The sequence below is a fragment of the Curtobacterium sp. PhB172 genome (assembly GCF_003752545.1).
In the GTDB taxonomy this organism is placed as follows: domain Bacteria; phylum Actinomycetota; class Actinomycetes; order Actinomycetales; family Microbacteriaceae; genus Curtobacterium.
The window spans coordinates 258,074-315,744 of sequence record NZ_RKIF01000008.1 but is presented as its reverse complement, the minus strand read 5'-3'; the positions used below and the strand labels follow the sequence as shown (position 1 = coordinate 315,744).

Below are 57,671 nucleotides of genomic sequence, written 5' to 3'. Positions count from 1 at the left end.
GGTGAACGTACGGTCGGGACCTCTAGGATTGGTCGGGTGAGCAGAGCGGACCTGAACAAGCGGCCGGACGAGGTGGCGGCGATGTTCGACGACGTCGCGGCCAAGTACGACCTCACGAACGACATCCTGTCGGCGGGCAACGCACCGCTGTGGCGTGTCGCCACGGTGCGGGCGGTCGACCCCCAGCCCGGCGAGAAGGTCCTCGACATCGCCGCGGGCACCGGGACGAGTGCCGCGGCCTTCGCGAAGAAGGGGGCAGAGGTCAGCGCGCTCGACCTCTCCGCCGGCATGATCGCGGTCGGTCGTGAGCGGCACCCCGAGATCACCTTCGTCGAGGGCGATGCCGAGCACCTGCCCTTCGACGACGACACGTTCGACGCCGTCACGATCTCGTTCGGGCTGCGCAACGTGAACGACCCGAAGCAGGCGCTCGCCGAGATGCTGCGGGTCCTCAAGCCCGGCGGCCGCGTGGTCATCTGCGAGTTCTCGACGCCGCCGCGTGCACTGCTGCGCCTCGGCTACGGCACCTACCTGAAGCGCGTGCTCCCGGGCATCGCGAAGCTCTCGAGCAGCAACCCCGCCGCCTACCGCTACCTCGCCGAGTCGATCGACGCGTGGCCGGACCAGCAGGTCCTCACCCAGTGGCTGCGCGGCGTCGGGTTCTCCGTGGTCGCCTACCGCAACCTCACGGCCGGTATCGTCGCACTGCACCGTGGCCGCAAGCCCGTCGCCGACACGGTGCGCGAGTCCGCGGCCCGTCGTGCGAAGGCGCGCCGCGACCACCAGACCACCGGCGAGCAGCCGCGCGTCGACCCGGCCGACGACTGACCGGTCACCATCCCCCGAAGACGGAGCAGCACTTGAATCCGAGCGTCCCGGTCGCACGTCGCGCGCCGAGCCTCCGCGCCTCGCTGGGCATCGGCGAGCGGTTGTTCGCCACGCCCGCCGACCGCCGCTTCATCGCCGCCGTCGACGACGGTCTCGAGCTCGTCGAGCAGGGGCTCGAGGACGCCATGCGTTCCACGGACACCCTCGCCGACACCACGAGCCGCTACCTGCTGTCCGCGGGCGGCAAGCGGATCCGTCCGACGCTGACGCTGCTCATCGCGCAGCTCGGCGACGGGGTGACCGACGCCGTGGTCAAGGCGGCCGTGAGCATCGAGACGACCCACCTGGCGTCGCTCTACCACGACGACGTCATGGACGAAGCGCCCGTCCGCCGCGGGGTCCCAGCAGCGCAGATCACGTACGGCAACAACGTCGCGATCCTGACCGGCGACCTGCTCTTCGCCCGCGCCAGCCTCATCACCGCCGACCTCGGCACCGAGGGCATCCGGATGCAGGCCGAGACCTTCCAGCGCCTCTGCATGGGGCAGCTGCACGAGACCACCGGCCCGCAGCCCGACGACGACCCGGTCGAGCACTACATCCAGGTGCTCAGCGACAAGACCGGTTCGCTCATCGCGACCGCCGCCCGCGCCGGTGTCATGTTCTCCGGCGCCGACCGTGCCTACCTCGACGCCGTCGGGACCTTCGGCGAGAAGGTGGGCGTCGCCTTCCAGCTCGTCGACGACGTCATCGACCTGGCACCCGCGACGGACAAGACCGGCAAGATCGCCGGCAACGACCTCCGCGCCGGCGTCGACACGCTGCCGATGCTGCACCTGCGGCGGCACGCGGCGACCGACCCGGCGGCGCAGGACCTCGTCCAACGAATCGAGCGCGACGTGAACGGCGCCCCGGACGACGCGGTCGGCTCCGTGCCGTACCAGTCGGCCGTCGCCGCACTGCGCGACCACGAGGCGACCGCGTCGACGCGCACGGTCGCGGTCCGCTGGGCCCGCGACGCCGTGGACGCCCTCGCCCCGCTGCCCGACGGCACCGTGAAGCGGGCACTCACCCGCTTCGCCGACTCCGTCGTCGACCGCAGCCGCTGAACACCACCCGCGACCGGACGGCCCCACGGTCGCCGCGCGGGACGCACCACCGGGAGCACCCCACCCGAACGAACTGGAGACGATCAGTGCCCACCCTCCGAATCGCCATCGTCGGCGCCGGACCCGCCGGCATCTACGCCGCGGACATCCTGCTGCGCGAGGCCCACGGACACGACGTGTCGATCGACCTGTTCGAGCAGCTCCCCGCGCCGTACGGACTCGTCCGGTACGGCGTCGCCCCCGACCACCCGCGGATCAAGGGGATCGTCAACGCCCTGCGCGACGTGCTCGACCGCGGTGTCGTCCGGCTGTTCGGCAACGTCCGCTTCGGCGAGGACATCACCCTCGAGGACCTGAAGAAGCACTACAACGCGGTCGTCTTCTCGACGGGCGCGATCAAGGACGCCGACCTCGACGTCCCCGGCGTCGACCTCCGGGGCTCCTACGGTGCCGCCGACTTCGTCAGCTGGTTCGACGGCCACCCCGACGTCCCGCGCACCTGGCCGCTGACCGCGGAGAGCGTCGCGGTGATCGGCGTCGGCAACGTCGCGCTCGACGTCTCCCGCATCCTCGCGAAGCACGCCGACGACCTGCTGCCGACCGAGATCCCGGCGAACGTGTACGAGGGCCTCAAGGCGTCGCCCGTCACGGACGTCCACGTCTTCGGCCGCCGTGGTCCTGCCCAGGTCAAGTTCACGCCGCTCGAGCTCCGCGAGCTCGGCGAGGTCCGTGACGTCGACATGGTCGTCTACGACGAGGACTTCGACCACGACGAGGCGTCGAAGACCGCGATCGCCACGAACAAGCAGGTCATGGTCATCAACCGGGTGCTCGAGCAGTGGCGCACCCGCGAGACCGGTCAGGCGAGCCGGCGGCTGCACCTGCACTTCTACGCGAAGCCGACCGAGTTCGTCGGCGACGAGCAGGGCAACCTCACCGCCATCCGGTACGAGCGCACCCGGCCGAACGGCGAGGGCGGTGTCGAGGGCACGGGCGAGATCCGCGAGATCCCGATCCAGGCGGCCTACCGTGCCGTCGGCTACTTCGGTTCCCCGCTGCCCGGGCTGCCGTTCGACGAGCGCCACGGCGTCATCCCGAACCACGAGGGCCAGGTCCTCGACGACGACAACCAGCAGATCCCGGGCGTCTACGCCACCGGCTGGATCAAGCGCGGACCGGTCGGTCTCATCGGCCACACGAAGTCCGATGCCATGGAGACCGTGCAGCACATCGTCAACGACCAGGCGAGCTGGTGGACGCCGGAGGACCCCTCCGAGGGTGCGATCCCGGCGCTGCTCCGCGAGCGCGGTGTCGAGTACACCGACCTCGAGGGCTGGCACCACCTGGACACCCACGAGCTCGCGCTCGGTGCTGCCGAGGGCCGTGAGCGCATCAAGGTCGTGCCCCGCGACGAGATGATCGACGTGTCCCTCGGTCGCGTCGACGTGCCCACGAACTGACACCGATGACCGACACGCGCCCCGTCCCGCCCACCGCGGTGCGGGGCGCGTCCGCGTCCGGCGTGCGACTGCAGGGCGTCGACGTCGCGCGGGCCGTCGCGCTGCTCGGCATGATGGCCGCACACATCGGCGGCATCGCGGACCAGCTCGACTGGTCCGATCCCTCGACGTGGTCCGCCGTGGCGCACGGGCGCCCGTCCACGCTGTTCGCCGTCCTCGCCGGCGTCTCGATCGGGCTGACGAGCGGTCGCACGACTCCGCCAGGACCCCCGACGATCGGGCGGGTCCGGGCCCGCCTGGCGGTCCGGGCCGCGGCGGTCGTCGGCATCGGGTTCGTGCTCATCGCGTTGGACACCCCCGTCTACGTCATCCTGCCGACGTACGGAGTGCTGTTCCTGCTGGTGATCCCGGTGCTCCGGGTCCGCCCGGCGTGGCTCCTCGCCATCGCGGGCGCCTGCGCCGTGCTGTCGCCGATCGTCGCCGTCGCGACCGCACCGGCCTACGCCGATGCGGGCATGGTCGGACAGCAGCTCGGCCTGGTCTACCCCGTGGTCACCTTCCTGGCGTACGTCCTGGTCGGTCTCGCCGTCGCCCGGGCCGGTCTGGGCCCACGCCGCCGGTTCCCGGGTGACGCGCCAGCGGCGTCCGGGCCGTGCCGGTGGGGAGAGGCGCGGGGCACGCAGGTCGTTCTCCTCGCGTCCGGCGCACTGGTCGCCGCCACCGCGTACGTCGTCGGCACGGTCCTCGCGCCGCTTCCGTCCGGGGCCGCGTTCGCGTTCCCGGGGGTCCCGTACGCCGCCGAGGGCAGTACGCCGGCCGAGGCCCTCGCCCAGCTCTTCCTGTCACCGCGCGACCACTCGTCGACGACGGTCGACGTGATCGGCACCGCGGGGGTGGCGGTCGCGGTCATCGCGCTCTGCACCCTGCTGTTGGACGGGCGCGGGCGGGTCGCCGAGCGGATCGCGTTCCCGCTCGCCGCCGTCGGGTCGATGCCCCTGACGATCTACTCGGGACACCTCGTGGTGATCGCGATGCTGCCCGAGTACCCGGAGTCGGTGTCCGCGTGGGGTTGGTTCGCGCTGGGCTCGGTCGTGTTCGCGATGGTCTGGCGCCGGTTCCTCGGCCGGGGCCCGCTCGAGCGGGCCATCGCGGCCCTGGCGTCCACCGTCCCGATGCGCTGAGCGCCCCTGCCGGGGCCGATCCGGTCCCGGAGCGCCGCCGCACGGTGCAGCGTTGTTCGTTCGCCGCGGGCTTGCCCGCTGGGTGACACGCTGTCGTGACGCACCGTGCTGCCAAGGTCGCACCGGGTGGAGGACGACGCACCGTGCGCGGCGGAGGCGAGCCGCGCCTCCCGTCCGCACCGTGCGTGGGTGGTTGCACGGCGCCCTGACCTGGTCGGAGCGCCGCCGCACGGTGCAGGGTTGTTCGTTCGCCGCGGGCTTGCCCGCTGGGTGACACGCTGTCGTGACGCACCGTGCTGCCAAGGTCGCACCGGGTGGAGGACGACGCACCGTGCGCGGCAGAGACGAGCCGCGCCTCCCGGTCGTCCGCTACTGCAGCGCTGCCGTGAGCCGCGCGACGTTGTCGAGCACCTTGGACCGGCGCGGACGGTCCACCCACTCGTCGAGCGTCAGCTCGAAGCTGTGCTCCTTGTAGGCGTCCTGCACCTCGCGCAGGGCATCGACGAAGCGGTGTCCACGGACCATGACGGAGACCTCGAGGTTCAGGCTGAACGAGCGCATGTCCATGTTGCTCGACCCGATCACCGACACCTCGTCGTCGATGGTGAAGTGCTTGGCGTGCAGGATCGTCGGTGCCCGGTACAGCCAGATCCGCACGCCGGCGCGGAGGAGTCCCTCGTAGTACGAGCGCTGCGCGTGCCACGTCATGGCGTGGTCGCCCATCTCGCCGACGAAGAGCTCGACCTCGACGCCGCGCTGGGCGGTCGTCGTGATGGCGTAGAGCATCGAGTCGTCCGGCACGAAGTACGGCGAGGTGATCGACACCTTCTTCTGCGCCGAGTAGAGCAGTGCGTTGAACAGGCGCAGGTTGTTCTCGCCGTCGAACCCTGGCCCGGACGGCACCACCTGGCAGTCGAGGGCGTCGCCGCGGTCGGCCCGCTGGACGGGGTCGCTCTCACGGAGCAGCAGTTCGTCGGTCTCGCTGTACCAGTCGGTGACGAACAGGGCGTTCAACCCCGCGACGACCGGTCCCTCGAACCGGGCGAACAGGTCCTTGTAGACCATGCCCTTCTCGATGTGCGACTTGATGTCGTACGAGGGGTCGATCAGGTTCTGCGACCCGGTGAACGCGACCGAGCCGTCGATGACCATGATCTTCCGGTGGTTGCGCAGGTCGGGGCGCTGGAACTTCCCCTGCAGCGGCAGCAGCGGGAGCATGAGGTGCCACTCGATGCCGGCGCGGTCCATGAACGCCAGCGTGTCCTTGTACCCGGGGTAACCGCGGCTGGCCCAGTGGTCGAGCAGGAACCGGACGGTGACGCCGCGGGCCTGTGCGCGGGCGAGCGCGTCGAAGAACGGTCGCGTGGTGTCGTCGAGCGTCGCGATGTAGAACTCGACGTGGACGAACCGGCGCGACTGGTCGATCGCCCGGGTCATCTCCGCGATCGACTCCTCGGAGTCGGGGTAGAGCTCCGCCGAGTTGCCGCCGACCAGCGGCATCGCGCCGAGTTCGCGGTTCAGCGTGGTGATGCTCTCGAGCCACAGCGGCCACGGGTGGTCACGGCGCACGCGTTCGATGCCCTCGGTCTGTTCGAGGATGTACGCGTTGATCTCGGTCTGCTTCTCACGCCGGGCACGCGGAAGCTTCGTCGACCCGATGACCAGGAAGACGATGAAGCCGATGTAGGGGATGAGGAAGATCGCCAGCAGCCAGGCGGTCGCCGTCTGCGGCTTCCGGTTGATCGGGACGTAGATGATCGAGAAGACGCGGATCGCCAGGTCCAGCAGGACGGCCAGGACGGTGATCGCGACGGTGAGCCAGTGCTCCACGGACGTCAGCGGAAGTTGATGTACTGCAACGGGACGTCGAACTCTTCACCCTTGAGGAGCTGGATCGTGTTCTGGAGGTCGTCGCGGCTCTTCGAGGAGACCCGCAGTTCGTCGCCCTGGATCTGGCTCTTCACGGTCTTCGGGGCGTTGGCCCGCAGGAACGCACCGATCTTCTTCGCGACGTCCTGCTCGATGCCGTTCTTGAACTTCACCTCGATGCGGTACTCCTTGCCCGAGGGGTAGGGGTCGCCGGCGTCGAGGCTCTTCAGGCTGATGTTGCGCTTGATCGCCTTGCTCTGCAGGACGTCGAGGACGGCCTTCGCGCGCTCTTCCGAGTTCGCCTTGATGAGGACGTCCTCGCCGCTGAAGGCGACCGACGCGTCCGCGCCCTTGAAGTCGTACCGCTGCTCGATCTCCTTGGCCGCCTGGTTGAGGGCGTTCTCCGCCTCCATCTTGTCGACCTTGCTGACCACGTCGAAGGAACTGTCTGCCATGCCGGACAGCCTAACGGCGGACTGGAGGCACGGTTCCGGTCGCGCGGATCGGCTCGCGGTGGTCACGACCACCGTTCCGGATCCGCTATGCTTTTGTGCGCGCCTTCGGTTGGTGATCACACCGGCTGGGTGCGCATGGCAAGTTACCCAAGCGGCCAAAGGGATCTGACTGTAAATCAGCCGGCGTAGCCTTCGGGGGTTCGAATCCCTCACTTGCCACCATCGCGAAGCCCCGTCCGACTCGGACGGGGCTTTCGTCGTCCCTGGCAGGATCGGTGCATGGCATCCGACTGCACACCGTCCCAGTTCGCCGACCTCGCCGAGACGATCGCGCGCGAGGCGGCCACGCTCGCCGCCCGACGACGGGCCGAGGGGGTCGAGGTCGCCGACCGGAAGTCGAGCATCGTCGACGTGGTCACGGCGGCGGACCGCGAGGTCGAGGCGCTCGTCCGCGCCCGGATCGCCGAGGCCCGGCCGGACGACGCGTTCCACGGCGAGGAGTCCGGCTCGGCGTCGGGGGAGTCGGGCATCACCTGGGTCGTCGACCCGATCGACGGCACGGTGAACTACCTGTACGGCAGCGCCGAGTACGGCGTGAGCATCGGCGTCGTGCGGGGTTCCGCCGACCCGACGACGTGGGAGCCGATCGCCGGCGTCGTGGTGGCCCCCGCGACCGGGGTGGTGTTCCGTGCCGCCGCCGGACAGGGCGCCACCTGTGACGGCGTCCCCCTGTCCGTCAGTGCTCCGGCCTCGCTCGCCGAGACGCTCGTGGCGACGGGCTTCGGGTACACGGCGGACCGGCGCCGCGAGCAGGTGTCCGTGCTCGCCGGGCTGATCGGCGAGGTGCGGGACATCCGGCGCGGGGGAGCGGCGTCGCTCGACTGTTGCGCGGTGGGTGCCGGGGTCGTCGACGCCTACTACGAGCGCGGGATCAACCCGTGGGACATGGCGGGCGGCTCCATCGTCGCGCGCGAGGCCGGAGCGTCGGTCCGCATCTGGGAGGCCGGCGGCACCCGCTCCTTCCTGTTCGCCAGCCCCGCGGTGGCCGGCGACCTCGAGGCGCTGCTGCGCGGGCTGGAAGCGGAGGCGCTCGGCGTCTGAGGTCCGTCGGTCCCTCGGTCTGGGGGTGCCCGGTGGACATGACCACGACTGGCGACGTGCGACGACGTTTGCTACCGTGCTCAGGTCCCGTTATCTGCTCGTTACCAACGAGCGCGCCCCTTCCCCGATCAGGATCGCCACCGCACGCATGCCCCACTCCCCACTGACGTCCGTCCCCACCGGTCCCGTCGACGCCGCCACCCCGGTCGTCCACCTGACCCGACGAGCACGGATCGAGGCGGAGCGAGTGGCTGTGAAGGGTGCTCCCGTCACGCAGGACCACGCGCAGGACGTCGCACCTGACCGTGCCGCGGGCCCGTCGTTCGACGAGGTCGTCGGGCTGACCACGCCGTCGTCGGCCGCCGCTCCCGTGTCGCCGATCGACCTCGCACCGGTGTCGCCCGCGCTGCCCGAGTCGGCGGTCCGTCCGGCCTCGCGCATCACGACGCCGCCGGCTCCCACGTCGCCGGACGTCCGCGCCACGGCGCCGCGGACCGCGACGGCTGCAGCGGAGTCCGTCGCACCGCAGCCCCGTCGTGTCATCGGCCAGGTCCCGGCGTCCCGTCGGCGGACCGGCCGTGCCGCACCGGCCGTGCAGGTCGACCGCGCCGCCCGGCACATCGCGGCCAGCCGCACCGCCGCCGTGCCTGCCCCGGCTCCTGCTGCCCGGAAGCAGGGTGCCTCGTTCCGCCGTGCGGCCTCGCGCGTGACGGCCGTCGGTGCGCTCCTCTTCGTCGCCGGCCTCGTCGTCTCCACGTCACTGCCCGCCCAGGCGCTCTACGTGCCGGAGACCGGCTCGACCGCGGCCCGGTCGACGGCGAGCGGTGCGACCCAGTCGATGAGCGTCAGCGCCGCAGCCGACGGGTCGACGAGCCGCGACCAGTACACGGTGTCGGACGCCACGCAGTACAAGAACGTCGACTCGTCGAGCTTCACCAACGACCCGACCGGCACGATCCAGTGGCCGTTCCTCACCGGCGTCCCGATCACCTCCGGCTTCGGCGGTCGTCAGGTCGCGGGCTGCTCGTTCTGCTCGACGAACCACATGGGCGTCGACTTCGCTCCCGGCGAGGGCACCCCGATCCGGGTCATCGCCGCCGGCACCGTCATCAAGGTCCAGGCGAACGACGGCGGCTTCGGCAACGACGTCTGGGTGGAGCACGACGTCGACGGCAAGCAGTTCGTCAGCGTGTACGGCCACATGGAGGACAACTCCTTCAAGGTGGTCACCGGTCAGCAGATCGAGGTCGGCGACGAGCTCGGTCTCGTGGGCAGCACGGGCAACTCCACGGGCCCGCACCTGCACCTCGAAGTGCACGTCGACGGGGTCCCCGTGGACCCGCTCGCGTGGCTCCAGACCAACGCGAACTAGCGGTCCTGGGCGCGGCACGCCCGGGCGTCTCGCCCGGTTCCGGAGCAGCGTCGGAGGTCTGCTATCCTCGTGTGGTGCCGTTCGCGGCACATCGCCCCGATAGCTCAGTGGTAGAGCACCTCCATGGTAAGGAGGGGGTCGTCAGTTCAATCCTGACTCGGGGCTCCGACCCGGTGCGCGTGTCGCTCCGGATCTCTGGCGGGGTAGCTCAGTTGGTTAGAGCACACGACTCATAATCGTGGGGTCGCGGGTTCAAGTCCCGCCCTCGCTACAGCAAGCCCGGCGATCTGTTCGCCGGGCTTTCGTCGTTCCCGGGCTGTTCTCTGCCGTCACGAGACGTCGCAGTCACGAGACGCCGCCGTCACGAGACGCCGCCGTCACGAGACGCCGTCGTCCCGACGAGACGCCCCGGTCGTCGCAGGACGCCTCCAGAGCCGGCGGCGTCTCGCCTGGTCGGGCGCGTGCCGTGGACACGACGGCGTCTCGGCCAGGAGGCACGTGGCGGACGCGCACCGGGCCTCCCGTCCGCCCTGGGGCCGGCCCTACAGCGCGGAGTGCGACCCGGTGTCGGTCCGCGTCTGCAGGACGCCGGCTGCGCGCAGCGCGCGCTCGATCGCCGCGTTCACCTCGTGCCACGCGGCCCGTCGCCGGCTCGCGCCGATGCTGCCGCCGGAGACGGCCGTGCCGTGTCCGCGGTGCCGCAGTGTGATGGTGGTGGAGGTCCCGGTGACGGTCGTCGACAACTCGTAGCGGCGGAACTCGCGGGAGGGGTGCACGAGCGCGCCGAGCAGGATCGTCAGCAGCCGGTTGCCGGTCGTCGCGGTGAGGGTCCCACCGGTCGACTCGACGTGGTGTCCCGCCGTGCGGAGCGCCGCGCCGGCGACCTCCATCGCGGTGCACCGGTCGCCCGTGTGCACGGCGAACTCGGTCCTGGTGTCCATCGTTGCTCCCCCGTCCCCTGATCCGGTGTCGCGACCGGACCGCCGATTCCCCCGAACCGGCGCAGCAAGCCTAGCCGATGCATCCTCAGCATCGACAGGCCCCCGGCCGGGCGTCGGTAGACTGCCGACGTGTCAGTGAACCCCGAGCTCGTCGGCAGGACGTTCCCGCCGGCCCAGCCCTACCTGGTCGGTCGCGAGAAGGTGCGCGAGTTCTCGCGCGCGGTGTTCGCGACCAACCCCGTCCACCACGAACCCGACGCGGCCCGCGCCGCCGGGTACGCCGACGTCGTCGCCCCGCCGACCTTCGCGGTCGTCGTGCAGGAAGCCACGCTCGCGCAGCTCCTGGCCGAGCCGGACGCCGGCATCGACTTCTCCCGTGTCGTCCACGGCGAGCAGTCCTTCACCTACGACCGGCCCATCGTGGCCGGTGACGAACTCACCGCGACCCTGACCGTCACGAGCGTCAAGACGCTCGGCGGCAACGCGATGGTCACGGCCCAGAGCACCATGAACGACGCCTCGGGGGAGCACGTCGTCACGGCGACGTCCACCCTCGTGGTCCGAGGAGACGACGCATGACCGCCGCACCCGCCACCGCGATCGAGGTCGGCACGGTCGTCGCCGAGCGCGAGGTGCACGTCACCCGCGACTCGCTCGTCCGCTACGCCGGCGCCTCCGGTGACTTCAACCCGATCCACTACCGCGACGACGTCGCCACCTCGGTCGGTCTGCCCGGCGTCCTCGCGCACGGCATGCTCACGATGGGCCTCGCCGTGCAGCCGGTCTCCGAGTGGCTCGGTGACAGCGGCTGGGTCGCGGGCTACGGCGTCCGCTTCACCCGCCCCGTCGTCGTGGACCCGGAGCAGGGCGCGACCATCGGCATCGTCGCGAAGGTCGGCACCGTCGACGACGACGGCCGACCGAAGCGCATCGACCTCACCGTGACCGCCGGCGGGCAGACCGTGCTCGGCAAGGCGCAGGTCACGGTGGCGTTCCGCTGACCGTGCACGAGCCGGTGCTCGCCGACCTCACGACGCTCGGCGTCGGTGGGACGGCCGCGCGGCTGCTCACGGCCACGACGACCGACGAGCTCGTCGCCCACACCCAGACCGCGTGGGACGACCACGAGTGGCTGGTCCTCGGCGGCGGCAGCAACGTGCTGGTCGCCGACTCCGGCTTCGACGGCACCGTCGTCCTGGTCCGCACGACGGGGGTGGATGCCGACACGGACGCCGACGGCGTCACCGTCCGCGTCGCGGCCGGTGAACCCTGGGACGCGTTCGTCGCCACCACCGTCGCGAACGGCTGGACCGGCCTGGAAGCCCTCAGCGGCATCCCGGGCACCGTCGGCGCCGCCCCCGTGCAGAACATCGGCGCCTACGGGGTCGAGCTCTCCGACGTCCTCACCCGGGTCGAGTTCCTCGATGCCGCCACGGGGGAGCGCACGTGGGTGCCCGCGGCCGAGCTGGCGCTCGGCTACCGCACGTCGACCCTCAAGCACGGGCGCCGCGGTGTCGTGCTGACGGTCGAGTTCCGGCTCGGCACGGCGGGGGAGCACGGCGTCCCGGTGCGGTACGCCCAGCTCGCCGGTTCGCTCGGGGTCGACCTCGGTGCTCTCGTGGAACCCGCGACGGTCCGCGACGAGGTCCTGCGCCTGCGCGCCTCGAAGGGCATGGTGCTCGACGCCGACGACCGGGACACCTGGAGCGCCGGGTCGTTCTTCACGAACCCGATCGTGTCCGCGGCCTTCGCCGAGACCCTCCCCGCCGACGCGCCACGATGGCCGGCCGGCGACGACGTCAAGCTCAGCGCCGCCTGGCTCATCGAGCACGCGGGGGTGCACCGTGGCTACGCCGTGCCGGGGTCGCGCGCGGCGATCTCATCGAAGCACACCCTGGCCCTGACCAACCGTGGCGGCGCGACGGCGGCCCAGGTGGCCGAGCTCGCACGGTACGTGCAGGTCACGGTCCTGAACCGCTTCGGGGTGTCGCTCGTGCCGGAGCCCGTCGTGGTGGGGGACCTGCTCGACTGAGCGCACGGGCACGGGCACGGGCACGGGCACGACCCGGCCACGGGCCTCCCGGAACGCAGAACGGGCCACCTCGACGAGGCGGCCCGTTCTGCGTTCGGGGGGACTACGCGAAGAACTCCGCCAAGCGGGCCACACCCTCGGCGATGTCGTCGTCGCCGAGCGCGTACGACAGGCGCAGGTAGCCGGACGGACCGAAGGCCTCGCCCGGGACGACCGCGACCTCGGCGTGCTCGAGGATCAGGTCGGCCAGCTCGAGGGTCGTCGTCGGGGTCGAGCCCGCCCACTCGCGACCGAGCAACGCGGTGACGTCTGGGTAGACGTAGAAGGCGCCCTGCGGGGTCGGCGTGACGAAGCCCGGGATCGCGTTGAGCCCGGCGACGATGGCCTGGCGACGGCGGTCGAAGGCCTCGCGCATGGCCGTCACCGGCTCCTGCGGCCCGGTGAGGGCGGCGATCGCGGCGCGCTGGGACACGTTCGACACGTTCGACGACAGGTGCGACTGCAGGTTCGACGCGGCCTTGACTGCGTCGGCGGGACCGATGAACCAGCCGACGCGCCAGCCGGTCATCGCGTAGGTCTTCGCGACGCCGTTGACCAGGATCGTGGTGTCGGCGAGGGCCGGCACGGCGTCGAGGATGCCGGTGAAGCGGAGTCCGTCGTACACGAGGTCCTGGTAGATCTCGTCGCTGATCACCCAGATGCCGTGCTCGAGTGCCCACTCGCCGATGGCCGTGGTCTGCTCGGCGGTGTAGACGGCGCCGGTCGGGTTCGACGGCGAGCAGAACAGCAGCGCCTTCGTCTTCGGGGTGCGCGCGGCCTCGAGCTGCTCGACGGTGACGAGGTAGCCCTGGTCGCTGCCGGCGAAGACCTCGACCGGCTCGCCACCGGCCAGACGGATGGCCTCGGGGTAGGTGGTCCAGTACGGGGCGGGGAGCAGGACCTCGTCACCGGCGTCGACGATCGTCTGGAACGCCTGGTAGACGGCCTGCTTGCCGCCGTTGGTGACGATCACCCGCGACGGGTCGACGGTGATGCCGGACTCGCGTGCGGTCTTCTCGGCGATGGCCTGCTTCAGCTCCGGCAGCCCGGTCGCCGGCGTGTACCGGTGGTTCTTCGGGTCCTGTGCGGCCTCGACCGCGGCGACGACCACGTGGTCGGGCGTGGCGAAGTCGGGCTCGCCGGCGGCGAAGGAGATGACGGGACGGCCCGCGGCCTTCAGGGCCTTGGCCTTCGCGTCGACCTTGAGCGTCGCGGACTCGGCGATCGCCGCGATGCGGGACGCGATGCGCGGCCGATCGGTCGGCGCGGCGGCGGGGGTTGCGGTGGACTCGGGGCCGGGGGCTGCGGTGCTCACGGGTGCCAGCCTATCGGCGCGGCACGCCGTGGAGGGGGCCAAGTGGACACCGTGTGACGGACTCCCGTACACTCGACCACCGGAACACGATCGGTGACGGACGTGCTCTGAAGGGCGGTGGCTCAATTGGTAGAGCAGCGGTCTCCAAAACCGCAGGTTGCAGGTTCGAGTCCTGTCCGCCCTGCAACTCTGGAAGGGTAGAAGTTGGCGAGCAAAGACATGGAGACGACGGCGGACGACGTCGTCGCCAAGGCGAAGCAGGACCGGGCCGAGCGCCGGGGTCCGATCGCTGCCATCGTGCTCTTCATCCGTCAGGTGATCGGCGAACTGCGCAAGGTCGTGACGCCGACCCGCAAGGAGCTCTTCAGCTACACGCTGGTCGTGCTCGTCTTCGTCGTCGTGATGATGATCCTGGTGTCGATCCTCGACTTCGTGTTCGGTCTCGGCGTCGGGTACGTCTTCGGCAACGGGCCCACGGCCTGACCCGGACGTCGACTGCCGAGTGCGGCAGTCCACTGGAGTACGGTCGCCCGAGACGGTGCCGATCGTGACCAGGACCGTCCGCCATCCCGACCCGCACCACCGAACGGAAAGAATCGACTGTGTCTGACTACTCCCGCGACGACATCGACCTAGCGACGGCTGCCGAGCAGTCCTCCGAGGTCGAGGAGAACCAGGAAGGCGACGTCGAGACCGGCGAGGAGCGCTCCGCCGAGTCCGCCGAGGAGCGCGCGATCTCCGTCGAGTCCGAGGACGACGAGTCCCTCGGCATCGACGAGGAGCTGACGGCACTGCAGGAGTCCAAGGACCCCGAGGCCGACGCCGTCGTCGAGGACGCCCTCGAGATCGACTCCACCGACGAGGCCGAGGCCGCGGTGGAGGCCGTCGAGGACGAGGAAGAGATCGAACTCGAGTCCGAGACCGCCGAAGAGGCGAACGAGACCCTCGCCGCCGACGAAGCGATCGACGCCGAGGACGACGACGCCGAAGAGGCCGAGGTCGACCCGTACGAGGCCTTCAAGGTCGAGCTGCGGATGAAGCCGGGCAAGTGGTACGTCATCCACTCCTACGCGGGCTTCGAGCGCCGCGTGAAGTCGAACATCGAGAACCGCATGGTGTCGATGTCGATGGAGGAGTCGATCTACCAGGTCGAGGTCCCGATGGAGGACGTCGTCGAGATCAAGAACGGGCAGCGCAAGCTGGTCACCCGCGTCCGGATCCCCTCGTACGTGCTCGTCCGCATGGACCTCAACGAGGACTCGTGGTCCGTCGTCCGGCACACCCCCGGTGTCACCGGCTTCGTCGGCAACGCCCACAACCCGACGCCGCTCCGTTTCGACGAGGCGTTCGGCATGCTCAAGTCCCTCGTGCAGGTCGCCGAGGCCGCCCCGACCAAGGGTGGCTCGAAGTCCGGCGGTTCCCTGCAGGCGCAGCCCGCGGCCGAGGTCGACTTCGAGGTCGGCGAGACGATCACCATCAAGGAAGGCTCGTTCGCGGGCCTGCCGGGTTCGATCTCCGAGATCAAGCCGGAGAGCGGCAAGCTCACCGTGCTCGTCTCGCTGTTCGAGCGCGAGACCCCGGTCGAGCTCAGCTTCGACCAGGTCACGAAGCTCTAGTCCAGGTCTCCCCGTTCGGGTAGACTCATCGAGTTTGGGCCCGCACGCCTCGTGCGTGTGGGCCTTCACCGCGGTCCGGAACGGCCGGACCAGCGGGAGAGTGCACGGATCCCCGTGCGTTCGATTCCAGGAGGAAGACAAGTCATGGCACCGAAGAAGAAGGTCACGGGCCTGATCAAGCTGCAGATCAACGCGGGAGCCGCCAACCCGGCCCCGCCGATCGGTCCGGCACTCGGTCAGCACGGCGTCAACATCATGGAGTTCTGCAAGGCGTACAACGCGGCGACCGAGTCGCAGCGTGGCAACGTCGTGCCGGTCGAGATCACCGTCTACGAGGACCGTTCGTTCACGTTCGTCCTCAAGACCCCGCCGGCCGCTGAGCTCATCAAGAAGGCTGCTGGTGTGCAGAAGGGGTCCGCGACCCCGCACACGGTCAAGGTCGCGAAGATCTCGATGGACCAGGTCCGTCAGATCGCCGAGACCAAGCAGGCCGACCTGAACGCCAACGACATCGAGCAGGCCGCGAAGATCATCGCCGGCACCGCACGCTCGATGGGCATCACGGTCGAGGCCTAAGCACCGATCGGGCTCCGGCCCACACCCAGACACCTTTCCGTGGGAGAGCCGCGCCGGCTCGTCAACCACGTATCTCGCAAGGAGACCACCATGGCGAAGAAGTCCAAGGCCTACGAAGCCGCGGCCGCGAAGATCGAGGCCGACAAGTTCTACACCCCGACCGAGGCAGTCGCCCTGGCCAAGGAGACCGGTTCTGCGAAGACCGACTCCACGGTCGAGGTCGCGCTGAAGCTCGGCGTCGACCCGCGCAAGGCGGACCAGATGGTCCGCGGCACGGTCATCCTGCCGCACGGCACGGGCAAGACCGCCCGCGTCATCGTGTTCGCGACGGGTGCAGCGGCCGAGGCCGCGATCGCAGCCGGCGCCGACGAGGTCGGTGGCGACGAGCTCATCGCGAAGGTCGCCGAGGGCTACACGTCCTTCGACTCCGCCGTCGCGACGCCCGAGCTCATGGGCAAGGTCGGTCGTCTCGGCAAGGTGCTCGGCCCGCGTGGCCTCATGCCGAACCCGAAGACCGGCACCGTGACCCCGAACGTGGCGCAGGCCGTCAACGACATCAAGGGCGGGAAGATCGAGTTCCGCGTCGACAAGCACGCCAACGTGCACTTCGTCGTCGGCAAGGCCTCGTTCACGCCGGAGCAGCTCGACGAGAACATCTCGACCGCGCTCGAGGAGATCAACCGCCTCAAGCCGAGCTCCTCGAAGGGCCGTTACGTCATGAAGGGCGCCGTCTCGACGACCTTCGGTCCCGGCATCCCGCTGGACGTCAACAGCATCTGATCTCCTGATCAGTCTCGAAGAGGCCCGCACCGGTTCCGGTGCGGGCCTCTTCGCATGTCCGGGCGCGCGTCCCGGTAGCGTGGTCCCGTGCGCACCCTCGTGAACTCGCTCCGGCTCATCGCCGTCATCGCCGTCGTGGTCGCGATCGTCGCCCAGTGGCTCGTCAGCTCCAAGACGGACGTCTACAACCCGTGGAACTTCTTCGGCTACTTCACGATCCAGTCGAACGTCATCATCGCCGTGGGCCTGGCGGTGACCCTCGTCGCCTCGGCCCGCCGCAAGCGTGGGGATCTGCGGGTGAGCCTGCTCCGGGGCGCCGGCACGGTCTACATCGCCACGACCGGGATCGTCTACAACACCCTGCTGACGAACGTCGACGTGTCGGCGAGCGTGCAGTGGTCGAACGACGTGCTGCACAAGGTCATCCCCGCGTACGCGGTCCTCGACTGGCTGCTGTTCTCCGACCGGTCGAAGCTGCTCCTCCGCCACGTCTGGTGGTTCCTGATCTACCCGGCGGTCTGGACGATCGTCATCCTGATCCGGGGCGCGACCGACGGCTGGGTGCCGTACCCGTTCCTCGACCCGACGCAGGGGTACGGCGTCGTGGCGATCTACTGCGTCGGCGTGGGCGTCTCGATCGGGTTGCTCGGCGTCCTGGTCGTGGGGATGAGCCGGCTGAGACTCGTCAAGGTCTGAGCTGACGGGCTACGAGCGGAAGTCGCGCAGCTTGTCGAGCACCAGGTCGGCGAGCTGCACGAGCCCGCGGATCTGGTCGTCGTCACGGTCGACCCAGCGGCACTCGGGCTCGTCGGCGACGGGGACGAAGCCGTCGTGGCGCTCCCAGACGAACAGGGTGCGATCGGCGCCGAGCACGTACTGCTGCCACCAGATCTGCCGCAGGTAGTGCCGGGGGATGCTCCGCCAGCCCTTCGCGGTGGTCTTGATCTCGGCGAGCACCACGCGTGAGCCCTGGACACCGACGCCGTCGGGGGTGGCGAGGTGCGCCCGGTTCGCAGCGGCGTGGAACAGGTGCGCCGAGGGCTGGATGCCGTGCGTGGCCGCGACCCAGGCGGCGATGTGGGGCTCGCGGTCCTTGCCGTGCTCGGTGAACGCGTTGCCGGAGAACCGTGAGCCGTAGCGCTTCTCGGTGACGACGGCCTCGACCGCGTGCAGCGAGGCGAGCCGAGCGACGTCGGTCGCGGTGATGCCCGCGGCGCGGGCGCGGAGCCAGGCGAAGCGGTCCGAGGAGTGCGCGACGATCCGCTCGGTGTGGCCGCGCAGGGCGGTGAACGCGTCGCGCCCCGGGACCGCAGCCGGCGTGGCGGAGGCAGACACTGCCTCTCCCCACGAGCTCGGCCCGCCCGCCGCTTCGCGACGCCCGGGTACCGGCTCGCGTGGGCCCAGGCCGGGGTCCAGGTCGCCCCACAGGGTGGGCTGCACGATCGTCACCCGACGATTCTCCCCCCGACCACCGGCAAGACCGAATCCGACGCGCTCACGAGGCGCAGCGCACCCGTCAGGAGACCAGCTCGCGCCCTTCGGCGTAGGCGACCAGCTCGTCGACGCCGGCGGGGGAGAGCGCGTAGCCGATCGCGAGCGCCGCTGCTCCCTGCAGCGCGGCGAGCGACCCCGCACGCGACTGGGCGATGACGAGGTGCTCGGTGGCGAGCGGCATCGACCGCGAGTAGACGACCTCGCGGACGCCGGCGAGCAGGTGCTCCCCGGCCTGCGTGATCGAGCCGCCCAGGACGATCACCGACGGGTTCATGAGCGAGACGCACGTGGCGAGCACCTCGCCGATGTCGCGGCCCGCCTGTCGGACGGCGTAGATCGCGTCGAGGTCGGAGCGGTTCACCAGGTCCAGCACGTCGGCGCCGGTGTGGGCGTCGTGCCCCTTCGCGCGCAGGGCACGGGCGATCGCCGGACCGGACGCCACCGCCTCGAGGCACCCGGTGTTGCCGCAGTGGCAGGGGACGTCGCCGGCGCGGGACACCCGCACGTGGCCGATGTCACCGGCGGTGCCCTGGGCGCCGCGTTGCAGTTCGCCGTCCGACACGATGCCGGACCCGATGCCGGTGGCGACCTTGACGAACAACAGGTGGTCGACGTCGGGCCAGCCGTGCTCCCGTTCGCCGAGGGCCGCGATGTTCACGTCGTTGTCGAGCAGGACGTGCGCCGCGATGTGCTGGCGGAGCCACGACGGCACGTCGAAGCCGTCCCACCCGGGCATGATCGGGGGGTTCGCCGGGCGCCCGGTCGAGAACTCGACCGGACCGGGCACGCCGATGCCGATGGCGATGACGTCCTGTCGGGCGCGGCCGACCTCGTCGAGCAGCTCGTCGATGGTGGCGACGAGCCACGAGAGGGTCTCCACCGGGCCGGCGGCGATGTCGATGCGTGCTTCGCGGGTGGCGAGCGGGGCGGCGACCAGGTCGGTGACGGCGACACGGCCGTGCGAGGCGCCGAGGTCGGCGGCGATCACGAGCCGGGCGCGGGGCTTCAGCGCCACCTGGGCCGGCGGCCGTCCTCCGGTGGAGACGGCGGTGTCGACGGGGCCGACGAGACCGACCTCGATGAGGGAGTCCAGGCGCACGCCGATGGTGGAGCGTGCGAGTCCTGTCAGTGCGGCGAGCTCGGCCCGGGTCCGCGGCACGCCGTCGCGGAGGATCTGGAAGAGCTCGCTCGTCCCGACCGGAGGCGACGCTGCCGTCCGAGTCAAGTCGACCATGGGGGGAGTGAAGCACACATCGAACGCGCCACGCAACGAAGTTCGTCGACCTTCCACGAACTTCTGCTTGACCGCCGACAGAAGTGGTCATAGTGTGACGCTCGGTCAGTGACGACCGCACCATCTCGACGAGGAGAACCCCTGGTGACCCAACCGATCTCGGTTCAGCTCTACACCGTCCGCGACGCCCTCTCGGCCGACCTGCCCGGCACGCTCCAGCGCATCGCCGACATCGGCTACACGAACGTCGAGGCCTTCGGCTTCGTCGACAACGCCGACGAACTCGCCGCCGCGCTGCGCGACGCCGGCCTGGCCGCCCCGAGCGGACACGCACGGCTGCTGGACGCCGGCGAGCAGGACCTCGAGCGGATCTTCCACGCGAGCGTCACCGTCGGACTCGGCACCCTCATCGACCCGCACATCGACGAGGCCCGCTGGACCACCCGCGAGGACGTCGAGGCCATCGCCCGCGAACTGAGCGCCCTCGCCCCCCGCGCGGCCGACCACGGCCTGGTGCTCGGCTACCACAACCACGCGTTCGAGTTCTCGAACCGCATCGACGGCGTCAGCGCCTACGAGGTCTTCGCCGACGCGCTGTCCGACGACGTCGTGCTCGAGCTCGACACCTACTGGGTCAAGGTCGGTGGTGACGACCCGGTGGCGATCATCGGCAAGTACGGCGACAAGATCGAGTTCCTGCACGTCAAGGACGGCGACGGCTCGCACGACGACGACAAGCAGGTCGCCGTGGGCAACGGCATCATGCCGGTCCGCGAGATCCTCGCCGCCGCACCCGACGCACTCCACGTCGTCGAGCTCGACGGCCACGAGGGCGACGTCTTCCAGGCGGTCGCCGACTCCTACACGTTCCTCGAGGGGGCCCGCGCATGACCGACACCACGGCGTCCACCGCCCTCGACAGCAGCACCCGGACCGGCCGCGTCGGCGTCGGCGTCATCGGCGCCGGGGTCATCTCCGACCAGTACCTGTCGAACCTCACCGTCTTCCCCGACGTCGAGGTCCGCTTCATCGCCGACATCGACCTGCCGCGCGCAGCCGCCCAGGCCGAGAAGTGGGGCGTCGCCGGGTCGGGCACCGTCGAGGAGCTCCTGGCCGACGACGACATCGAGATCGTCGTCAACCTCACGATCCCGGCCGCCCACGTCGAGGTCGCCCTGCAGGTCCTCGCCGCCGGCAAGCACGTGTGGGGCGAGAAGCCCTACGCCCTCGACCGCGAGAGCGCGACCGAACTCCGTGACGCCGCACGCGCCGCGGGCAAGACGGTCAGCGTCGCACCCGACACCTTCCTCGGTGCCGGCCTGCAGACCGCGCTCCGCACCATCCGCGACGGCCGCATCGGCAAGCCGCTCAACGGCCTGACGCTCTTCCAGAGCCCCGGCCCGGAGTCCTGGCACCCGAGCCCCGAGTTCCTCTTCGCGTACGGTGCGGGCCCGCTGTTCGACATCGGCCCGTACTACATCACCACCCTGGTGCAGACGTTCGGTCCGGTGAAGAAGGTCACGGCGACGGCGTCGAAGTCCCGCGCCACGCGCACGATCGGCTCCGGCCCGAAGGCGGGCACCGAGTTCTCCGTCGACGTCCCGACGAACCATTCCGCGCTGATCGAGTTCGAGGACGGCGGGAGCGCGCAGAGCGTCTTCTCGTTCGAGTCGGACCGCGGTCGCACGGGCGTCGTCGAGATCGCGGGCGAGACCGGCACCGTCGTGTTCCCGGACCCGAACAACTTCGACGGCGACACCGAGCTGTACGCGCTCGGCGCCGAGGAGCCCGAGACGATCCCCGCGGTCGGCTCCACCTACTCGCGCGGCACCGGCGTGGTCGACCTCGCCCGCTCGCTCCGCGCAGGCGACGAGAACCGGGTCCCCGGTGCCCTCGCCTTCCACGTCCTCGACGTGATGGTCTCCATCGCCGAGGCGGCAGAACGTGGCGAGGCGGTGCTCGTCGAGAGCACCGTGTCGCCCTCCCAGACCCTCCCAGAGGGTTGGGACCCCGCGGAGCAGACCCTGGCCTGACCGGCCCGGATCCGCCCCGCACACCACAGCAGCACCCGACGTTCCATCCCGCACCACCCCTGCACCATCCCTGCACCATCTCAACGACGAGAAAGTAGAGAGTCATGCGCACTGCCATCCGCGCACTGGCCATCACCGCGGCCGCCGCACTCACCGTGACCGGCCTCGCAGCCTGCTCCTCCGGATCGTCCGGTTCCTCCGGCGACTCCAAGACGCTCACCTACTGGGCGTCCAACCAGGGCACGTCGCTCCAGAACGACAAGGAGGTGCTGACCCCCGTCCTCAAGAAGTTCACGAAGGAGACCGGGATCAAGGTCGACCTCCAGGTCATCGGCTGGAACGACCTGCAGACGAAGATCCAGACCGCCGTCACCTCGGGCCAGGGCCCGGACGTCGTCAACATCGGCAACACCTGGGCCACCTCGCTCCAGGCGACCGGTGCGTTCCAGGAGTACGGCGACTCCGAGATGAAGGCGATCGGCGGTGCCGACAAGTTCGGCAAGGTCGCGCTCTCCACCGGTGGCGCCCCCGGCAAGACCGTCACGAGCGTCCCGCTCTACGGCCTCGCGTACGGCCTGTACTACAACAAGTCCATGTTCAAGGACGCCGGCCTCGAGGCACCGACCACGTGGGAAGACCTCACGGCGGACGCCAAGAAGCTCACGACCGGCGGCAAGTACGGCTTCACCATCGCCGGTGGTTCGTACACCGAGAACTCGCACTTCGCGTTCATCACCTCGGCGCAGAACGGTGGCGAGTGGTTCGACAAGGACGGCAAGCCGACCTTCACCGACAAGGCGAACGTCGACGGCATCAAGCGCTACCTCGACCTGATGCAGTCCGACAAGGTGGTCAACACCTCGAACGCGCAGTACGACAACGGCACGCAGGCCGTCTCGGACTTCGCGAACGGCAAGGCCGCGATGATGCTGACGCAGAACAACGCGAACGCGACGATCACCTCGCAGGGCATGACGACGGACGAGTTCGGCGTCGTGCCGTTCCCGACCACCGCTGACGGCGAGGACATCGCGTCGTTCCCGGCCGGCATCAACCTGTCGATCTTCAAGAACACGAAGAACAAGGACGGCGCGCTCAAGTTCGTCAAGTACATGACGAGCGCGGACACGCAGACCACGCTCGACAAGCCGTACTCGGCCCTCCCGGTGCTCGCCGCCGCGGCTGACTCGGTCACCGACGAGCAGACGAAGACGTTCCTCGACATCTACAACAACAAGGCCAAGCCCCTCCCGCTGGTCCCCGCCGAGGACCAGTTCGAATCCACCGTCGGCAAGGCGATGAACGACATGTTCGCCAAGATCGCCACCGGCGGCTCCGTGTCCGACAGCGACATCAAGACCGCGCTGCAGACCGCCCAGGACCAGGTGTCCCAGGCGAACGGCTGATCCACCCAGGAGGCCCGGGGCGCGTCCGCAAGGACGCCCCGGGCCTCCACCCCTCGCGTCCACAGCCGGACGCGCCGGGGCAGGTCGTCACCGGCCCCACAGCCCCAGAGCCGGCCATCCGCCGGCAGTGAGCGTCCCGTCTCACGCACGCCGTGCCTCCCGTCCGCTGCCACGGACCGGAGTGCGAAGCACCCGAACCCCCTCCTGCCGAAAGGCCCCCGCCCATGTCCACGACGGTCCTGCCCGATGCGGAGCGCATCGACCTGACGCACACGAAGGGCTCGACGCTGTCGGGCCGTCCGCCAGGTCGCAAGCGCAAGACCAACTGGCTGCCCTACGCGCTCGTCGCGCCGGCCATCCTGTTCGAGCTGCTCATCCACATCGTCCCGATGCTCACCGGCATCTGGATCTCGTTCATCCAGCTCACCAAGTACTTCATCGCCAACTGGGGCGCTGCACCCTTCGCGGGACTGCACAACTACTCGGTCGTCGTCGACTTCGACCAGGCGATCGGCAAGGGCGTCCTGCACTCCTTCCTGATCACCTGCGGCTTCACGGTGCTCGTCGTCGGCCTCTCCTGGACCTTCGGCATGGCCGCCGCGGTCGCGCTGCAGAAGCCGTTCAGGGGCCGCGGGCTGTTCCGCACCCTGTTCCTGGTGCCGTACGCGCTGCCGATGTACGCCGGCATCATCACCTGGAAGTTCATGTTCCAGCGTGACTCCGGCGCGGTGAACCACGTCCTGGTCGACCAGTTGCACCTGTTCAACGGCACCGGCCCGTTCTGGCTGATCGGCTCGAACGCCTTCGTCTCCGTCGTCGTCGTGGCGATCTGGAAGACCTGGCCCTTCGCCTTCCTGATGCTGATGGCCGGCCTGCAGTCCGTGCCGAACGACGTGTACGAGGCCGCCTCGGTCGACGGCGCCAAGCCGTTCCGGCAGTGGCGCTCGATCACGCTGCCGATGGTCCGCCCGGTCAACGTGACGCTCGTGCTCGTGATGTTCCTCTGGACCTTCAACGACTTCAACACGCCGTTCGTGCTGTTCGGCTCGACCGCGCAGCCCCCGGCCGCGGACCTGCTGAGCTTCCACATCTACAACGCGTCCTTCATCACCTGGAACTTCGGCTCCGGTGCCGCGATGAGCGTCCTGCTCCTCATCTTCCTGCTCATCGTCACCGGCATCTACCTCGCCGTGACCAACCGGAGGTCCGTCCGTGCGTGAGACATTCGGCGCCAAGTCCTTCAAGGTCGTGACCCTGGTCATCCTGACCCTGTTCACGGTCGTGCCCCTTTACGTGATGATCACCACGGCCATCAAGCCGCTCGGTGACGTGCAGAACGACTTCACGTGGATCCCGACGAACATCACCATCCAACCGTTCATCGACATGTGGTCGACGGTGCCGCTCGGCAAGTACTTCGTGAACTCGCTCGTGGTCTGCACGGTCGCCACGGTGTTCTCGCTGATCATCGCGACGTTCGCCGCCTACGGTGTCTCGCGTTGGAACTTCAAGGGCAAGAGCACCTTCACCACCGCGGTGCTCTCCACCCAGATGTTCCCCGGCGTGCTGTTCCTGCTCCCGCTGTTCCTCATCTTCACGAACCTCGGGAACTCGCTCGGCATCCAGCTCGTCGGCAGCTGGACCGGCCTGATCATCACGTACCTGACCTTCACGCTCCCGTTCTCGATCTGGATGCTCGCCGGCTACTTCGAGACCATCCCGCGTGAGCTCGACGAGGCCGCGATGGTCGACGGTTCCGGCCCGATGGGTGCCCTGTTCCGGGTCATCCTGCCCTCGGCCCGCCCGGGGCTGGTCGCGGTCGGCATCTACTCGTTCATGACGGCCTGGGGCGAGGTGCTCTTCGCCTCGGTCATGACCAACGGCGACGGGCAGACCCTGGCGGTCGGTCTGCAGCAGTACTCGACGCAGACGAACGTGTACTGGAACCAGATCATGGCCGCGTCCCTGGTCGTGTCCATCCCCGTGGTGATCGCGTTCCTCATCGTGCAGCGCCAGTTCGTGGCCGGCTTGACCGCCGGTGCGGTGAAGTAGGCAGCTGGCTCCAGCTCCAGCTCCAGCTCCAGCTCCAGCTCCAGCTCCAGCTCCGCGAAAGCGACAGATTCCCGGCGAACATCGCCGGGAATCTGTCGCTTTCGCGTTCCGGTCAGTGCCGCCCGGGCAGGATGGGGCGCATGAGTGGAGCGCGCGGGCGGCAACTGCTGCCAGGACAGACCAGCCGGGTGCACGTGTACGACCTCGAGTCACGGACGAGCCGCCTCGTCTTCGAGTCGTCGTCCCTCCTCGTCGAGGCGCCGAACGTCCTGCACGACGGCACGATCCTGCTGAACGGCGACGGCGACCTCTGGCTCCTCGAGCACGGCGGGCAGGTGCTCGACGAGACCGCGCTCGTGCCGGTGCCGATGCCGGGCGTCCCCGAGATCAACAACGACCACGTGCTCGATCCCTCGGGCAACTCGGTCGTGGTGAGCGGCCGCGACGGGGACCTGTACCGGGTGCCCGTGCCGGCCGGCGGAGCGGCGGCGACCCTCACCGACGTCACCACTGCGCTGCCGGTCGTCCGGAAGTTCTACCTGCACGGCATCGCCCCGGACGGGGAAATCCTCGCGGCGATCGTCGGGGAGCGCACCGAGGCGGGCGTCTGGACCACCGACGTCGCACTCGTCGACCCCGCCACCGGCGAACCGACGTTCCTGACCCGCGACGAGCACCCGGACGACGGCGTCTCGTTCGCGGGCGAGATGCTCGTGTGGAACTCGGAGCGGTTCACGCCGGGCACCGCGCAGCTCGTCGCGCTCTGGCCAGGGGCGACCGACCCGGTCCGGATCACGAACGACGACCGGGTGAACTGGTTCCCGCACGTCTCGCCGGACGGGGAGCACCTGCTCTACCTGTCGTACGAGCCGGGGGTGCAGGGCCACCCGGCCGACCACCGCGTGGAACTGCGGCGGCTGCCCGGAGTGCTCGTCCGCGGCGCCCGGATCATGCCGGTGCCGGAGACCCTCGTCGTGCTCGACGGCGGCCAGGGCACGGTCAACGTGCCGCCGTGGTCCCCGGACTCGCGGTGGTTCGCCTACTGCGACTACCCCGTGGGTCGAGACTCGGTCTGAGCGACAGTCCTCGGGCTCGTGGCCACGAGGACTGTCGCCCACCGCGAGACTCGGGTCACCTCAGACCTCGCGCACCTGCCCCTGCTTGAGGTGCAGGCGACGCTCGGCCCGCTTCGCCACCCACGAGTCGTGCGTGACGATGACGACCGTCAGCCCGCGTTCCTTCCACTGCTTCTCGATGAGCCCCATGATCTCGTCGCGGGTGCCCTCGTCGAGCGCGCCGGTCGGTTCGTCTGCCAGCAGGACGCTCGGGTTCTTCACCAGGGCGCGGGCGATCGCCACGCGCTGCTGCTGCCCGCCGGAGAGCTCGGCCGGCAGGTGCTCCATCCGCTCGCCGAGACCGACCTCGCGGAGCGTGGCCGTGGCCCGCTCGCGGATCTCCGAGCGTGCCCGGTTCGCGAGCGACCCCGCGAACGCCGTCTCGACGTTCTCGAGCGCGGTCAGCGTCGGGATGAGGTTGAAGCTCTGGAACACGAAGCCGATCTCGGTCGCCCGCAGGTCGGTCAGCGCACGGTCGCCGAGCTTCGCCACGTCGCGGTCGCCGCCGAGGTGGATCGAGCCGGCCGTCGGCCGGTCGAGCGCCCCGAGCATCTGCAGCAGCGTCGACTTGCCACCGCCGGTCGGCCCCTGGATCGCCACGAGCTGTCCCTGCGGGATCGTCAGGTCCACGTTCGTCAGCGCGGTGACGGTTCGGTTCTTCTGCTTGTACGTCTTGCTGACGTTGGTCAGTCGGTACATCGGACTGGAGGCGCGGCTCGCCTCCGCCTGGCCCGGTGCGGTGTCGGTGCTGGTCACGGTCACTCCTTCTGGTCGCGTGCTCGGGGTCGGTGCGGGTCCGGCGGTCGGCACCGCGCCGGTGGCGGGGCCGGGCATCAGGCCACGCTCCGCAGAGCCTCGGCCGGGCGGAGCTTGCTCGCGCGCCAGCCGCCGAGTGCGCCGGCGATGAGGCCACCGAGGATCGCGAGGCCGATCGCCAGCAGGATCACCTCGACGGTCACCGGGGCGTGCAGGACCACGTCGGTCGTCGACGCGGTGCTCGCACCGCCGCCGAAGCCGCCGGCCGGGGCACCGCCCGTCGTGCCGCTGCCCGCGGCCGCGGTCGCCGCGCCACCGGGCATGCCGCCGCCACCCGCGCCGCCGCCACCGGTCGTGCTCGACGCGCTCGCCGAGATGGTCGGGCTGATGACGTTCACCACGAGGATGCCGATCAGGCCGGCTGCGGCGCCGAGGACACCGCCGATGAGGCCCTGCACGAGGGACTCGCCGGCGACCTGGCGGGTGATGCGGCCGTTCGACCAGCCGATGGCCTTGAGGGTGCCGAACTCGCGGGTTCGCCTCGTGACGCCGGAGATCGTGAAGAGGATCGCGATGAGGAACGCCGCCGCCAGCACGACGATCGACAGCCAGGTGCCGAGGTTCGAGACGAGGCTCGACGCCGTGCTCAGCGAACCGGAGACGCTCGACGCCAGGTCGGACTCGGTGGAGACCGTGGCGGTGGTGAGCTTCTGCTGCAGGGCGGTCTTGATCGCGCTGACGTCCGACGAGGACTCGGCGGACACGTAGATCGAGGTGACCTTGCCGTCGAGGTCTGCCAGTGCCTGCGCGGTGTCGAGGGGGATGTAGGTGTTCGAGCCGGTCGTCGACGACGAGCCCGTCGAGGTGACGATGCCGATGACCTCGAAGTCGGTGCCGCCGATGTCGACGGTGTCGCCGACCGCCTTCGACTCGCTCTTCGCGTAGGACGCGTCCAGCACGACGACGTCCTTGCCCGCGTCCTTCGCGGTGAACGTGCGGCCCTTGGTGAGCTCGGTGCTGGTCAGGGGGCCGACGGCGTCGCCGGAGACCGGGATGCCGGTCACGGTGAACGAGTCGACGTTGAACGAGCCGCCGCCGAAGCCGCCGCCCTGGCCGGAGTCGCCGCTCGGCGGGCCCTGCTGGGTGGAGCTGTCCGTGCTGCTGCTGTCGGAGCTGCTGCTGTCCGTGCTGCTGCCGTCGGTCGACTGCTGGACCTGCCCCGAGAACGTGCTGTTCTCGAGGGTCAGGACACCGGTCGCCGCCTTGACGCCGTCGGTGCCCGTCACGGTCGTGAGGTTCGTGGCGCTGAGCGTGCTCGTGCCGCGGGCGACGGCGAGCCGTGACTGCGACAGGTCGGTCGAACCGCTGCTGTCGCTGTCGTCACCGCTCTGGCTGCCGAAGTCGAAGCTCGGCCGACCGGAGCCCGACGCGCTCGGGGTCGTCGTCTTCGTGACGGTGATGTCGGTGCCGACGCCGTACACGGACTGCAGGACGCTGGACTGGGCCGCCTTCACGCCGCCCGCGATCGAGGACACGATGACCACGAGGGCGATGGCCAACGCCATGCCGATCGCGATGATGACGGTCTGCTTCTTGCGGTTCGTGAGTTCGCGCCTGAGGTAGGTCAGGAACATGGTTCTCCTCGGTGGTGGCCGGCTGGGGTCACCGGCCGCGCAGAGCGCACGGCGGGGCCGACGGAGGAGAACGTAGGCAGCCGGTCAGTGGCCGCCCCATCGGCAGCCTATGAGCTGTCTAAGGGGCCCTCAGCTCGCGTCGCCGTACTCCCGACGCAGGTGCTCCGCGTAGCCACCGGGCGTCCGGCCGGCGAACCGACCGCTCGTCACCACGGGCAGGTCGACCGTCGCGTCGACGCGGAACCCCATCGCGTGCGCCCGCTCGACGAGCCGGACGTCTTCGTGCTCGGGGACGGGGTCGAACCCGCCGAGCGCCAGGTACACCGATGCCAGCACGCCGAGGTTCGCGCCGTGCACGTGCCCGAGCGCGGCACCGGGTGGGTGCGCCTGCGTCCACCGGGCGAGCACGACCGGGTCCAGGTCGTCCGGGTCGGGGACGACGGCGCCGACGAGCACGTGCGCCCCGGAGCGGAGGGCGTCGGCCTGCTGGACGAGCCAGCCCTCCGGCACCCGCGAGTCCGCATCGGTGTGGGCGAGCCAGCGGGACGCCGGGTCGGCGGGGTGCTGCCGGAGCGCGTGCGTGGCCCCGATGGTGCGCGCCCGACCGACGCCGACGTGGGCGGTCGCGACGACGTCGACGGGGTAGCGTTCGACGACCGTCGCCGTGTCGTCGGTGCAGCCGTCGAGCACGACGGTCACCGAGACCGCCACATCGGGGTGCTCCTCGGCGAGTCGGGCGCGGGCGGCGAGCAGGGCGTCGAGGCAGGCGGCGATGCGGTCCTCCTCGTCGTGGGCGGGCAGCACGACGTCGATCCGCGTGACGCCGGAGGGCGCGGTCACCGGACGAGTCCCTCGGCCCGTGCGACCGACACGACGCCGGGGCCGGGCAGGACGCTCAGCACGAAGTCCGGTTCGACGTGGCGGACGAGCGCCGGTCGTGGCCACCGTTCCGCGAGCCGGGCGTCGACCGCGTCACCGCTCGACACCGCCTCGTCGTCGGGGTGGCGCCAGTGGCAGGCGACCAGCACGCCGTCGTCGTCGAGCGACGCCAGCACCCGGTCGATCGTCTCGTCGAGGTCGGCGGGGGACAGGTAGTAACCCACCTCGGACATCACGACGAGGTCCCACCGACCCGTCGGCCACTCGGCGGGCAGCGAGGCCTGCACGAACCGGGCCCCCGGCGCACGGACGGCAGCCCGGGCCAACGGTGCGGCCGAGATGTCGGTGCCGAGCACGGCGTCGGCCCGTTCGGTGAGCGCTGCCGTGAGGACGCCCGTGGCGCAGCCGAGCTCGAGCGCGGACCGGTACCGCTCGCGGGGGAGCGCGGCGAGCGTCACCGCCCGCTTGCGGCGTTCGTACCAGGAGCGCTCGAAGTCCCAGCCCTCCGGCTTCCGCTCGTAGTGCGCGTCGAACGACTCCCGCGAGCGCGACGCCGTCGGCTCGGGCGCGAAGAACCACTCGGTCGACCGCAGGTGGTGCGCGGCGTGCCGGTCGTCGACGATCGCCTCGTCCCCGGCGGCACCGGACAGCGGGCGGACCTGCGAGGCGTAGGCGTCGAGGGCGGCGCGCTTCCGTTCCCGGACGGCGTCGGCCAACGGCAGGCCCCGGGCTCGGTCCCACGGCTGTGCGGACGCGGACGGGTCGTCCCAGTGCCACGCCCAGATCGGGTACGTCAGCAGCGACACCTCGGTGGCATCGGCGGTCACCGCTTCGGCGACCTCACCAGCGATGCGGTGGTCCCGGTGACCGTCCCCGCGCCACGGCGCCACCACGAGCGTCGGCCGCGCGGCGTCGTCGAGCGCTCGCCGCAGGGCGTCGGTGACCTCGTCCCGGTGCTCCCGCGTCCCGCCGTCGGGGATCCCGACCGACGACGCCGTCGCCCCGGGGTGCAGCGTGGCGAGGGCCCGGGTGAACTCGTCGTCGCGCACGGTGGCCAGCTCCGACGCCGTCGTGGTGGGGGAGTCCGGGTGCGAGCGCTCGCCGCGGGTGAGGAGCACGACGTGGGTGGGGAGTCCCGCGTCGGCTGCGGTCGCGATGAGCCCGCCGGCACCGAGGGTCTCGTCGTCGGGGTGCGGCGCGAGGACCACCACGGAGCCGATGCCGTCCAGGTCGACGGGTGTGGCCGACAGTGTGTCGAGGAACGGCGTCCACACCGCGGGGTCGGTGCCCGGCTCGCGGTGGTCGAAGCTCACCACGCGACACCGCCGCGCTCCGTCACGATGCGGCCGATCCGGGCGAGGTCACGGGCCCCGTGGTCCTGCAGCACGTAGAGCTCGAGGTCGGCGACCCGCGCCGCGACCGCGGGGTCCGAGGTCAGGGGAGCCGGGCCGACGGTGGCGACGACCCGCTCGCGCACGGCGTCCACCGCTCGGCGCACCCGGGAGCGCACCGTCTGGGCGAGCAGCGGCCAGTCGGTGTCGGGAGCATCGGCGGCCTCGGACCGGTCGATCCGGGCGGCGGCGTCGGCGAGGGCGTCCTCGGCGTCCGCGAGGTCGAGCACGGTCGCACCGAGCGCGGCCTGCAGCAGTTCGGACTCCGGGTGCGCCGCGGCCAGCGCGCGCAGGATCCGGCCGAGGCCCACCGCACCGCCCCACCAGCACGCGGCGACGCCGATGCCGCCCCACGCGAAGCCCGGTCGCCGCAGGTACCAGCCGGGTGCGCCGACGAGCCGTGCCGTGGCGCCGTCGAAGTCCACCGGGCCGCTCGGCACGTCGGGCATGCCCCGGGCGACCCAGGCCTCGTCGTGCGCGGTGACGCCGTCCTGTCGCAGGTCCACCGCGACGAGGACACGGTCGTCGCCGGCGTGCGCGGTCACCAGCGCGTGCGACAGCGTCGACGCGAGGGAGCACCACGGCTTCGTGCCGGTCAGGAGCGCCGTGCCGTCGTCCTGCAGTGCGGCCTCGAGGCGGAGTCCCGGGCCCTCGGCGGCGAAGACGCCCCAGGTCGAGTCGGCGGGGACCGGCACGTCGGCCTGCTGCAGGATGCCGAGCGCGTCGAGGTGCGGTTCGACGGTGCGGGCGGTCGCGACGTCGCCCGCGGCGACGGCGGCGAGTGTGGCGAGGAAGCCGCCGGCGGTCCCCGCGGACAGGAGCGGGGTGGTGGCGGCGAGTGTGCGCGCGGCCGTCAGACGGTCTGCCGGACTCGAGCCGGGCCTCCCGGCCGTCTCCTCGATCCCCGCGGTGTCGACGTGCCTGGCGGACGGTGGCCAAGCGGAGGATCGCAGCATCCCCCCAACCTACGAAGGAGCGGCCGAGTGCACTCGGAGCGATCCACAGAGCGCGGAGGGGCAGCCCACAGACAGCTCATAGGAATTCCTCGATACTCGAAGACGTGACCATCTCCCAGCCTGCAGCAGCCCCGCGCCTCACGCGTGCCGACGGAACCCCGTTGCGCATCCTGGTCGTCGACGACGAAGCCAGCCTCACCGACCTGTTGTCCATGGCGCTCCGCTACGAGGGCTGGGACGTCAAGAGCGCGAACGGCGGGCAGGACGCCCTGACGACGGCGCGGGAGTTCAAGCCCGACGCGATGGTGCTCGACGTGATGATGCCGGACCTCGACGGTCTGCAGGTGCTCAGCCGGCTGCGGCAGAACAACGACGACACCCCGGTGCTGTTCCTCACGGCGAAGGACTCGGTCGAGGACCGCGTGACCGGGCTCACCGCCGGCGGTGACGACTACGTCACCAAGCCGTTCTCCCTCGAAGAGGTCGTAGCCCGGTTGCGAGGCCTCATCCGCCGCTCGCAGATCTCGATCTCCGAGGCCGGCGACTCCCGCATCGTCGTCGGCGACCTGGTGCTCGACGAGGAGTCGTACGAGGTGCACCGTGCCGGCCGGCCGATCGAGCTGACCGCCACCGAGTTCGAGCTCCTCCGCTTCCTGATGCGCAACCCCCGGCGCGTGCTGTCGAAGGCGCAGATCCTGGACCGCGTGTGGTCGTACGACTTCGGCGGCAAGTCCTCGGTCGTCGAGATCTACATCTCCTACCTGCGCAAGAAGATCGACGCCGGCGAGACCCCGATGATCCACACGGTGCGCGGCGTCGGGTACGTCATCAAGCCCACCTCGTGACCCTCCGGCGTCGGCTCGTCCTGAGCATCGTCGCCCTCGTCGTCGCCGTCAGCGCGGTGATCGGGGCGGTGAGCATCATCGCGCTCTCGTCGATCCAGACGGGTGCGATCGACAAGCAGATCACCAGCGCCACCCACCGAGCGCAGCGCTACCTCGAGCAGAACCAGAGCGGGCAGCCGAGCATCGACCTGTCCCGTCCGTCGGGGCAGGCCGCGGGGACCCTGACCGCCTACTTCGTGGACGGGCAGGTCGTCATCGCGAACGTCCTCGACGACTACGGGCGACCGAGCTCCATCACGCAGTCGAGTGCCTCGGCCCTCGGCCAGGTGCGCGTCGGCGGCGACCCGGAGACCGTCGACCTCGGCTCGGACATCGGGCGCTACCGGCTCACCGCCGTCACCGTCGGTCCCGCCGTCCTGGTCGTCGGGCTGCCGATGGCCCCGGTCTACGCCAGCGTCTGGTCGCTGTTCTGGGTGGTCGTCATCGTCGTCGGCACCGCGCTGCTCGCCGCGTCGATCGTCGCCGCCGTCGTGGTCCGGCGTTCGCTGCGCCCGCTCGAGCGCGTCGCCGAGACCGCCTCGACCGTGGCCCGGATGCCCCTCGACCGCAGTGACGCCCTGGATGGCGTCCGCGTACCCGACACCGACCCCCGCACCGAGGTGGGCCGGGTCGGCAGCGCCTTCAACCGGATGCTCGGGCACATCGGCAGCGCGATGCAGGCCCGGGAACGCTCCGAGCAGAAGGTCCGGCAGTTCGTCGCGGACGCCTCGCACGAGCTCCGCACCCCACTCGCCTCGGTGCGCGGGTACGCCGAACTCACCCGTCGGATGGGCGGTGACCTGCCGAAGGACGTCGTCTACGCCATGAGCCGCATCGAGTCCGAGTCGATCCGGATGACGTCCATGGTCGAGGACCTGCTGCTCCTCGCCCGCCTCGACGAGGGGCGCGAGATCCAGTTCGACGAGGTCGACCTGACCGGCCTCGTGCTCGACGCCGTCAACGACGCCCACGCGGCATCGCCGGAGCACGTCATCGAGATCGACGTGCCGTCCTCGCCCGTCGTGGTCGTGGGGGACGCCGCACGCCTGCACCAGGTGATCGTGAACCTCGTCACCAACGCCAGGACCCACACACCAGAGGGCACCCGCATCACGGTGGGTCTCGCGCCGTCGCCGTCCGGCCCCGGCGTGGACCTGACCGTGCGGGACACCGGCCAGGGCATCGACCCGGAGTTCCTGCCGAAGCTGTTCGAGCGGTTCGCCCGTGCCGACAGCTCCCGGTCGCGCACCGTGGGGTCGACAGGGCTCGGGCTCGCGATCGTGGACGCGGTCGTGCAGGCGCACGGCGGCAGCGTCGAGGTGGCGAGCGTGCCGGGCGACACCGTGTTCACGGTGCACCTGCCGGTGGATCCGTCCGCTGCGTCGGAGTCGGCCGCGTCGGCGTCGGCCGCGTCGGCTGCTTCTGCGGTGTCCGCTGATTGGTCGGGGACGCCCGCTGCGGTGGACACGCCCCACTGACGGCCAGGAGGCGCGGGGCGGGCCCACACCGCGCCTCCAGACCGGTGTTTGGTCTCGTCCACGGCATCTGCTACTGTTCTCGAAGCCAAAGACCGCCGGATGTCGTGCTGCTCGCAACGTGGTTGTGAACATCGTGACCGAAGGTCCTCACTCGTGAGGCATCCCGCGCAGGTGTTCCGAACCACTCCCACCATCTGGTGAGAGCAGCTCCGAGCCTCTGCGCCGGAGCTTTTTTCGTTCGTGGACCTGGGGCTACCGGCAAGAAACCCCAAGGAGAACCATGGCGAACAAGGAAGCTGCGGTCGCCGAGCTCACGGAGTCCTTCCGTAGCTCGAACGCCGTTCTGCTCACCGAGTACCGCGGTCTCACGGTCGCGCAGCTCAAGGAGCTCCGCAACTCGATCCGTGAGCACGCCACGTACGCCGTGGTGAAGAACACGCTGACCAAGATCGCGGCGAACAACGCCGGCATCTCCTCGTTCGACGAGGAACTCGCCGGTCCGTCCGCTCTCGCCTTCGTCCACGGTGACACCGTCGCCGTCGCGAAGTCGCTGCGTGCATTCGCCAAGGCGAACCCCGAGCTCGTGGTGAAGGGCGGTTACTTCGACGGTAACCCGCTCACCGCGACCGAGGTGGACAAGCTCGCCGACCTCGAGTCCCGTGAAGTTCTGCTCGGCAAGCTCGCCGGCGCCTTCAAGGCCTCGCTGTTCGGTGCTGCGTACCTGTTCCAGGCCCCCCTCTCGCAGGCCGTCCGCACCGTGGACGCCCTTCGCGAGAAGCAGGAGTCCGCGGCCTGATCAGGCTCGCGTTCCACAACCACACGTATTACTGAGTAGTAGGAGAAAATCATGGCGAAGCTTTCGCAGGACGAGCTCATCGAGGCCTTCAAGGAGCTCACGCTCATCGAGCTCTCGGACTTCGTGAAGAAGTTCGAAGAGGTCTTCGAGGTCACCGCTGCTGCCCCGGCCGCTGCTGCCGCTCCGGCCGCCGCTGCCCCGGCCGAGGCCGCTGAGGAGAAGACCGAGTTCGACGTCATCCTCAAGTCCGCTGGTGACAAGAAGATCCAGGTCATCAAGGAGGTCCGTGGCCTGACGTCGCTCGGCCTCGGTGAGGCAAAGGCGCTCGTCGAGACCGCCGACGCCAAGATCCTCGAGGGTGCGAACAAGGAGACCGCCGACAAGGCGAAGGCGACCCTCGAGGCCGCTGGCGCCACGATCGAGCTCGCGTAGTCTCGACCGTTCGGTTCACGAAGGCCGCTGCCCCTCGGGGTGGCGGCCTTCGTCGTTGCTCGGGGTGCGGTGCGGCGGTGCGTGTGCGGGTGTGTGGCGCTTCCGCCAAAGCGACAGAGTGGCGCCAACTGTTCGCGGCATTCTGTCGCGATGGCAGTACAGCCAGTCGGGGACTGCTGAGATCTGTCGCTTTGGCAGGACACTGTTGACCGCCGGGAGGCGCGGCGGTTGTCCACAGATCGGCTCAGTTTCCTGAGACCGGTCGTCTGGAGCGACAGTGTGCTGTCATGCATCCCGCCAACGCCATCGACATCCTCCGCACGAACGACCTCGACCGGGCTGGCGCCCGCCATCTCCAGCGACGGCAGCGGGCTGGCGAGCTCGTGCGCGTCCGGCACGGCGTCTACGTCGAACGTGCGCACTGGGAGGCTCTGGACGGTCGCTCCCGACACCTCGTCCGGATGCGGGCCGTCATCCCGTTGCTCCGGTCCGACGCGGTGTTCGCGCTCGACTCGGCTGCCGCAGCGTTCGGTCTGCCACGACTCGATCCGTGGCCCGAGCGTGTCCAGGCCGTCGACGCCGGGCTCGAGCACGATCGGCACCGCGTTGGACTGACCGTCCACGCCGGTGCGCCCGAGCGGTCGGGAAAGCTGTTCCACGGTGTCCCGTTCACCGCGCTGGCGCAGACCACCGTCGAGAACGCTCGGCGTGGCACCCTCGCCGATGCCGTCGTGGGGCTCGATCATGCGATGCGGAGCGGTGTCGAACGCGGGGAACTCGAGCGTCTGTGCGCCGCCGGAGGTCCGTGGGGTGCGGTGCGGCTCGAGCAGGCCCTGGCGATCTGTGATGTGCGCCACGAGTCGGTCGGTGAGTCGTACCTGGCCGTCCGCGCTGCCGAGTTGCACTGTCCGGACTGGGAACCGCAGCACGAGTTCCGCTCGCCGGACGGCCGTGTCGACCGCGTGGACTTCTGGCTGCCACGCCAGGGCATCGTCGTGGAGTTCGACGGTCGACAGAAGTACGAGGACGCCGGGATGCTCGGAGGGAAGACCGGCGTCGAAGCCGTGTGGACCGAGAAGCAGCGTGAAGACCGTGTCCGGGGTCGATCGGAGGTGAACGGCTTCGTCCGTGTCTACTGGGAGCACGTCGTGGCACCGGAACGGCTCCGTTCGCTGTTCCGACAGCACGGCGTGCCGTGCCGCTGACCGGTTCGGTTGTCGGTGGGTGGGCGGAGGTCAGACCGATCGTGTTGCCAAAGCGACACTTCTTACCGGCGCCGGGCCGGGCCTCCTAGCAGAGCGACAGATGTCTGCGAACAGTTGGCGGCACCCTGTCGCTTTGGCGGAGGGGGGCGCACCCAGGGCGGGGCCGGCCGGAGGGCGGGGCGGGCGGGTCAGCGCAAGGTGCTGTGACGGCGGCCGTAGGCCAGGTAGAGCACGGCGCCGACGACCATCCAGATGCCGAAGGCGATCCACGTCGTGGCGCCGAGGAACACCGCCAGTAGCACGCAGCTCAGGGCGCCGAGGACCGGCACGACGGGGAACAGCGGGACGCGGTACGAGCGCTCGAGGTCGGGCTGCGAGCGACGGAGCACGATGACCGACACGTTGACGAGCGCGAACGCGACGAGGGTGCCGATGCTGGTGGCGTCGGCGAGCTCGCCCAGGGGGACCAGGGCGGCGACGATCGTCACCGCGATGCCGATGATCAACGTGTTCGCGATGGGGGTGCCGGTGCGCCGGGAGACCCGACCGAAGACCTTCGGCACCAGGCCGTCGCGTGCCATGGTGAGCAGGATCCGCGTCTGGCCGTAGAGCACCGTCAGCACCACGCTCGCGATCGCGATCACCGCGCCGATCGAGAACACCAGCGCGACGAGGGGCTGACCCGTGACGTCGACCACGATGCGGACGAGCGAGGCCTCGGACGACGAGAAGTCCGTCCACGAACGGGCACCGATGGCGGCGATGGCGACGAGGATGTACAGCGCCGTGATGAGCGCGATCGAACCGATGATCGCCCGGGGGAGGTCGCGGCGGGGGTTCTTCGCCTCTTCGCCGGCGGTGGAGGCGGCGTCGAACCCGATGTACGAGAAGAAGAGCCTGGACGCCGCGGCCGTCACCCCGGCGGCACCCATCGGCGCGAGCGGCTCGAAGTTCTGCGCCTGGAAGGCCGTGAAGGCGACGACCACGAAGAACACGAGCAGTGCGATCTTCACGACGACCATGACGGTGTTCACCCAGGCGCTCTCGCGGGCACCGGGGATCAGGACGACGGTGGCGAGCAGGACCAGGACGGCCGCCGGCAGGTTCACGACGCCGCCGTCGCCCGGAGGTGCGGACAGTGCCGTCGGCAGGTGCAACCCGAACACGCGCAGGGTCTCGTCGACGTACTCGCTCGCGCCGACCGCGACCGCGGCCACCGAGACGGCGTACTCGAGGACGAGGCACCATCCGCAGACCCATGCGATGCCCTCGCCCATCGTGGCGTAGGTGTACGAGTAGCTCGACCCCGAGGTCGGGACGGCTCCGGCCATCTCGGCGTAGGACAGTGCCGAGAGCAGGGCCGCGATCCCGGCGACGACGAAGGAGATCCACACGGCGGGACCCGCGAGCGGCACGGCCGTGCCGAGCACCACGAGGATGCCGGTACCGAGGGTCGCGCCGACGCTGATCATCGTCAGGTGCCAGACACCGAGCGACCGGCGGAGCGGTTCGCCGTTGACGCCGACGGCCGCCTCGGACTGCAGTTGCTCGATCGGCTTGCGGCGGGCGAGCTGCTGGCGGAGGGACGTGGGACGGGACGGCGCGGACGTCATGGGACCTCGGTGGTGCGGGGGCGGGGACGGCACATGCTCGCACGCCCCCTGAACGGGGTCAAATACGGCCGTCGGACTGCACCGCGGAACGGCGGTCGTCGAGCGCGCGCCGATGTCCGACCGCGGGGATACGGTTGCTGCATGAGCATGGGCGGCGGGATGCGCGGGGGCGGTGGTCCGCGCGGCGGCGGCCGGATCTCCAGCGGTGACTTCCGTGCGCAGAAGGCCGCCAACGCCGAAGCGCCGAAGATCCCGCACCTGGTGAAGCGGATCGCCGGGCTGTTCGTCCCGCACCGCAGGTCGATCATCCTGACGGTCGTCCTCGTGCTGATCGGCGCGGCGATCTCGGTGATCCCGCCGCTGTTGACGCAGCAGGCGTTCGACCGGGGCCTGTTTCCCCCGTCCGGCAGCCCCGACGTCCCGGTGCTGGTCGAGCTCGTGACGGCGATGGTGTTCCTCTGGATCGCGAGCGCCGGGGTGGGCGTCTGGCAGACGTACCTGACGGCGACAGTCGGCAACAAGGTCATGGGCGCCATGCGGATGCGCCTGTTCGGGCACCTGCAGCGCATGGAACTCGCGTTCTTCACCCGCACGAAGACCGGGGTCATCCAGTCCCGCCTGCAGAACGACGTCGGCGGCGTCGCGAGCGTGCTGAACAACACGATCTCGTCGGTGCTCGGCAACACCGTCACGGTCATCGCCGCCATCGTCGCCATGCTGCTGCTGAGCTGGCAGATGACCCTGGTCGCGGTCGTGCTGCTCCCGTTGCTCGTCATCGCGCAGCGTCGGGTCGGGCAGGTCCGTGCCCGCATCGCCGGGCAGACGCAGGAGTCGCTGTCCGACATGACGGCGATCACGCAAGAGGCACTGAGCGTCTCCGGCATCCTGCTGGCCAAGAGCTTCAACCAGCAGCGCAGTGAGACCCGCCGATACGGGGACGAGAACCGCAACCAGATCCAGTTGCAGGTCCGCCAGCAGATGTCCGGGCAGTGGTTCTTCGCGATCGTGCAGATCTTCCTGTCGATCATCCCGGCGATCATCTACCTCGTCGCGGCCTGGCTGATCATCGGCGACGTCCCGATCACCGCCGGCACCATCGTCGCGTTCACGACGGTGCAGTCGCGCCTGCTGTTCCCGACGGTCGGACTGCTCCGGGTGGTGCTCGACCTGCAGACCTCCGGAGCGCTGTTCGCCCGCATCTTCGAGTACTTCGACCTGAAGCCCGCGATCACGGACTCGCCCACGGCGAAGCCCGTCGACGACACCATGGTCGGTCACGTCGCGTTCGACGACGTGACGTTCACGTACCCGGACGGCGAGGCCGACAAGCCGACGCTCCGCGGGGTCTCGTTCGATCTCCGGCCCGGCCAGTTCGCCGCCTTCGTCGGTCCGTCTGGTGCGGGCAAGACCACCGTGTCGTACCTGGTGCCACGGTTGTACGAGGCGACCGAGGGCTCCGTGCGGTTCGCCGGGCAGGACGTCCGCGACCTCGTGCACGAGGACCTCATGCGCCACGTGGGGATCGTCAGCCAGGAGACGTACCTGTTCCACGCGACGATCGGCGACAACCTGCGCTACGCCAAACCGGACGCCACCGACGACGAGGTCGAACGAGCGGCACGCGCGGCGAACATCCACGACACGATCGCCTCGTTCCCGGACGGCTACGACACCGTCGTGGGGGAGCGCGGGTACCGGCTGTCCGGCGGCGAGAAGCAGCGGATCGCGATAGCACGGGTGCTCCTGAAGGACCCGCCAGTGCTCGTGCTCGACGAGGCCACGAGCGCGCTGGACTCGATCTCGGAGCGCGTGGTGCAGACCGCGCTCGACACCGCGGCTGCGGGGCGCACCACCATCTCGATCGCGCACCGGCTGTCGACGATCCGGGACGCCGACGTCATCTTCGTGCTCGACCACGGGCGGATCGTCGAGCAGGGAACGCACGATGAACTCCTCGCGCTCGACGGCACCTACGCGCTCCTGCACCGGCAGCAGAACACCCCGGCAGACGCCGTCGAGCGCTGAGCTGGCCGGCCGGTGCCGGTGCGCACAGACCGACCGGTGCCAGCGTGCGCGGCGCGTGCGCGGAACGGACAGGTGACCCGACGGCGGACAGGAGGCCCGTGACCGCGCCGCAACGCGCCTCCCGGCCGCCCGCCCGCGTCTCCAGCCCGCCGTCTCGCGCTCGCCGTCTCCGCCCCGCCGTCTCCACCCCGCACCGCGACAGATGTCGCGAACGCGACCACCGAGGTCACGAAGCCGCAACGAACGTCGGATACCTGACACGAGTGTTGCTCGCGTGGTAGCTGTGGTTGACGCGCACGCGTGCACCCTGCCCTCCTGAGCGGAGTTCGAAGTGACTGCAGTCCCACCGACGTCCGACACCAGCAGCCCCGGTCCTGACCCGATCCCGCCGGCGACGGACTCGCAGACGGGCGGTCCTCGCGTCGTCGAGGACGCACCGCGCCGGAAGGGCAAGCTCCGGGCGTTCCTGACGAGCGGCTCACTCGACATCCAGTCGAAGCTGCTGGTGATGCTGCTCGCCGTGAGCATCGTCGCGGCGCTGGTGGTCGGTGTCGTCGGGTACCTGAACGGTCGTGCCTCGCTCGAGGCCGCAGCGCTCAACCAGGTGACGTCGCTGCGCGAGGCGCGGATCACCGAACTGAAGCGGTCGTTCGACCAGTTCACGCAGACGGTCGTCGCCCAGACCCGCAACGAGAGCGTGATCGGCGCGACGAAGGCGTTCTCGGCCGGGTGGGACGACCTGCGTGACCGTCCGGTGTCGGACGCCGACCACACGAAGGTCGACGCCTGGTACGCGGACACGTTCGTCCCGCAGCTCGACGCCCGGAGCGGCGGCTCGGCGAACCCGGACCAGTTCGCGCCGACCACCGATCCGCAGGCGTACCTGCAGGCCCGGTACACGGCGCCCTTCGACGACTACGACAAGGCCGCGCAGCTCGACGACGCCGGTGACGGCAGCACATGGTCCGAGGCGCACGCCGAGTACCAGCCGTACTTCCGGCAGGCGGTCGAGTCCGCCGGCTACGAGGACCTGCTCCTCATGGACACCGACGGCGACGTGACGTACTCGACCTACTCCGGGGCGGACCTCGGTTCCAACCTGCGGGACGGTCCGTACCGCGACTCGAACCTGGCGAGCGGGTACGAGCAGGCGCTGCAGCTGACCAGTGCGGACGACTTCGTGGTGACCGACTTCGCCCGGTACGCACCGAGCCTCAACGTGCCGACGCTGTGGGTGATGTCCCCGGTGGCCGACGACGGCAAGATCATCGGCGTGATGGCCGTGCAGGTGCCCGTGGACCTCATCAACCAGGTCATGACGGGCAACCAGGACTGGGCCGACGACGGGCTCGGCGACACGGGGGAGTCGTACCTGGTGGGGGCGGACCACCTGATGCGGTCCTACCCGCGCCAGTTGCTCGAGCACCCGAAGCAGTACCAGCGCGACGTGATCGCCGCGGGGACCGCGCCCGGCACGGCCGCGCGGCAGGCCGCCGTGAAGGGCTCGGTACTCCTGCAGGAGGTCAACACCACACCGGTCAGCCGGGCACTGCAGGGCAAGTCGGGCACGGTGATCTCGAACGACTACCGGGGCAAGGAGGTGTTGTCCGCGTACGCGCCGCTCGAGGTGGACGGCCTGCGCTGGGTGGTCGTGGCGCAGATGGACACCGCCGAGGCCTTCGCTCCGGTGAACGACTTCGCCCGGAACATCGGGTTGTCCCTGGTCGCCATCATCGTCCTGGTGAGCCTGCTGTCGTTGCTGCTGGCACAGGTCTTCGTCCGCCCGATCCGTCGCCTGCAAACCGCGGTGAACCGGGTCAGCAGTGGCGATCTCGGCGTCGAGGTGAAGACGAAGCCCGGCGACGAGATCGGTGACCTCGGCCTCGCCTTCAACGACATGAGCCGGAGCCTGCAGGTGAAGCAGGACCTGCTCGACGAGCAGCGACGGCAGAACGACACCCTGCTCCTGACGCTCATGCCGGAGGAGGTCGCCCGGCGGTACAAGCAGGGCGACGAGACCATCGCCTCGGACCACCAGGACGTCGCGGTCGTCTACGCGGACATCATCGGGTACGACGACTTCGCCGCCGGCCTGACGGCGGAGGAGTCGCTGTCGCTGCTCAACGACCTGTGGCGGTCGCTCGACGAAGCCGCTGGTCGGCACGGCATCGAGCGGGTGCGCACGACGCGCAGCGGCTACCTGGCCAGCTGCGGTCTGAGCGTGCCCCGCGTCGACAACGTCCGGCGGGTGGTCGACTGGGCGGAGGAAGCACAGGGTGCGCTCGAGCGGTTCAACGCCCAGCACGGTTCGAAGGTCGGGCTGCGCGCGGGCATCGACACCGGCCAGGTGACGAGCGGTCTGGTGGGTCGTTCCAGCATCGTCTACGACATGTGGGGCGATGCCGTCAGCCTGGCGTACCGGGTCCAGGGCATCGCGCCCGCGCCCGGGGTGTACGCGACGCAGCGCGTGATCGACAAGCTCGGTGACCGCAGTGGCGTGCAGGACGTCGCGACGGTGCAGACCCAGAGCGGACCGCAGAAGGTCTGGAAGCTCGAGCGGGTGGCGTCGTGATCGCCTTCTGGGAGCAGGCGTGGTTCTGGCCATCGATCAGCGTGATCGTCGGGTTGCCACTCCTGCTGCTCCTGCTCACCGAGGTGCAGTCGAGCCTCGAGCGTCGGCACAACCCGATGTCGAAGGTCGTCGCGCTGCTGCGCAACGCCGTCGTCCCGGTCATCGCGATCCTGGTCCTGTCGGTGCAGGTGACCGACGCGGTCGACCCGGGTCGACCGGTGGTCAGCCAGGTCATCGCGACCGTGCTCGGCTTCCTGCTGATCGTGTTCGTGCTGAACGGGCTGAACATCCTGATGTTCACGAACGCCCGGAAGGGGACCTGGCGCGAGAAGATCCCGTCGATCTTCGTCGACATCGCCCGCGTCATCCTGGTGGCGATCGGACTCGCGGTGGTGTTCCGCATCGTGTGGGGGACCGACATCGGCGGCATCTTCACAGCGCTCGGGGTCGGGTCGTTCGTGATCGCCCTGGCGTTGCAGACCGCCGTCGGGCCCATCGTCGCCGGCCTGTTCCTGCTGTTCGAGCAGCCGTTCCGCCTCGGCGACTGGCTCGACATCGGCGGCACGCGCGGCCGGGTGGTCGAGGTCAACTGGCGATCGGTGCACGTCGACACCGGCGAGGGCATCCTGATCACCCCGATCGGATCGCTGGCCGGGGCATCGTTCACGAACCTCAGCCGCACCGGTGGCACGTTCCCGGTGTCGACCGACGTCACGTTCACGACGGACGACCCACCCGCCGCCGTGGTCGCCCTGCTCGAGCGGGTCGCCAGCGGTCTCCCGCAGCTGTACACCGGGACGCGACCGACGGCGGTGCCTGCGGGGGGCGCGGCGTACACGGTGTCGTTCCAGGTGCGCGGCCCCTCACAGGAGGCCGACGCGCTCGCCCAGTTCCGGATGTGGCTCTGGTACGCGGCGCGTCGCGCCGGACTCGGGCTCGACGGCGACACCACCGACGACTTCGTGACGGACGCCCGCCGCGACGAGGCGGTCGCGGCCATCGCCGCGACGCTGTACCTGAGCGGGGACGACAGCGTCGCACTCGCCCCGGTCGTGCGCCTGGAGCGTTACGCCGCCGGCGAGGTCATCCACCGGGTGGGGACCGTGCCGGACTCGGTCCGGTTCGTCCTGTCCGGCAGCGTGGACCTCCGGGTCCCGTTCGAGGACGCCGAGTTGCCGGCGACCCGCGTCGAGGCCGGCGACTACGTCGGACAGACGGCGTTGACCCGGGAGGCGCTGCTCACGACCGCCACGGCGCTCACCGAGGTCTCGGTGCTGGTCATCCCCGCCACGGCGCTCGACCAGATCGTCCGGTCCACCCCGGCGCTGGCGCGCGACATGGGCGACGTGATCGACCGTCGACGTGCCGAGGTGTCCGCAGCGGTGTCCGCGCACGTCGCATCCCAGCAGAACGCGGTGACGGCGTCCTAGACTCGGGCCCGTGCGTTACGCGAACTCCGTGGTCGACCTCGTCGGCGACACCCCGCTCGTCAAGCTCAACCGCGTCACCGAGGGGGTGCGCGCGACCGTCCTGGTGAAGGTCGAGTACCTCAACCCCGGTGGGTCGTCGAAGGACCGCATCGCCACGCGGATCATCGACGCGGCCGAGGCCTCCGGTGACCTGCGACCCGGCGGGACGATCGTCGAACCCACCTCGGGCAACACCGGGGTCGGGCTGGCCCTCGTCGCCCAGCAGCGCGGCTACCGGTGCGTGTTCGTGCTGCCGGACAAGGTCGGCGAGGACAAGCGCAACGTCCTGACCGCGTACGGCGCCGAGATCGTCGTCACGCCGACCGCGGTTCCGCCGGAACACTCGGAGTCGTACTACTCGGTGTCCGACCGGCTCGTCCGCGAGATCCCGGGCGCCTACAAGCCGAACCAGTACGCCAACCCGAACGGCCCGCGCAGCCACTACGAGACCACCGGTCCGGAGATCTGGCGCGACACCGAGCAGCAGATCACCCACTTCGTCGCGGGTGTCGGGACGGGTGGCACCATCTCGGGCACCGGGCGCTTCCTGAAGGAGGCATCCGGCGGCCGTGTCCGCATCGTGGGGGCCGACCCCGAGGGCTCGGTCTACTCCGGCGGCACCGGCCGGCCGTACCTGGTCGAGGGTGTGGGCGAGGACTTCTGGCCGACTGCGTACGACCCCGAGGTGCCGGACGAGATCATCGCGGTGTCGGACGCCGACTCGTTCGCGATGACCCGCCGCCTGGCGCGGGAAGAGGGCCTGCTCGTGGGCGGGTCCAGCGGGATGGCGGTCGTCGCAGCGCTGCGGGCCGCCCGCGACCTGACCGAGGACGACGTCGTCGTGGTGCTGCTGCCCGACGGCGGTCGCGGCTACCTCGGCAAGATCTTCAACGACCGGTGGATGCGCTCGTACGGCTTCGCCGAGACCGACGAGGCGCGCACCGTCGGGTCGCTCATCGCTGGCAAGGACGGCCGTCTGCCCGACCTGGTGCACGCGCACCCGGCGGACACCGTGCGCGAGGTCGTCGACATCATGACCAAGTACGGGGTGTCCCAGATGCCCGTGCTCAGCGCGGAACCGCCGGTCGTCATCGGCGAGGTCATCGGCGCCGTCGCCGAGAAGGACCTGCTCGAACAGGTCTTCACCGGTGCCGCGAAGATGACGGACGCCCTGACCGGTTTCGTGGGCGAACCGCTCCCGTTGATCGGCGTGGGCGAGTCCGTGTCCGCAGCGCGTCGAGCCCTCGAGACGGTGGACGCCCTGCTCGTCGTCGAGGACGGCAAGCCGGTCACGGTCCTGACCCGCCACGACCTCCTGACCTACCTCTCCGAGTAAGGAACGCAGCCAGCATGACCGAGTTCAGCACCCGCGCCGTCCACGCCGGCCAGGAGCCCGACGGCCTCACCGGCGCCGTCATCCCGCCGATCCACCTGACGTCCACCTACGTGCAGGACGGCATCGGCGGGATGCGGAACGGCTACGAGTACTCCCGCGCCGGCAACCCGACGCGCGACTCCCTGCAGACGCTGCTCGCCGACCTGGACGGCGGCGTGGCCGCGTACTCGTTCGCGTCCGGTCTCGCCGCCGAGGACGCCCTGCTCCGGGCGGCGCTCCGTCCCGGGGCCCGCGTCGTGATGGGGAACGACGTCTACGGCGGGACCCACCGTCTGGTCAGCCGACTGCACGTGCCGTGGGGCGTCGAGCTCGTCGTCGTCGACATGAGCGAGCTCGACCAGGTCCGGACCGCGCTGCAGGGCGCCCCCGAGGACACCGTGCTCTGGGTCGAGACGCCGACCAACCCGCTCATGAAGATCGCCGACATCGCCGGACTCGCGACCATCGGGCACGAGGCCGGTGCACTCGTCGTCGTGGACAACACCTTCGCGTCGCCGTACCTGCAGCAGCCGTTGTCGCTCGGTGCGGACGTCGTCGTGTACTCGACGACGAAGTACCTGGGTGGCCACTCCGACGTCGTCGGTGGGTCCGTCGTGCTCGCCGATCAGGAGCTCGCGGCGAAGGTGCAGTTCCTGCAGTTCGGCGCCGGTGCGATCTCGTCGCCGTTCGACGCCTTCCTGACCACCCGCGGCATCAAGACCCTGGCGGTCCGGATGGAGCGGCACTCCACGAACGCGCAGGCCGTCGCCGAGGCGCTCGTCGCCGCGCCGGGCATCGAGCGCGTCTACTACCCGGGCCTCTCCGACCACCCGGGGCACGACGTCGCCGCCCGCCAGATGCGCGGGTTCGGCGGGATGCTGTCCGTCGCACTGTCCGGCGGACCGGACGCGGCCCGGCGCTTCGCGGAGTCGACGGAGCTGTTCGCGCTGGCCGAGTCGCTCGGGGGTGTGGAGTCGCTCATCGGGTACCCGAGCGAGATGACGCACGCCTCGGTGAAGGGCACGGAGCTCGCGGTGCCCGAGAACGTGGTGCGGCTGTCCGTCGGCATCGAGGACGCGGGCGACCTGATCGCGGACCTGCAGCAGGCGCTGACGCGCTGACGCGCATCGCGCGGGGTTTCCGCCCCGCGCCGTCGGCGGTGTCGTCCCTCGCCCCTACGATGAGCGGGTGAGCACCACGGCGACGAGGACGGGCCTGCTGAGCGGGCGGTACGCCCTCGCGACGATCGGCATGGTCGCCATCGTGGGCGTCGCGGCGTTCCAGAACCTGGCGATGACGACGATCATGCCGGTGATCAGTCGCGATCTGGACGGCGAGGCCCTGTACGCCCTGGCCTTCGCGGCACCGCTCGCGGCCGGGGTGCCCGGCATGGTGCTCGCCGGCAACTGGACCGACCGCGCCGGCGGCCGGATCGTCGCCTGGGTCTCCGCGCTGCTGTTCGCCGTCGGGACCGCCGTGGTCATGCTCGCGCCGACGATGGAGGTCTTCCTCGTCGGTCGACTGGTCGAGGGCTTCGGTGCCGGCGCGATCGACGTCGTGCTGTACGTGCTCGTCGCCAGGATCTTCCCCGCCGAGCTGCACGGACCGGTGTTCGCCGGGTTCGCGGCCGCGTGGGTGGTCCCGGCGCTCATCGGCCCGGCGATCGCCGGCATCGTCACCGACACGTGGAACTGGCACTGGGTCTTCGCGGGGGCGCTCGTGATCGCCGTGGGTGCGTTCAGCGTGCTCGTACCGACGCTCGGGCGGCTGCAGGCACCGGCGGTCGAGCTGCGGCCGCCGTGGCAGCGGATCCGGATCGGGTGGTCGGTCGCCGCTGCCGTGTCGATCCTGCTGCTGAACGTCGCGCCGGACCTGACCCCGTGGGGGATGGTGGCCGCGGTCGTGGTCGGACTGGTCGGGACGTGGTTCGCGCTGCGCCCGCTGCTGCCGACCGGCACCTTCCGCGCCGCCGCCGGACTGCCGTCGGTGGTGCTGCTGCGCGGGCTCGTGGCAGCCTCGTTCTTCGGCAGCGAGGCGTACGTGCCGTTCCTGCTGCAGGCGAAGCACGGCCTGTCCGCATCGGCAGCGGGGCTCGCGCTGACCGTCGCCGCACTCAGCTGGGCGGCCTCGAGCTGGGCGCACGGTCGGCTGGGGGAGCAGCGCCTGACCGCACGTCGGACCTTTGGTGTCGGACTCGCGCTCGTCCTGGTGAGCCTGCTGGCGGCCTTCGCGGTGGCGACGCTCGACCTGCCGTGGTGGGTGCTCGTCGGCGGCTGGTTCGTCGGCGGCGCGGGCATGGGGGCGATCTACCCGCGGACGTCGATGCTCACCCTGCGGTTCTCGGGCGAGGGCGACGACGGGTTCGCGAGCTCGGCGCTCACCATCGCCGACGCCGCGGGCAGCGTCATCGGCCTGGCGGTCACCGGGCTGCTGTTCACCGCGACCGGCGGCGCCGAGGGCACGGTGTCCTTCCCGCTGGTCTTCGCGGCGATGATCTGCTTCGCCGCACTGGCGATCGCCGCGGTCCGGCGGCTCGGACCCGTCCCCGCACCGGTGTCGTCGGCGTCGCCGGACCGCGCAGCCGGGTAGCGTGGCAGACCGGACGGAAGAGGAGACACCCGTGGTGCGCATCGTCGCTGCAGCCGTCGTCCTGACGGCCGCCCTCGCGTTGGCCGGCTGCCAGGGCACGACCTCTGCTGCGCCCACGCCGGTGCAGAGCACGGACCTGACCAGCTCCGACGGCGGGTTCGACAAGCAGGCCGTCATCGGCGTCGTGCTGCTCGACGACGACGCGGCCCTGGGTGAGGACCTGCGGACCGGCCTGTCCGATGCCGGGTTCCGTCCCGACGTCCGGGTCGCACCCGCGTCCGGTGCGGCGGCGTCCCAGCGGACCGCGGTCGCGCAGCTCGTCAGCAAGGGCGCCAAGGCCCTGCTCGTGCACGCGGCTCGGCCGTCCGCGCTCACCGGGGTGATCCAGACCGCGCACGACGCCGGCGTCGTGGTGGTGTCCCTGGGTGATCCGCTGCCGGCGAGCGGTACCGGCGGCGACGGTGTGTCGGCCGACTACCGGGTGCCCGCCGGTGCGGACGACGCGGACCTGGCGGCCACCGCGGTCGAGGTCGTGCAGTCGTTGCAGCGCGGCGAGAAGCCGGAGACCGAACCGAGCGACGGCGACACGACCGACGCCGAGTGAGCCGAGCCGAGCCGCGCCACCAGGCCGGTCAGCGCCGTGCCACCAGGCCGGTCAGCGCCGTGCCACCAGGCGGCTCAGCTCAGCTCCACCAGGCGGCTCAGCTCAGCTCCACCAGGCCGGGAACGACAGCGTGATCGTCTCGACCAGCGCCTTCCGCGACCGTCGGGGTCCGGCGAGCCACGCCTCGATGGCCCCGACGAAGCCCTGCGCGACGTAGCCGGCGGCCACGTCGTCGAGGAGCTCCGGGCGGCGGTCGGCGTCGAGTTCGCGGATGTGCAGAGCGCTCGACTCGGTGAAGTGGCCCACGAGCAGCCGGTGCAGCGACGCGTCGTTCGGGTCCGGCAGGGCCTTGGCGTAGATGTCGCGGTGGGTGGTCACGTGCTCGACGACCGCGTTGATGCCCCGCCGCGTGATGGTCGCGAGCTCGCCCGCGTCGGCCCCGCGGGCGGCTGCGGCCCGTCGGTCGTCAGCGTCGTCCTGCCGGATGCGGTCGAGCTCCGGCGTCAGCACGTCGGCGAGCAGCGATCCGGGGGAGACCGCGTGCGAGTAGAACGTCGCGCGGTTGATGCCGGCGGCACGGGTGACGTCCGCGACGGTGATCTCGGAGACGGGGCGGTCGGCCGCCAGTCGCAGGATCGCTTCACGCAGGGCGGCGGTCGTGTGCAGGATCCGGGCATCCACCATGACGCCCACCCCCTTCTGATCCGGTTCACCCGGAGGCCCCCGAGCAGTCCGACGGTACCGCATGGCGCGGGATCGGCACGCTGACGGCGGGTGGCAACACGCGGGCAATCCGTGCCGACGGCGTTGGGAGCGCTCCGTCGGCCCGTAAGATGGTTCCGCGGACGAATCGATTCGATCGACGCCGCGATCACCTCCCCGCCCCTCACCGCCGAAGGACTCCTGCTCGTGACCGCGCCCGCCACCACCGGTTCGCTCCGGGTCGTCCTGCACCCCGGAGACTCCCTCTCCCGTGGGCAGCGACTCGTCTACGTCTTCGTCCTGGGCGCCCTGACGGCGCTCGGGCCGTTCACGATCGACCTGTACCTGCCGGCGTTCCCGGCGATCAAGGAGCAGTTCGGCGTCACCGACGGCGCCGTGCAGCTGACGCTCACGGCGACGACGCTCGGGTTCGCGTTCGGGCAGCTGCTCGTCGGTCCGTGGAGCGACAAGGTCGGCCGCCGGCTGCCGCTCATCATCGCGACGACGGTGCACATCGCCGCGTCGATCGGCGCGGCGACCGCCCCCGACATCGAGCTCCTCGCGGTGTTCCGCGTGCTCCAGGGCATGGGCGCGGCCGCCGGCGGTGTCGTCGCGATGGCCACCGTCCGCGACCTGTTCGGCGGCAAGCCGCTCGTCCGGATGCTGTCGCGCCTGGCGATGGTGAACGGGCTGGCACCGATCCTCGCGCCGCTCATCGGCTCGCAGATGCTCCAGTTCACCAGCTGGCGCGGCATCTTCGTCTTCCTCGCCTGCTACGGCCTGGCCGTGGTGATCGCGTCGATCCTGCTCATCGTCGAGACCCTGCCCCCGGCCCGACGTCGCGAGGCCGGCCACTCCACGATCGGTCAGCGGTACAAGGCGCTGTTCTCCGACCGGATCTTCGTGGGGGTCGCGCTCATCGGGGCGATGGTGTTCAGCGGGTTGTTCTCGTACCTCAGCTCGTCGCCGTTCCTGTTCCAGGGCGTCTACGGACTCGACGCCCAGCAGTACGGGCTGCTCTTCGCGGTGAACTCCGTCGGCGTCGTGCTCGGTGTGCAGATCTCCGCGCGGTTGGCGCAGCGCGTCGGGCCGCAGTGGATCCTGGCGTGCTCGACGGCGACCCTGTTCCTGGCGTCGATCGCGATCATCGTGCTCGACCAGCTCGGTGCGGGGCTCGTGGGCGTGCTCGTGCCCCTGTGGTTCTTCATCGCGGCGTGCGGGTTCTCGTTCCCCCTCGTCCAGGTCATCGGCCTGGCTGCGCACGGCAAGGAGGCCGGCACAGCGGCGTCGCTGCTCGGTGCCCTGAACTTCGGTGTCGCCGGCCTGATCTCACCGATCGTCGGCTGGCTCGGCATCACCACCGCGACCCCGATGGCGATGGTGATGGCCTCGACCGCGTTGATGGCCATCCTGATCCTGTGGTTCGTGGTGCGGCCCCGGACGGTTCCCGAGCTCACGCACTGACGGGTTCTCCACAGCTGCCCGGGACAGCCGGACAGCGGCCCCCGCGCGTCCATAGGCTGTGCCCATGAGCGACGCGGTGGAGCAGGCACGGGCAGCGGCCGAGGCCGCCAGGCAGGCAGCGGACGAGGCACGCCGGTTGGCCGACGAAGCCGTGCAGCGGGCCGAGGAGCTCGCCGCCGCACTCGCGGCACAAGCACAAGCACCGGCACTCACGCCGGACGCCGAACCGGCGGTCGTCGAGTCCCCGGCACCCTCCGGACAGGAGGCCCGGCTCGCCCCCGACGCGGAGCCCGCCGCCGCCACCCCACCGGCTCCAGAGCCCACCACCGCTGGGCCCACCGCAGCCGTCCCGGACGACGTGCCGGCGGCTCCCGACGCGGCCGTCCTGGCACCGGCGGACGCCCCTGCGGCCGGCACCGCGCCTCCCGGCAGTGGCGGGGGCCCGCTCGGACCGGACGCCGTCGCCGCGATCCGCACCGGCTACACCGTCGAGGGGCAGGCGCTCGAACTCGGTGCCCTCGTGAACGGCGAGGCGCAGCCCGACGTCCAGGTCCGCATCCCGCTCGGCATGCTGAACCGGCACGGGCTGGTCGCCGGCGCGACCGGTACCGGCAAGACCCGCACGCTGCAGGTCCTCGCCGAACAGATCGCGGCGAACGGCGTGCCGGTCTTCGCGGCCGACATCAAGGGCGACCTGTCCGGGCTCGCGGTGGTCGGGCAGGGGAACGAGAAGCTGCTCGCGCGCACCGCGGGCATCGGCCAGCAGTGGCAGGGCGTCGCGAGCCAGGCGGAGCTCTTCTCGCTCGGTGGTCAGGGCACGGGCGTGCCGATCCGCGCGACGGTGTCCGGGTTCGGGCCGTTGCTGCTGTCGAAGGTGCTCGGCCTGAACGACACCCAGGAGTCCTCGCTCGGACTGGTGTTCCACTACGCGGAGCAGGCCGGGTTGCCGCTCGTCGACCTGGCGGACCTGCGGAGCGTGCTGACGTTCCTGGTGGGCGACCAGGGCAAGGGCGAACTCGCCGAGCTCGGTGGTCTGTCGAAGCAGACCGCCGGGGTGATCCTGCGCGAGCTCATCACGTTCGCCGACAAGGGCGCCGACCAGTTCTTCGGCGAGCCCGAGATCGACACGCAGGTGTTCCTGCGCACGGCGGCGGACGGCCGGGGGATCGTGAGCCTGCTCGAGGTCCCGGGCGTGCAGGACCAGCCCGAGGTCTTCTCGACGTTCCTGATGTGGTTGCTGGCCGACCTGTTCAACGAACTGCCGGAGGTCGGCGACCAGGACAAGCCCAAGCTGGTGTTCTTCTTCGACGAGGCACACCTGCTGTTCAGCGGGGCGTCGAAGGACTTCACGGACCAGATCGTGCGGACCGTGCGGTTGATCCGGTCGAAGGGCGTCGGGATCTTCTTCGTGACCCAGACCCCGAAGGACGTGCCGAACGACGTCCTGGCGCAGCTCGGCTCGCGCATCCAGCACCAGCTGCGGGCGCACACCCCCGACGACGCGAAGGCGCTGCGGGCGACGGTGTCGACCTACCCGTCGAGCGACTACGACCTGGGCGAGGTGCTGACCTCGCTGGCGACCGGCGAGGCGATCGTCACCGTCATGAACGAGAAGGGCGCGCCGACGCCGGTCGCGTGGACCCGGTTGCGCGCGCCGCAGGGCTCGATGGACCCGATGCCCGCCGCCGAGATGCAGTCGCGGGTGCAGGCATCGCCGTTGCTCGCGACGTACGGCACCCGGGTGGACCCTGACTCGGCGCACGAGATGCTGGCACGTCGGATGGAGGCAGCTGCTGCCGAGGCGGCGGCGGCGGACGCGCAGAAGGACGCAGCCCTCGCGGCGGCCGAGGCCGAGAAGGAAGCCGCGCGGGCGGCGGCGACCGCGGCCAAGGAGGCCGCGGCGCAGGCCAAGCAGGAGGAACGCGAGCGGGCTGCTGCGCAGAAGGAGTACGAGCGGACGCAGCGCGAGTTCGAGAAGGCCGAGCGGGCTGCGGCGTCGCGGCGTTCGGGCCGTTCGGGGCGGAGCACGCGGACGACGACCTCACGGAAGGCGGACGACCCGCTGTCGGACCTGCTCGGGTCACGGCTCGGCGGCACGATCGCGAAGGAGGTCGTGCAGGGGATCTTCTCGACGCTGCGCCGACGTCGGTGACGTCCAGCAGCGCCGAGCGTCAGCGACCGAGCAGGCCGGTGAACTCGACGACGAGCAGACCCAGGACGACGAGTGCTGCCACGCCGCCGACGAGCAGGTAGGCCGGCCGCTGTTCGTACCAGGCGCGGCTCGACGGGTAGCGCTTCGCGAAGACCCGGGCCGAGACCGGACGTGCCTCTTCCGTCACCTGCACGCCCAGGGCGTCGACGACCTGAGCGAGCCCGTCGTCGCCCCACACGTCGGCACGGATGCGGAACAGGTGGGCGCCCGTCGCGTCGAACGCCACGAGCTCGCGCATGGTGCGGTCGACCGAGCTGCCGTAGGTGGTGGCGAGCACCAGGCTGTGCACACGGTCGCGGGGGATCCGACGGTGCGCGGTGACCACGCCCCGGATCGTCAGGCCGTCGGGGTCGATGCCGATGTACGCCGTGCTCAGTCGGACGAAGACCACGCCGACCAGGACCGCCAGCGCGACGACCACCGTCGCGACCATCGCCCACGTCCGGAACGGGAACGACACCCAGACCAGGGCGACGGCGAGCGGCACGGCCGAGAACACGATGCTCAGCGCAGTCGAACGGACCAGGGACCGGCGGGGGCGGAGGACGACGTCGTACACGGTGGCACGCAGGTGCGGCGTCGCTGGCACCGTCATGTCCCCCATGCGCGTCTCCTGAACCCTCGGGTCTCCCGGGCACGCCGAATCGGCCGCCCTGCGAGCGACGCCCCTGCCGCTCGATGCACCGCGCTCGACTCGTCCCGGAGTCGTCCGCTCCGGCAAGCATAGGTGCACGACGGGGACCGAGGACAGCCCGTTCCACCCCGGATCGGCGTTTGACGGCCAGTCCTTGGCGAACAGGGGACAGATGGGTCCGCCGCGTGGGGGACCAGCCGGCGCGATCACGACGCGCGCCGCCTGGAACGACGAAGGCCCCGCACTCGGTGCGGGGCCTTGCTGGCGGAGAATGGGGGATTCGAACCCCCGAGGGCTTGCACCCAACACGCTTTCCAAGCGTGCGCCATAGGCCACTAGGCGAATTCTCCTTGCGCTGTCTCGCGACGGCGACACCCAATGGTACAGGTTCCCGGGGGTGCTCACGACCGTGTGTCGTCGAGGCGGGTGCTCCCAGTTGTCGTGACATGTCCGGCGACTACCCTGGGGCGCGTGTCGACCCGCATCTACATCACGTCAGCAGAAGGGCACACGGGCAAGAGCACCGTCGCCCTCGGTGTCCTCGAGACCCTCGCGCGCTCCGTCGGCCGCGTCGGCGTGTTCCGCCCCGTCGCCCGCTCGGTCGCCGAACCCGACTACGTGCTCGAACTGCTGCTGCAGCACACCGCGGTCGGGATCTCGTACGACGACGCCGTGGGGGTCACCTACGACGACGTCCACGCGGATCCGGACGCCGCGCTCGGCACCATCGTGAACCGCTTCGCCCAGGTGGAGCGGCAGTGCGACGCGGTGGTCGTGCTCGGGTCCGACTACACGGACGTCGGCAGCCCCACCGAGCTGTCGTTCAACGCGAAGGTCGCCGCGAACCTCGGTGCCCCGGTGCTCCTCGTCCTCGGTGGTCGTGACGCCGCCGAGCGCGGTGCCCGCACGCCCGAGGGGATGGCGCAGGTCGCGGACGTCACGACGAGCGAACTGCGGGCGGCGCACGCGCAGCTGTTCGGCGTCGTCGTGAACCGCGCCGACCCGGAGGCCCTCGCCGCGATCGTGGCGAGTGTCGAGCGGGCCGTGCACGACGACCACCCGGACGTGCCCGTGTGGGCGATCCCGGAGGACCGCGTCCTCGTCGCCCCGACCGTCCGTGCGCTGCTGCAGGCGACCGACGCCACCCTGGTGCGCGGGGACGACGCCCTGCTCGACCGCGAGGCACTCGGCACCGTCGTCGCCGGCATGAGCATGGAGAACGTCCTGCCGCGCCTGATCGAGGGTGGCATCGTCGTGGTCCCCGGTGACCGCAGCGACGTGCTCATCGCGACCCTGCTGGCGAACCAGTCGGACACGTTCCCGAGCCTGGCCGGCGTGATCCTGAACGGCGGGTTCGAGACCGCACCGCAGATCTCCCGGCTGCTCGAGGGGCTGTCGAGCTCGCTGCCGATCGCGCAGAACGACCTGGGCACGTACGACACCGCCCTCCGCATCACGCAGACCCGCGGGCGCCTGGCGGCGGACTCGCCCCGCAAGGCCGACCTCGCGCTCGCCCTGTTCGAGCAGCACGTCGACGCCGAATCCCTGCGCGACCGTCTGCAGCTCACGCCGTCCGGCGTCGTCACGCCGCTCATGTTCGAGCACGGGCTGCTCGACCGGGCACGGGGCTACGGCAAGCACATCGTGCTGCCCGAGGGCGAGGACGACCGCATCCTCCGCGCGGCGTCGACGCTGCTCGCCCGCCAGGTCTGCGAGCTGACGATCCTCGGCGACCCCGCCGCGATCCGCACCCGCGCGACCGAGCTCGGACTCGACCTCGACGCCGCCCAGCTCGTGTCGCCGTTCGACCCCGAGCTCCGCGAACGCTTCGCCGAGGAGTACACCCGCCTCCGGGCGCACAAGGGCATGTCGATCGAGCTCGCGCGCGACACCGTGACCGACGTCTCGTACTTCGGCACGATGATGGTCCAGCTCGGACTCGCCGACGGCATGGTCTCCGGCGCGAAGCACACCACCGCGCACACCATCCGGCCGTCCTTCGAGATCATCAAGACCCGTCCGGACACGTCGATCGTGTCGAGCGTCTTCCTGATGGCGCTCGCCGACCGCGTCCTGGTCTACGGCGACTGCGCGGTGATCCCGGACCCGACGAGCGAACAGCTCGCCGACATCGCGATCTCGTCGGCCGAGACGGCCACCCAGTTCGGCATCGACCCCCGCGTCGCGATGCTCAGCTACTCGACCGGCGACAGCGGCACCGGCGCCGACGTCGACAAGGTCCGCGCCGGCACCGCCTTCGTGCGCGAACGCCGTCCCGACCTGCTCGTCGAGGGCCCGATCCAGTACGACGCCGCTGCGGACCCGACGGTCGCCAGCACGAAGATGCCGGATTCCCCGGTGGCCGGCAAGGCGACCGTCTTCATCTTCCCGGACCTCAACACGGGCAACAACACGTACAAGGCCGTGCAGCGCTCCGCCGGAGCGGTCGCCATCGGGCCGGTCCTGCAGGGCCTGCGCAAGCCGATCAACGACCTCTCCCGCGGCGCCCTCGTCAGCGACATCGTGAACACCGTCGCGATCACCGCGATCCAGGCCGGCACCGCGTCCGACGCGGCCTGACCTGCGCGACGCACACCGCGCCTCCCGTCCGGCCGACCAGGCCATGAGCAGAAAGCGACACCACCCGTGACCGCAGCCCTCGTCGTGAACTCCGGATCGAGTTCGTTCAAGTACCAGCTCATCGAACTCGAGGGGGAGCGCACGCTCGCCTCCGGGCTCGTGGAGCGCATCGGCGAGTCGGCCGGCGCGTGGAAGCACACCAACGCGCTGACGGGGGAGTCGTCGTCGAACGACGCCGCGTCCGTGCCGGACCACGCCGCTGGGTTCCAGGCGATGATCGACGCGTTCGCCAAGGTCGGTCCGTCGTTCGACGAGCACCCGCCGGCCGTCGTCGGCCACCGCGTCGTGCACGGCGGCACCACCTTCGACCGCGCAACGGTGGTGACGGACGACGTCGAACGACAGATCGAGGCGCTGAACAGCCTCGCGCCGCTGCACAACCCGGCGAACCTCGAGGGGATCCGGGCCGCGAAGCAGGTGTTCTCCGACGTGCCGCACGTCGCCGTGTTCGACACCGCGTTCCACCAGACCATGCCGCCGCACGCGTACACGTACGCGATCCCGGCCGACCTGGCGGCGAAGTACTCCATCCGCCGCTACGGCATGCACGGCACGAGCCACAAGTACGTCTCCGAGCAGGCCGCGGTCTTCCTCGACCGCCCGCTGTCCGAGCTGAAGACCATCGTGCTGCACCTGGGCAACGGTGCCTCGGCCGCGGCGATCGACGGCGGGAAGTCGATCGAGACGTCGATGGGCCTCACGCCGCTCGAGGGCCTCGTCATGGGCACCCGCTCCGGCGACCTCGACCCCGCCGTCCTGCTGCACCTGCACCGCGAGGCCGGGCTGTCCTTCGACGAGCTCGACACCATGCTCAACAAGCAGTCCGGGCTGCTCGGCCTCACCGGCAACGGCGACATGCGCGACGTCCAGGACGCCGCCCTCAACGGCGACGAGGTCGCCGAGGCGGCGCTCGCCGTGTACCGCCACCGCATCCGTCGCTACGTCGGCGCCTACACGGCGCAGCTCGGCGGGCTCGACGCGGTGGTCTTCACCGCCGGCGTCGGCGAGAACAACGCGCTGCTGCGCCGGCGCGTGCTCGCCGGGCTCGAGCACCTGGGCATCGAGATCGACGCGGACCGCAACGAGCTGGGATCCCGGGAGGCCCGGGTCATCTCCACGGACACGTCACGTGTCGCGGTGCTCGTGATCCCGACGAACGAGGAACTGGAGATCGCGCGGCAGTCGGCTGCGGTCGCGCTCTGACGCGGTGCGCGGGGCGCGGTGCGGTGCGTGGCCCGGTGCCAGCATGGTGCGGCGTGCGTGGGCTGGTGCGGGGTTGGTCGCTGGGTGCGCGCTTGTGGCGCGGCACGGAGCGTGCAAGCTCGCACGGGGTGATGAGGTGCGCACGGTGCG

The 57,671-nt window shown here is 70.6% G+C and carries 50 protein-coding genes and 5 tRNA genes; 40 read left to right on the top strand and 15 right to left on the bottom strand.

The annotated features are described in order from the left end of the window. Positions 1–36 precede the first annotated feature (36 nt). From EDF42_RS11170 to EDF42_RS11155, 4 genes are all read left to right on the top strand, one after another. Complete coding sequence (locus EDF42_RS11170) at positions 37–828, top strand: demethylmenaquinone methyltransferase (protein WP_111084274.1); 792 nt, start codon at positions 37–39, stop codon at positions 826–828. A 32-nt stretch (positions 829–860) separates the two neighbouring features. After that, entirely contained in the window at positions 861–1,937 is a 1,077-nt protein-coding gene (locus tag EDF42_RS11165) for a polyprenyl synthetase family protein (RefSeq protein ID WP_123338846.1), read from the top strand. Between the two features lie 86 nt (positions 1,938–2,023). Further along, positions 2,024–3,397: an FAD-dependent oxidoreductase gene (locus tag EDF42_RS11160; protein WP_123338847.1), complete on the top strand. Its 1,374-nt coding sequence runs from the start codon at positions 2,024–2,026 to the stop codon at positions 3,395–3,397. 5 nt (positions 3,398–3,402) lie between these two features. Then, entirely contained in the window at positions 3,403–4,578 is a 1,176-nt protein-coding gene (locus tag EDF42_RS11155; RefSeq protein WP_123672363.1) for a heparan-alpha-glucosaminide N-acetyltransferase domain-containing protein, read from the top strand. A gap of 369 nt (positions 4,579–4,947) precedes the next feature. On the opposite strand, the gene cls is transcribed toward EDF42_RS11155, so the two are convergent. Both cls and EDF42_RS11145 read right to left on the bottom strand, forming a co-directional pair. After that, positions 4,948–6,408, bottom strand: a complete 1,461-nt coding sequence (cls, locus tag EDF42_RS11150) for a cardiolipin synthase (RefSeq protein WP_123338849.1) — start codon at positions 6,406–6,408, stop codon at positions 4,948–4,950. A 5-nt stretch (positions 6,409–6,413) separates the two neighbouring features. Beyond that, the gene (locus tag EDF42_RS11145; RefSeq protein WP_111084269.1) at positions 6,414–6,902 is read right to left on the bottom strand and encodes a YajQ family cyclic di-GMP-binding protein; all 489 of its coding nucleotides are present in this window, start codon (positions 6,900–6,902) and stop codon (positions 6,414–6,416) included. A gap of 137 nt (positions 6,903–7,039) precedes the next feature. Between EDF42_RS11145 and EDF42_RS11140 the strand changes: the two genes are divergently transcribed. The 5 genes from EDF42_RS11140 (at position 7,040) to EDF42_RS11120 (ending at position 9,646) form a co-directional block, all read left to right on the top strand. Then, positions 7,040–7,124, top strand: a tRNA-Tyr gene (locus tag EDF42_RS11140). A 57-nt stretch (positions 7,125–7,181) separates the two neighbouring features. After that, complete coding sequence (locus tag EDF42_RS11135; protein WP_123672362.1) at positions 7,182–8,003, top strand: inositol monophosphatase family protein; 822 nt, start codon at positions 7,182–7,184, stop codon at positions 8,001–8,003. Between the two features lie 148 nt (positions 8,004–8,151). Continuing rightward, positions 8,152–9,375 (top strand): M23 family metallopeptidase, encoded by a 1,224-nt coding sequence (locus EDF42_RS11130; protein ID WP_123672361.1) that lies wholly within the window; start codon positions 8,152–8,154, stop codon positions 9,373–9,375. A gap of 93 nt (positions 9,376–9,468) precedes the next feature. Continuing rightward, positions 9,469–9,540, top strand: a tRNA-Thr gene (locus tag EDF42_RS11125). A gap of 32 nt (positions 9,541–9,572) precedes the next feature. Continuing rightward, positions 9,573–9,646, top strand: a tRNA-Met gene (locus EDF42_RS11120). Between the two features lie 271 nt (positions 9,647–9,917). Here EDF42_RS11120 and EDF42_RS11115 read toward each other — a convergent pair. After that, positions 9,918–10,316: a hypothetical protein gene (locus EDF42_RS11115; protein ID WP_123672360.1), complete on the bottom strand. Its 399-nt coding sequence runs from the start codon at positions 10,314–10,316 to the stop codon at positions 9,918–9,920. Between the two features lie 129 nt (positions 10,317–10,445). On the opposite strand from EDF42_RS11115, the gene EDF42_RS11110 reads away from it, so the two are divergent. The 3 genes from EDF42_RS11110 to EDF42_RS11100 are packed head-to-tail and all read left to right on the top strand — an operon-like array spanning position 10,446 to position 12,348. Next, complete coding sequence (locus EDF42_RS11110) at positions 10,446–10,895, top strand: MaoC family dehydratase N-terminal domain-containing protein (protein WP_123292106.1); 450 nt, start codon at positions 10,446–10,448, stop codon at positions 10,893–10,895. Beyond that, positions 10,892–11,317, top strand: a complete 426-nt coding sequence (locus EDF42_RS11105) for a MaoC/PaaZ C-terminal domain-containing protein (RefSeq protein ID WP_123338854.1) — start codon at positions 10,892–10,894, stop codon at positions 11,315–11,317. The genes EDF42_RS11110 and EDF42_RS11105 overlap by 4 nt, the downstream gene beginning before the upstream one ends. A gap of 2 nt (positions 11,318–11,319) precedes the next feature. Then, positions 11,320–12,348: a UDP-N-acetylmuramate dehydrogenase gene (locus EDF42_RS11100; RefSeq protein ID WP_123672359.1), complete on the top strand. Its 1,029-nt coding sequence runs from the start codon at positions 11,320–11,322 to the stop codon at positions 12,346–12,348. A 103-nt stretch (positions 12,349–12,451) separates the two neighbouring features. Here the strand turns inward: EDF42_RS11100 and EDF42_RS11095 are convergent, their stop codons facing one another. After that, positions 12,452–13,633, bottom strand: coding sequence for a pyridoxal phosphate-dependent aminotransferase (locus EDF42_RS11095; RefSeq protein ID WP_123339057.1), 1,182 nt, complete (start codon positions 13,631–13,633; stop codon positions 12,452–12,454). Positions 13,634–13,813: 180 nt separating this feature from the next. Between EDF42_RS11095 and EDF42_RS11090 the strand changes: the two genes are divergently transcribed. From EDF42_RS11090 to EDF42_RS11065, 6 genes are all read left to right on the top strand, one after another. After that, a tRNA-Trp gene (locus tag EDF42_RS11090) sits at positions 13,814–13,886 on the top strand. Positions 13,887–13,921: 35 nt separating this feature from the next. After that, a complete protein-coding gene (gene secE / locus EDF42_RS11085) occupies positions 13,922–14,185 on the top strand; it encodes a preprotein translocase subunit SecE (RefSeq protein ID WP_228504884.1) in 264 nt (87 codons plus the stop codon). Positions 14,186–14,304: 119 nt separating this feature from the next. Beyond that, entirely contained in the window at positions 14,305–15,318 is a 1,014-nt protein-coding gene (gene nusG / locus EDF42_RS11080) for a transcription termination/antitermination protein NusG (protein WP_123672358.1), read from the top strand. A gap of 144 nt (positions 15,319–15,462) precedes the next feature. Further along, on the top strand, positions 15,463–15,894 hold the full coding sequence (rplK, locus tag EDF42_RS11075) for a 50S ribosomal protein L11 (RefSeq protein ID WP_022906459.1): 432 nt from the start codon (positions 15,463–15,465) through the stop codon (positions 15,892–15,894). Between the two features lie 90 nt (positions 15,895–15,984). Next, on the top strand, positions 15,985–16,674 hold the full coding sequence (rplA, locus tag EDF42_RS11070; RefSeq protein ID WP_123292110.1) for a 50S ribosomal protein L1: 690 nt from the start codon (positions 15,985–15,987) through the stop codon (positions 16,672–16,674). Positions 16,675–16,761: 87 nt separating this feature from the next. Further along, complete coding sequence (locus EDF42_RS11065) at positions 16,762–17,370, top strand: Pr6Pr family membrane protein (RefSeq protein WP_123672357.1); 609 nt, start codon at positions 16,762–16,764, stop codon at positions 17,368–17,370. 9 nt (positions 17,371–17,379) lie between these two features. Here the strand turns inward: EDF42_RS11065 and EDF42_RS11060 are convergent, their stop codons facing one another. After that, a complete protein-coding gene (locus EDF42_RS11060) occupies positions 17,380–18,009 on the bottom strand; it encodes a YqaJ viral recombinase family protein (RefSeq protein ID WP_395865466.1) in 630 nt (209 codons plus the stop codon). Between the two features lie 181 nt (positions 18,010–18,190). Further along, on the bottom strand, positions 18,191–19,402 hold the full coding sequence (locus EDF42_RS11055) for an ROK family protein (protein WP_185002799.1): 1,212 nt from the start codon (positions 19,400–19,402) through the stop codon (positions 18,191–18,193). Positions 19,403–19,546: 144 nt separating this feature from the next. Here EDF42_RS11055 and EDF42_RS11050 point away from each other — a divergent pair, with 144 nt between their 5' ends. From EDF42_RS11050 to EDF42_RS11025, 6 genes are all read left to right on the top strand, one after another. Then, a complete protein-coding gene (locus EDF42_RS11050) occupies positions 19,547–20,293 on the top strand; it encodes a sugar phosphate isomerase/epimerase (RefSeq protein WP_123672356.1) in 747 nt (248 codons plus the stop codon). Next, positions 20,290–21,435, top strand: a complete 1,146-nt coding sequence (locus tag EDF42_RS11045; RefSeq protein ID WP_123338860.1) for a Gfo/Idh/MocA family protein — start codon at positions 20,290–20,292, stop codon at positions 21,433–21,435. The genes EDF42_RS11050 and EDF42_RS11045 overlap by 4 nt, the downstream gene beginning before the upstream one ends. 104 nt (positions 21,436–21,539) lie before the next feature. Continuing rightward, positions 21,540–22,841 carry an ABC transporter substrate-binding protein gene (locus EDF42_RS11040; protein ID WP_123338861.1) on the top strand — a complete coding sequence of 434 codons (1,302 nt, stop codon included), beginning with the start codon at positions 21,540–21,542 and terminating at the stop codon, positions 22,839–22,841. A 224-nt stretch (positions 22,842–23,065) separates the two neighbouring features. Continuing rightward, positions 23,066–24,061 (top strand): carbohydrate ABC transporter permease, encoded by a 996-nt coding sequence (locus tag EDF42_RS11035; protein WP_111084254.1) that lies wholly within the window; start codon positions 23,066–23,068, stop codon positions 24,059–24,061. Beyond that, positions 24,054–24,893 carry a carbohydrate ABC transporter permease gene (locus tag EDF42_RS11030; protein ID WP_111084253.1) on the top strand — a complete coding sequence of 280 codons (840 nt, stop codon included), beginning with the start codon at positions 24,054–24,056 and terminating at the stop codon, positions 24,891–24,893. The genes EDF42_RS11035 and EDF42_RS11030 overlap by 8 nt, the downstream gene beginning before the upstream one ends. A gap of 140 nt (positions 24,894–25,033) precedes the next feature. Continuing rightward, complete coding sequence (locus EDF42_RS11025) at positions 25,034–25,969, top strand: hypothetical protein (protein WP_148067755.1); 936 nt, start codon at positions 25,034–25,036, stop codon at positions 25,967–25,969. A 60-nt stretch (positions 25,970–26,029) separates the two neighbouring features. Here EDF42_RS11025 and EDF42_RS11020 read toward each other — a convergent pair whose 3' ends face one another. The 5 genes from EDF42_RS11020 to EDF42_RS11000 all read right to left on the bottom strand — a co-directional run bounded on the left by EDF42_RS11020 (position 26,030) and on the right by EDF42_RS11000 (position 31,624). Continuing rightward, positions 26,030–26,707 carry an ABC transporter ATP-binding protein gene (locus tag EDF42_RS11020; RefSeq protein WP_123672490.1) on the bottom strand — a complete coding sequence of 226 codons (678 nt, stop codon included), beginning with the start codon at positions 26,705–26,707 and terminating at the stop codon, positions 26,030–26,032. A 134-nt stretch (positions 26,708–26,841) separates the two neighbouring features. Next, a complete protein-coding gene (locus EDF42_RS11015) occupies positions 26,842–28,398 on the bottom strand; it encodes an ABC transporter permease (protein ID WP_123672354.1) in 1,557 nt (518 codons plus the stop codon). A gap of 129 nt (positions 28,399–28,527) precedes the next feature. Further along, complete coding sequence (locus EDF42_RS11010; RefSeq protein ID WP_185040908.1) at positions 28,528–29,238, bottom strand: glycosyltransferase; 711 nt, start codon at positions 29,236–29,238, stop codon at positions 28,528–28,530. After that, positions 29,235–30,590 carry a bifunctional PIG-L family deacetylase/class I SAM-dependent methyltransferase gene (locus EDF42_RS11005; protein ID WP_260235388.1) on the bottom strand — a complete coding sequence of 452 codons (1,356 nt, stop codon included), beginning with the start codon at positions 30,588–30,590 and terminating at the stop codon, positions 29,235–29,237. The genes EDF42_RS11010 and EDF42_RS11005 overlap by 4 nt, the downstream gene beginning before the upstream one ends. Beyond that, complete coding sequence (locus EDF42_RS11000) at positions 30,587–31,624, bottom strand: acyl-CoA/acyl-ACP dehydrogenase (protein ID WP_123672352.1); 1,038 nt, start codon at positions 31,622–31,624, stop codon at positions 30,587–30,589. The genes EDF42_RS11005 and EDF42_RS11000 overlap by 4 nt, the downstream gene beginning before the upstream one ends. Positions 31,625–31,728: 104 nt before the next feature. Between EDF42_RS11000 and EDF42_RS10995 the strand changes: the two genes are divergently transcribed. From EDF42_RS10995 to EDF42_RS10975, 5 genes are all read left to right on the top strand, one after another. Beyond that, complete coding sequence (locus tag EDF42_RS10995) at positions 31,729–32,469, top strand: response regulator transcription factor (RefSeq protein ID WP_017888661.1); 741 nt, start codon at positions 31,729–31,731, stop codon at positions 32,467–32,469. Then, positions 32,466–33,986: a HAMP domain-containing sensor histidine kinase gene (locus EDF42_RS10990; RefSeq protein WP_123672351.1), complete on the top strand. Its 1,521-nt coding sequence runs from the start codon at positions 32,466–32,468 to the stop codon at positions 33,984–33,986. Before EDF42_RS10995 ends, EDF42_RS10990 begins: the two co-directional genes overlap by 4 nt. A 280-nt stretch (positions 33,987–34,266) precedes the next feature. Then, the gene (gene rplJ, locus EDF42_RS10985; protein WP_123292121.1) at positions 34,267–34,782 is read left to right on the top strand and encodes a 50S ribosomal protein L10; all 516 of its coding nucleotides are present in this window, start codon (positions 34,267–34,269) and stop codon (positions 34,780–34,782) included. A 51-nt stretch (positions 34,783–34,833) separates the two neighbouring features. Next, entirely contained in the window at positions 34,834–35,214 is a 381-nt protein-coding gene (gene rplL / locus EDF42_RS10980; protein ID WP_017888664.1) for a 50S ribosomal protein L7/L12, read from the top strand. Positions 35,215–35,501: 287 nt separating this feature from the next. After that, complete coding sequence (locus EDF42_RS10975; RefSeq protein ID WP_123672350.1) at positions 35,502–36,419, top strand: type IV toxin-antitoxin system AbiEi family antitoxin domain-containing protein; 918 nt, start codon at positions 35,502–35,504, stop codon at positions 36,417–36,419. 188 nt (positions 36,420–36,607) lie between these two features. Here EDF42_RS10975 and EDF42_RS10970 read toward each other — a convergent pair whose 3' ends face one another. Beyond that, complete coding sequence (locus EDF42_RS10970) at positions 36,608–38,032, bottom strand: amino acid permease (RefSeq protein ID WP_123672349.1); 1,425 nt, start codon at positions 38,030–38,032, stop codon at positions 36,608–36,610. Between the two features lie 141 nt (positions 38,033–38,173). Here EDF42_RS10970 and EDF42_RS10965 point away from each other — a divergent pair, with 141 nt between their 5' ends. The 7 genes from EDF42_RS10965 to EDF42_RS10935 all read left to right on the top strand — a co-directional run bounded on the left by EDF42_RS10965 (position 38,174) and on the right by EDF42_RS10935 (position 48,666). Then, positions 38,174–40,057, top strand: a complete 1,884-nt coding sequence (locus EDF42_RS10965; RefSeq protein ID WP_260235387.1) for an ABC transporter ATP-binding protein — start codon at positions 38,174–38,176, stop codon at positions 40,055–40,057. 331 nt (positions 40,058–40,388) lie between these two features. Beyond that, positions 40,389–42,629: an adenylate/guanylate cyclase domain-containing protein gene (locus EDF42_RS10960; RefSeq protein WP_123672348.1), complete on the top strand. Its 2,241-nt coding sequence runs from the start codon at positions 40,389–40,391 to the stop codon at positions 42,627–42,629. Beyond that, on the top strand, positions 42,626–44,059 hold the full coding sequence (locus EDF42_RS10955; RefSeq protein ID WP_123672347.1) for a mechanosensitive ion channel domain-containing protein: 1,434 nt from the start codon (positions 42,626–42,628) through the stop codon (positions 44,057–44,059). The genes EDF42_RS10960 and EDF42_RS10955 overlap by 4 nt, the downstream gene beginning before the upstream one ends. 10 nt (positions 44,060–44,069) lie before the next feature. Beyond that, entirely contained in the window at positions 44,070–45,434 is a 1,365-nt protein-coding gene (locus EDF42_RS10950; protein WP_123672346.1) for a cystathionine beta-synthase, read from the top strand. Between the two features lie 14 nt (positions 45,435–45,448). Next, positions 45,449–46,594: a cystathionine gamma-synthase gene (locus EDF42_RS10945; protein WP_123672345.1), complete on the top strand. Its 1,146-nt coding sequence runs from the start codon at positions 45,449–45,451 to the stop codon at positions 46,592–46,594. Between the two features lie 67 nt (positions 46,595–46,661). Continuing rightward, entirely contained in the window at positions 46,662–48,062 is a 1,401-nt protein-coding gene (locus EDF42_RS10940; RefSeq protein WP_123338874.1) for an MFS transporter, read from the top strand. A gap of 1 nt (position 48,063) precedes the next feature. After that, on the top strand, positions 48,064–48,666 hold the full coding sequence (locus EDF42_RS10935; protein ID WP_123338875.1) for a substrate-binding domain-containing protein: 603 nt from the start codon (positions 48,064–48,066) through the stop codon (positions 48,664–48,666). Between the two features lie 102 nt (positions 48,667–48,768). Here the strand turns inward: EDF42_RS10935 and EDF42_RS10930 are convergent, their stop codons facing one another. After that, entirely contained in the window at positions 48,769–49,350 is a 582-nt protein-coding gene (locus tag EDF42_RS10930; protein WP_185002788.1) for a TetR/AcrR family transcriptional regulator, read from the bottom strand. Positions 49,351–49,575: 225 nt separating this feature from the next. Between EDF42_RS10930 and EDF42_RS10925 the strand changes: the two genes are divergently transcribed. Continuing rightward, positions 49,576–50,832: a multidrug effflux MFS transporter gene (locus tag EDF42_RS10925; protein ID WP_123338877.1), complete on the top strand. Its 1,257-nt coding sequence runs from the start codon at positions 49,576–49,578 to the stop codon at positions 50,830–50,832. 64 nt (positions 50,833–50,896) lie between these two features. Further along, positions 50,897–52,984, top strand: a complete 2,088-nt coding sequence (locus tag EDF42_RS10920; RefSeq protein WP_123672344.1) for a helicase HerA-like domain-containing protein — start codon at positions 50,897–50,899, stop codon at positions 52,982–52,984. Positions 52,985–53,003: 19 nt separating this feature from the next. Here the strand turns inward: EDF42_RS10920 and EDF42_RS10915 are convergent, their stop codons facing one another. Continuing rightward, positions 53,004–53,648, bottom strand: a complete 645-nt coding sequence (locus EDF42_RS10915; RefSeq protein WP_123292133.1) for a hypothetical protein — start codon at positions 53,646–53,648, stop codon at positions 53,004–53,006. Between the two features lie 292 nt (positions 53,649–53,940). After that, positions 53,941–54,028, bottom strand: a tRNA-Ser gene (locus EDF42_RS10910). A gap of 121 nt (positions 54,029–54,149) precedes the next feature. Here EDF42_RS10910 and pta point away from each other — a divergent pair. Continuing rightward, positions 54,150–56,258 carry a phosphate acetyltransferase gene (gene pta, locus EDF42_RS10905; RefSeq protein ID WP_123292134.1) on the top strand — a complete coding sequence of 703 codons (2,109 nt, stop codon included), beginning with the start codon at positions 54,150–54,152 and terminating at the stop codon, positions 56,256–56,258. A gap of 66 nt (positions 56,259–56,324) precedes the next feature. Further along, positions 56,325–57,521, top strand: a complete 1,197-nt coding sequence (locus EDF42_RS10900) for an acetate/propionate family kinase (RefSeq protein ID WP_123292135.1) — start codon at positions 56,325–56,327, stop codon at positions 57,519–57,521. The last annotated feature ends 150 nt before the right edge of the window (positions 57,522–57,671 follow it).

Excerpts from the sequence above, each read along its gene's own strand:
- EDF42_RS10930 (WP_185002788.1), bottom strand. The coding sequence starts at position 49,350 with ATGGTGGATGCCCGGATCCTGCACACGACCGCCGCCCTGCGTGAAGCG.
- EDF42_RS11045 (WP_123338860.1), top strand. The coding sequence starts at position 20,290 with ATGACCGACACCACGGCGTCCACCGCCCTCGACAGCAGCACCCGGACC.
- rplA (WP_123292110.1), top strand. The coding sequence starts at position 15,985 with ATGGCGAAGAAGTCCAAGGCCTACGAAGCCGCGGCCGCGAAGATCGAG.
- EDF42_RS10920 (WP_123672344.1), top strand. The coding sequence starts at position 50,897 with ATGAGCGACGCGGTGGAGCAGGCACGGGCAGCGGCCGAGGCCGCCAGG.
- EDF42_RS10945 (WP_123672345.1), top strand. The coding sequence starts at position 45,449 with ATGACCGAGTTCAGCACCCGCGCCGTCCACGCCGGCCAGGAGCCCGAC.
- EDF42_RS10970 (WP_123672349.1), bottom strand. The coding sequence starts at position 38,032 with ATGACGTCCGCGCCGTCCCGTCCCACGTCCCTCCGCCAGCAGCTCGCC.
- EDF42_RS11115 (WP_123672360.1), bottom strand. The coding sequence starts at position 10,316 with ATGGACACCAGGACCGAGTTCGCCGTGCACACGGGCGACCGGTGCACC.
- EDF42_RS10965 (WP_260235387.1), top strand. The coding sequence starts at position 38,174 with ATGAGCATGGGCGGCGGGATGCGCGGGGGCGGTGGTCCGCGCGGCGGC.
- EDF42_RS11020 (WP_123672490.1), bottom strand. The coding sequence starts at position 26,707 with ATGTACCGACTGACCAACGTCAGCAAGACGTACAAGCAGAAGAACCGA.
- rplJ (WP_123292121.1), top strand. The coding sequence starts at position 34,267 with ATGGCGAACAAGGAAGCTGCGGTCGCCGAGCTCACGGAGTCCTTCCGT.
- rplL (WP_017888664.1), top strand. The coding sequence starts at position 34,834 with ATGGCGAAGCTTTCGCAGGACGAGCTCATCGAGGCCTTCAAGGAGCTC.
- EDF42_RS11105 (WP_123338854.1), top strand. The coding sequence starts at position 10,892 with ATGACCGCCGCACCCGCCACCGCGATCGAGGTCGGCACGGTCGTCGCC.
- EDF42_RS11130 (WP_123672361.1), top strand. The coding sequence starts at position 8,152 with ATGCCCCACTCCCCACTGACGTCCGTCCCCACCGGTCCCGTCGACGCC.
- EDF42_RS11145 (WP_111084269.1), bottom strand. The coding sequence starts at position 6,902 with ATGGCAGACAGTTCCTTCGACGTGGTCAGCAAGGTCGACAAGATGGAG.
- EDF42_RS11035 (WP_111084254.1), top strand. The coding sequence starts at position 23,066 with ATGTCCACGACGGTCCTGCCCGATGCGGAGCGCATCGACCTGACGCAC.
- EDF42_RS11015 (WP_123672354.1), bottom strand. The coding sequence starts at position 28,398 with ATGTTCCTGACCTACCTCAGGCGCGAACTCACGAACCGCAAGAAGCAG.
- EDF42_RS11000 (WP_123672352.1), bottom strand. The coding sequence starts at position 31,624 with ATGCTGCGATCCTCCGCTTGGCCACCGTCCGCCAGGCACGTCGACACC.
- EDF42_RS10975 (WP_123672350.1), top strand. The coding sequence starts at position 35,502 with ATGCATCCCGCCAACGCCATCGACATCCTCCGCACGAACGACCTCGAC.
- EDF42_RS11040 (WP_123338861.1), top strand. The coding sequence starts at position 21,540 with ATGCGCACTGCCATCCGCGCACTGGCCATCACCGCGGCCGCCGCACTC.
- EDF42_RS10915 (WP_123292133.1), bottom strand. The coding sequence starts at position 53,648 with ATGGGGGACATGACGGTGCCAGCGACGCCGCACCTGCGTGCCACCGTG.
- rplK (WP_022906459.1), top strand. The coding sequence starts at position 15,463 with ATGGCACCGAAGAAGAAGGTCACGGGCCTGATCAAGCTGCAGATCAAC.
- EDF42_RS11155 (WP_123672363.1), top strand. The coding sequence starts at position 3,403 with ATGACCGACACGCGCCCCGTCCCGCCCACCGCGGTGCGGGGCGCGTCC.
- EDF42_RS11135 (WP_123672362.1), top strand. The coding sequence starts at position 7,182 with ATGGCATCCGACTGCACACCGTCCCAGTTCGCCGACCTCGCCGAGACG.
- EDF42_RS11025 (WP_148067755.1), top strand. The coding sequence starts at position 25,034 with ATGAGTGGAGCGCGCGGGCGGCAACTGCTGCCAGGACAGACCAGCCGG.
- secE (WP_228504884.1), top strand. The coding sequence starts at position 13,922 with ATGGAGACGACGGCGGACGACGTCGTCGCCAAGGCGAAGCAGGACCGG.
- EDF42_RS11055 (WP_185002799.1), bottom strand. The coding sequence starts at position 19,402 with ATGGTCGACTTGACTCGGACGGCAGCGTCGCCTCCGGTCGGGACGAGC.